Below are 54,842 nucleotides of genomic sequence, written 5' to 3'. Positions count from 1 at the left end.
CGGCCGCGCGACGCGCCCCGAGGAGCAGGCGGCGATAGAAGAGGGCAGCCAATGGTGATAGAGCGGCGCGGACCGACGCGGAGCGCAAGACCATGGCCGAATTCACCGACACGCTGACCGACAAGCATATCGCCTTCATCGAAAAGCAGCCGATCTTCTTCACCGCCACCGCCGCCGACGAGGGCCGGATCAACCTGTCGCCCAAGGGCTATGCCGATACCTTCCGCGTGCTTTCGGAGAGCCAGGTCGCCTATCTCGACTTCGGCGGATCGGGCAACGAGACGCACGCGCATCTCGCGGCCGACGGTCGCATCACGATCATGTTCTGCGCCTTCGACCGCACCGCGCTGATCCTGCGCATCTACGGCCGCGGGCGCGCGGTGCTGCCGCAGGATGCCGACTGGGACGCGGTCGCGGCGCCTTTCACCTTGCTGCCCGGCACGCGCCAGATCTTCGTGATCGACGTCGAGAGCGTGCAGACGAGCTGCGGCTGGGGCGTGCCGATGATGGAACTCAGCCACGAGCGCGACACGCTGCAGAAATATCATCGCCAGGCCGATCCCGTGCTGTGGGTCGAGAAGTTCCAGGGGCGCACGAAGAGCATCGACGGCCTGCCGACGCGCCCGACCGACCGCTTTGTCGCCGGCGAAGCCGCCAAGACATCGTCCTGATGGCGCTCGTCGAACTGGTGCGGCTGCCCAATGGCGCCAAGGCCGAACTGCTGCGCGGCCGGCTCGAAAGCGCAGGCGTGCACGCGGTGTGCTTCGACGCGGGCATGAATATTGCCGAGAGCGTCGGGCTGCTGATCCCGGTGCGGGTGATGGTGCTCGACGAGGATCTGGCCGAGGCGCAGGCCTTGCTGGCGGAGTTCGGGGCGCCGTAAACGCAACCCAACCTGCCCCCCGTTCGTCCTAACCCAGTAGAACAAGACAGAAGGCCAGCTGCTCCCCCGCCATGATCAAGGTCGCCAGCTATAATATGCGCAAGGGCATCGGGCTCGACCGGCGTCGCGACCCCGGGCGGGTGCTGTCGGTGCTGGGCGAGCTCGACGCCGATATCGTCGCCTTGCAGGAGGCCGACCGCCGTTTCGGCGCGCGCGCCAGCGCGATCCCGCCGCACATGTTCGACGAGCATAGCGATTATGTGCCCGTCGCGCTCGACGGCCGCCCGCACAGCATCGGCTGGCACGGCAATGCGCTGCTGGTCCGGAAAGGCGCCGAGATCGAGGAAAGCCACGCGCTGCACCTGCCGACGCTCGAACCGAGGGGCGCGGTCGCGGCGACCATCCGCATCGGCGACACGCGGCTCCGCGTCGTCGGCATGCATCTCGACATTTCGGGGCTCCGCCGCCGCCAGCAGGCGCGCGCGATCCTGAACCACGTCGCCGCGGGCGAGGAATTGCCGACGATCCTGATGGGCGACTGCAACGAGTGGCGCAACCAGGGCGGCTGCCTCCACGATTTCGGCGAGCGACACCGGCTGGTCGACACCGGCCACAGCTTCCACAGCCGCCGGCCGGTCGCCAAGCTCGACCGCATCTTCGCCTCGCCCGACCTGAAAGCGGTCGAGGCCGGGGTGCACCGCAGCGCGCTCGCGGCAAGGGCGTCGGACCATCTGCCGATCTGGGCGCGGTTCGAGCGGGCGGAACAATAACCGTCGCTCCCGCGGAGGGTGCCGGGAGTCACGTGCCTCCCGACACGGCCGCGACCCGTTTACGCGAAGACATTGCAAAAGGCCGACAGCGGCCCCCGCCTTCGCGGGGGCGACGGCTTTTGCCCAAAAAACAGGCACGACCTTGCCTCGCCTGCCCAATAGACTGACTCAATCGGTCGTCCACCCGCCCGATTCCGTCACAAAATGTTAACTTATCCCGCGCCCGCGCAATCTGGCACGGCTGTTGCACTGCAACATCTGCCAATAAGCAAAAGGGGGCGTCATGAAGCTGATCCTGGCTATCATCAAACCGTTCAAGCTCGACGAGGTGCGCGAAGCCCTCACCGGGCTGGGCATCGCCGGAATGACCGTGACCGAAGTCAAGGGCTTCGGCCGGCAAAAGGGCCAAACCGAAATCTACCGCGGCGCGGAATATGCCACCAACATGGTGCCGAAGGTGAAGATCGAGCTCGTCTGCGACGATGCGCTCGCACCGCGGGTCGTCGAAACGCTGCAGCAGAGCGCCGGAACCGGGTCGATCGGCGACGGCAAGATTTTTGTCCTCGACGTCGGTCAGGCCGTGCGCATCCGCACCGGCGAGACCGGCGAAGCGGCGCTGTAATGATAAAGGGGGAAGCAATGAACTTCGCAAACAAGATTGCGGCGGGAGCCGGGGCCGCGGGCCTCGCGCTCTTCGCCGCGCTGCCCGTCTGGGCGCAGGACGCGGCGACCGCCGCCGCGGCCCCGGCCGCCGAAGCGGCACCGCCCGCCCCGTTCGTGCCGACCGCCGAAATGGTCAACAAGGGCGACGTCGCGTGGATGCTCGTCGCCTCGGCGCTGGTGCTGATGATGTCGGTCCCCGCGCTGGCGCTCTTCTACGGCGGCCTCGTCCGCGCCAAGAACATGCTCTCGGTGCTGATGCAGGTGCTGACGATCGTCTGCGTCGCGGCGCTCGTCTGGTTCAGCTGGGGCTATTCGATGGCCTTCACCTCGACCGGCACGCCCTTCCCCTCGCTGTTCGGCGGGCTCGACAAGGCGTTCCTCGCGGGCGTCGACGTCAACACCTTCGCCGCGACCTTCTCGAACGGCGTGTATCTGCCCGAATATGTCTTCGTGATCTTCCAGATGACCTTCGCCTGCATCACGCCGGCGCTGATCGTCGGGGCGTTTGCGGAGCGCGTGAAGTTCACCCCGCTGATCATCTTCACGGTGCTGTGGCTGACGCTCGCCTATTTCCCGATCGCGCACATGGTGTGGTACTGGGCGGGCCCGGACTTCCTGCACGCCGCGCCGACCGACACGGGCCTGCTGTGGGGCTGGGGCGCGCTCGACTTCGCCGGCGGCACCGTCGTCCACATCAATGCGGGCATCGCCGGCCTGGTCGGCTGCATCGTGATCGGTCCGCGCCTCGGCTACAACACCGAACCCATGCCGCCGCACAATCTGGTCATGACGATGATCGGTGCCTCCTTGCTGTGGATCGGCTGGTTCGGCTTCAACGCCGGCTCGGGCCTCGAAGCCAATGCCTTCGGCGCGCTGGCCTTCATCAACACGCTGGTCGCCACGGCGGCGGCGGGTGCGGCCTGGGCGATCATCGAGCAGGTCGTGCACAAGAAGCCGTCGCTGCTGGGTGCCGCCTCGGGCGTCGTCACCGGTCTGGTCGCGATCACCCCGGCGGCGGGCTTCGCCCACCCCGGCACCGCCATCATCCTCGGCGCGGTCGCCTCGCTGGTCTGCTTCTTCTTCGTCACCACGGTGAAGAAGAAACTGAAATATGACGACTCGCTCGACGTGTTCGGCATCCACGCGGTCGGCGGCATCGTCGGCGCGATCGGCACCGGCTTCGTCGCCAACCCCGCGTGGGGCGGCCAGGGCTGGATCGACTATACCGCGCCTGTCGCCAAGGCCGGCGAGTTCGACCTCGCGGGGCAGGTGATGACCCAGCTCTGGGCGGTCGGCACCACCATCGTGTGGACCGGCATCGTCAGCGCGGTGCTGTTCCTCGCGCTCAAATACACCATCGGCCTGCGCCCGTCGAAGGACGTCGAGCAGGAAGGGCTCGACCTCGCAGAGCACGGCGAGCGCGCCTATAATATGTGACGAGACTGGACACCCGCCGCCGCTCTCTCCTCTCCAAAATGGCGGCGGGGTCCAAACCGGGTTCCTCCTGCGAACCACTGGCCGGGGTTTATCCCCGGCCTCTTTTTTGAGATTGTGGCCGGGACGGCCACGGGCCGGGGTTTATCCCGGCCTCTTTTTTTGAGATTGTGGCCGGGACGGCCACGGGCCGAGGCATGTCCCGGGCCTCTTTTTCGTTTCCGACCGTACCGCCCACGGCCGATTTGGTATGTGGCAGCAATGCAACAGCGCGCCGACATTTTGTTACGCGCGATTCGGACCCCATTGCGCATTTGTGACAACAGGCGCACTCCTCTCGCCGCAACGACGGGGCAACATAGCCCCGCGTACCTTGTGAGGAGAAGAATCATGCATGCTCGCACGACGCTGCTGGCCGGGCTTTCGACGCTCGCGCTGGCCGCTATTGGCACGCCCGCCTTTGCGCAGGACGCCGCCGCCGAGGAAGACGACGGCAACATCATCATCGTCACCGCGACGAAGCGCGACGCCAATATCCAGGACGTCCCCTTCTCGATCAACGCCCAGACCGCCGAGGATATCCAGAAATCGGGCGCCGTGACGCTCGAGGATCTGTCGCGCAACGTCGCGGGCCTCTCGGTCCAGAATCTCGGGCCCGGGCAGAGCCAGGTGTCGGTGCGCGGCGTGTCCGCGGGCCAGGTCGTGCGCGACCAGCCGGGGGTCAAGGAACAGGTCGGCGTCTATCTCGACGAAAGCGTGATCTCGCTCTCGCTCTTCACCCCCGACATCGACCTTTACGACCTCAACCGCGTCGAAACGCTGCGCGGCCCGCAGGGCACGCTCTTCGGCTCGGGTTCGGTCGGCGGCACGATCCGCTACATCACCAACCAGCCCAAGCTCGGCACGACCGAAGGCAGCGTCGAGGCGAACCTGAACCTCGTCGACGGCGACGACATCGGCGGCCATCTGAAGGGCGCGATCAACCTGCCGCTCGGCGACACCGCCGCGATCCGCGCGGTCGGCTATTACACGCGCTACGGCGGCTTCATTAACGCGGTCGGACCGGCGGGCGGCGACGACGTCAACAGCGGCGAACGCTATGGCGGCCGCCTCGCGCTGACCTTCGAGCCGAGCGACAATCTGTCGATCACCCCGCGCGTCGTCTATCAGAAGGTCACCGCCGACGGCTTCAACCGGCAGGAGGTCTACAACCTCTACGGCAACCGCTTCACCACGACGCGGCCGCAGGTGATCTACGACGAGCGCGAGCAGTATCTGCTGCTGCGCGAGGCGTTCGAGGACGAGACGCTGATCGCCGACCTCAAGATCGATGTCGGCCTCGGCGGCGCCAAGCTGACCTCGGTGACCAGCTATATCAACCGCGACATCCTGGTCAGCCGCGACGCGAGCGCGCTCACCGGCTCGGTCTCGGTCGACCTCGGCTTCCCGACCGCGGGCGTGCTGCTGCCGTCGAACCTCGTCGACACCACCGATCTCGAGACCTGGACGCAGGAACTTCGCATCGCATCGGACAACGACAGCCCGTTCCAGTGGGTGCTCGGCGCCTTCTATTCGAAGATCGACCGCGTCTATTCGCAGACGCTGCCGACCCCCGGCTACGACGCCGTCACCGACGCGACGCTCGGCGCCGGGACCTCGGCGGCGGTCGCCAACGGCTTCGGCCCCAACTCGCCGTACAACGCCTTCCTGCCGTACGACATCAAGCAGTTCGCGGTGTTCGGCGAGGTCAGCTACGACATCAGCGATGCCTTCACCGCGACCGCGGGCGGGCGCTATTACGACTTCAAGGAAACGCGCAGCTTCACCTCGGGCGGGCTGTTCTCGAACGGCGACGACCGCACCGACAGCACCAAGTCGAGCGGCTTCACCCCGCGCTTCCTGCTGTCCTACGAGGCGAGCGACGACGTCACGATCAATGCGCAGGCGTCGAAGGGCTTCCGCCTCGGCGGGGTCAACGATCCGCTCAACCTGCCGCTCTGCTCGCCGAGCGACGCGGCGCTGTTCGGCGGTTTCCAGAGCTATGACGACGAATCGCTGTGGAACTACGAGCTCGGGATGAAGGCGCAGGGCCGCGGGGTCACCTTCAACGCCGCCGCCTTCTACAACGACATCCGCAACCTGCAGGTCACGCTCGACGCCGGCACCTGCTCGTCGCGCATCGTCTTCAACGTGCCCAAGGCGCATTCGATGGGGATCGAGATCGAGGCCGGCTTCCAGCCCGCCGACGGGCTCGACTTCAACCTGTCGGGCAGCTTGATCGAGGCCGAGTTCGACACGACGCTGCCCGCGCCGCTGACGATCCCGACCGGCATCCGCGAAGGCAACCGCCTGCCGTCGGTGCCCAAGATCCAGCTGTCGGCCTCGGGCAGCTACGAATGGGCGATGGGCGACGGCGCGAGCATGTATGTCTCGGGCTCGGTCCAGCATGTCGGCACGCGCTTCACCCAGCCGGCGGACCAGGAAATCGACCCGCGCACCTTCGTCCACGGCCTGCCCTTCGGCGGGGCGCCGGCGAATGCCTCGACGACGGTCGATCTCGAACTGCCGAGCTACCAGCTCGTCAACCTCAGCGCCGGGGTCGATTTCGACAGCGGGCTGTCGCTGGTCGTCTATGTGAACAATCTGTTCGACGAAAACGCCCTGCTCTCGTTCGACCGCGAACGCGGCGGGCGCGCGCGCCTCGGCTACACCGTCGGCCAGCCGCGCACCTTCGGCATCACCGCGCGCCAGAGCTTCTGACGCGCACAAAAAGGGGCGGGTCCCAATGGCCGGAACCCGCCCTTTTTGCTGCCCGAAAAATAGGCAGTGGTGATGCAAATTTAGGCCTTTTCATGATGACATTAATATGGCATTCAGCCGTCAAGAGTTTCAGGAGGGGAGAGCCTGAAAGGCTGGGCCGGGACGCAAGTCCCGGCCCTCTTTTTTTGTGCGCAGCATAAGCCCGCACAAAAACCCGCTCAACTTTCCCCGGATTTCCGGCGATATTGCAGCGCAGCAAAAACGCGCCAGCCGCCGTCCGCCTGCAGCACCGAATCGCTGACCGTCAGCGTGCCGTCCGCGCCCAGTACATAGGTCGAGCGCCCGATCTCGACATCGGCGCTGCCCCAATGCGTCCACCATGTTGCACCATCCATGCCGCCCGCGACGGCACGCTTACGGCCATAGCTGTCGGCCCATGTCCCACGTAGCCGCCCCTTCGCGTCGAAGGCATAGGTCGCGTCGGCCGAATAGGCCACCGGCGGCTCGCCGGCGATCGTCAGACGGTAGGCCAGCGTGGTGACGCCGCCCGCGCCGGGCGCGATATCGAGCGTCGCTGTCGCGGGCTTGTCGAACGCCCGCCCCTCGCCGATCCACTGCCCGTGCCACGCGGCGAGCGACGGCGCCTCGGCGGGAGCGGCCGGGGCGGCGGGCGCGACCAGTGCGGCCGCCGCCCACCAGAGCAGCGTCATGCCGCCATCTCGGACTGCGAGAACATGAAGCTGTTGCCGTCGGGGTCGTAGAAGGTCAGCAGCTTCACCAGCCCCGGGATATGCTGGATATCGCCGTCCTGCCGCACGCCTTCGGCGTCGAGATGCGCCTTGGCCGCCTCGATATCCTCGACCTCGAACACATTGGTCGCGCCGCCGCCCTGCACGACGTTCTCGACCTCGCTGAACCCGATGTTCACCCCCTTCATCGGCGTCGCCATCTCGCACCAGCGGATCTCGTCGACGCGGTAGAGCAGGGTGCACAGCATCACCCGCTCGTACCAGGCGATCGAGGCGTCCATGTCCTTGACCCCCATCGAACAGGTGAGTTCGGATCCGATCTTCAACGCCATGCCATTCCTCCCTCTTCGGCCGGAGCCCAAACCCCAATCCGCTTGCTTCGATAGTCCGGTTTGTATAGTTACTGGCAAATGCCGTCAAGCGCTCCCGATCCGTTGCTCGCGCAGCTCACCAGCCACCGCTGGCTCGTGCCCCTGCTCGCCGACCTCGCGGCGCATCGCGGCGCGCGCTTCGTCGAGCTGGTGAACCGGTTGCAGCTTTCGCGCGACAGCCTGGCGCGCACGCTCGACGCCGCGGCGGCGCAGGGCTGGGTCCGGCGCAACCCCGGTCACGGCCATCCGCTGCGCCCCGAATATATCCTCACCGAAGCGGGCCACACCGCCGCGCTGCGCGCCGCGACGATCGCCGCGGCGCAGGCGGCGGTCGGCCTGCCCCCCGGCGCCGCGACGCGCTGGGGGCTGCCGCTGGTCGCGGGAATCGGCGCGGGGCACGACCGTTTCAACGCGCTGTCGCGGCTGCTCGCGCCCGCCACCCCGCGCGCGCTGTCGCAAGGGCTGGCGGCGCTGGGCCGGCACGGGCTGGTGATGCGCGAGGTGGTCGACTCGCGGCCGCCGAGCAGCCTCTACGGGCTGACGGGGAGCGGAAGGATACTGGCGGAGGCGTGCGTATAGTGTTCCCCGGCGAAAGCTGGGGCCCAGATACGCAGCGCCACCGGTCATGGGCCCCGGCTTTCGCCGGGGATCGGTCAGGCCAAAGCCGCCTTCACGAAATCCGCCGCCCTTTCGCCGATCATGATGCTCGGCGCGTTCGTATTCCCCGACACCAGCCGCGGCATGATGCTCGCATCGGCGACCCACAGCCCGTCGATGCCCCTCGCCTTCAGCGTCGGATCGACGACTGCCGCATCGTCGCTGCCCATCCGGCACGTGCCCACGGGATGATAGACGGTGTCGGCGCGGCTGCGGATCAGCGCGTCGAGCGCGGCATCGTCGGCGAGGTCCACCGGATGCCGGTCGACCCCGGCATAGTCGCTGAGCGGCGGCGCCGCGGCGATGCGGTGCATCATGCGGACGCCAGCCCGGAGCGTCGCCATGTCGCGCTCGTCGGTCAGGAAGCCCGGGTCGATCGCCGGGGCCGCACCGGCATCGGACGACGCCAGCCGCACCGACCCGCGGCTCTCGGGCCTGAGCACGCAGGCGTGGCACGAAAAGCCGTGTCCCTTGACCTTCGCCCGCCCATGATCCTCGAGCATCGCGGGCACGAAATGATATTGGATGTCGGGCGCGGGCAGGTCGGGGTGCGATTTCCAGAAGCCCCCCGCCTCGGCGAAGCAGGTGGTCATGATCCCCGTGCGCTGGGTGCGATGCTCGAAGATCGCCTTCACCATCCGCCACGTGCCGCCCAGGCTATCGCCGAAGGGATCGGTCGAGCGCGTCTCCCAGCTCGACACATAGTCGATATGGTCCTGCAAATCGGCGCCCACCCCGGCGCGGTCGGCGACGACGGCGACGCCCTGCTCCTTGAGATGCGCCGCGGGCCCGATCCCCGACAGCATCAGGATCTGCGGCGAGCCGAAGGCCCCCGCCGACAGTATCACTCCGCCGCGCGCACGCAGCGTCTCGCGGCTGCCCCCGCGGCGGATCACCACCCCGGTCGCGCGGCCGTCCTCGACCAGGATCTTCTCGACCAGCGCCTTGGTCCGCACCGTGAAATTGCCGTGCGCGCGCAGCGGCTCGACATAGGCGCGCGCCGCCGACCAGCGCTCGCCCGCCTTCTGCGTCACCTGATAGAAGCCGAAACCCTCCTGGTTCGCGCCGTTGAAATCCGCGGTGCGCGGCAGTTGCAGCGCCGCCGCGCTCTCGACGAAGCGCCGGCTCGTCACATTGGGCCAGCGCTGGTCCATGACATTCAGCGGCCCGTCGCTGCCGTGGAAATAATCGGCGCCGCGCTCGTTACCCTCGCTGCGCTTGAAATAGGGCAGCACGTCGGCATAGCTCCAGCCGGTGGCGCCGAGCGCCTCCCACTGGTCGTAGTCGAAGGCGTGGCCGCGGATATAGACCATCGCGTTGATCGCGCTCGACCCGCCGAGCCCGCGCCCGCGCGGCTGGTATCCGATGCGCCCGTTCAGCCCCTTTTGCGGGAGCGTGTCGTACCGATAGTTCGACGCCTTGGGGATGAAGGGCATGAAGCCGGGGGTCTTGACGCGGACGATGTCGTTCGTCCCGCCCGCCTCGACCAGGCACACCGTCCGTCGGCCATCCTCGGCGAGCCGCCCCGCTGCCGCGCTCCCCGCGCTGCCGCCGCCGATGACGATGATGTCGAACGCATCCATATACCGCTCCCCTCGCCACCCGAGCGGTGGTCATATGGGTGCTTACATGAATGTCATTAGAGAGCGAAGCAAGGCCCAATACGGTCACCCCGGGCTTGACCCGGGGTCCCGCTCGGCAACGGTAAAAAAGCGGGACCCCGGGTCAAGCCCGGGGTGACGAAGAGGATTACTCCGCCGCTTCCTCGGCCGGCCGTCCCGCGGCCCAGCGTTCCTTGATCGTCGCGCTCGTCGCGCGGCTGCCATCGTGGCTCCAGCCGGGTTCGCGCCAGATATAGGAGAGCTTGTGCCGCCACGGCGCGTGCCAGACATCCTTCGCGATGCCGACCCATTCGTGGACCGCGGCCCACAAAATGTTGAAGCTGCCGAGCTGCTTGACGATGCCGTAGCGCACCGGCTCGTCGTCGCGCTCGGCGACGAAGCTGCCGAACATCTTGTCCCAGATGATGAACACGCCGGCATAATTGGCGTCGAGATAGCGCGGGTTCACGCCGTGATGCACGCGGTGGTGCGAGGGGGTGTTCATCACCGCCTCGAACCAGCGCGGCAGCCGTCTGATCGCCTCGGTATGGATCCAGAATTGGTAGATCAGGTTCAGCCCCGCGCAAAAGAAGACCATCGCGGGCGGAAAGCCGATCAGGAAGAGCGGCAGGCGGAAGATGAAAGCGATGCTGATGAAACCGGTCCAGGTCTGCCGGAGTGCGGTCGAGAGATTATAATGCTGCGAGCTGTGGTGGATGACATGGCTCGCCCAGAACCAGCGGACGCGGTGTGCGCTGCGGTGGAAGACATAATAAGCGAGATCGTCGAGGAAGAAGCAGAGGATCCACGCCCACCACCATGTCCGGAAGTCGATGCCGATATCGAACAGGCGATATTGATGCAGCCACACCGCCATCGCGACGACCGTCCCGCCGACGAGCGCGCTGGCGACCTGGCTGCCGGTGCCGAGCATCAACGAGGTCAGTGTATCGCGCGCCTGATAGCGGCTCCGGTCCCGCCGCAACGCGACGATCATCTCGGCGATCAACAGCAGGATGAAGGCCGGGATCGCGTAAGTGACCGGATCGGGCAATTTATCCATTCGGAATCTCCCGCATCCGCGCCGCCCAGACCCCGGCCTCCTTGCCGAGCTGCAGCGTCACCGCGCCGAAGGTCCGCTCGGGCGGGGTCAGGGTCAGAAAATCCTTGTCGAGCCGCGCCATCGTCTGGCGGTCGACCGGCCGCGCCGCGAAATGATTGCCGTGCGCGCGCACCAGCATCATCCGCCCCTCGGCATTGCGCACGATCGCCGCGAAGCCCGCGCGGTCGCGCGCGACGTCGGTGCCGCGAAACCCCGCCTCGGCCTCTTCGGCGAGGCGGATCGCGTGGCTCGCATCCTCGATCCGCGGATCGGCGCCGAGCCCCAATTTCCCGACCAGCCAGGCGACGAAGAACACCGCCGCGAGCGATGCGCCGAGCTGGATAATATCCGCTAGCGTCATTGTTCCCCCGAAAGTGCGTCCATCATCGGGCGCAGGCCGGTCAGGTCGTACCCCGCCTTCGCCGCGGCATCGACGATGCCGTCGACATCGTCGCCCGCGCGCGCGCGCGCCAGCGCCCAGAGGTGCGTCGAGCGCGTGCCCGAGCGGCAATAAGCGAGCACCGGCCCGGTCGCGCCTGCAAGCACCGCGTCGAGCGCGTCGAGCTGCGGATGGCTGAAGCCCGCATGGCCGACCGGGATCGCGGCATAGGCCAGCCCCTCGGCCGCCGCGGCGTGCGCGATTTCGTCGCCCTGCGGCGCCGAGGGCTCCTCGCCATCGGGACGGTTGTTGACGACCATCGCGAAGCCCTGCGCCTTGGCCTCGGCGATATCCTCGATGCTGACTTGCGGGGCGACGCTATAGCCGGCGGACAGGGTTCGAAAATCGCTCATGGCGCCGATCTACTCTCGCCCTGCGCCCACTGACAAGCGCGAAGCTGCGTCAGCGCTTTCCTTGCGCCGCGCTTCGCCTATGACGACCCGATGGACGATCATTTCAAATGGGCCTTCGGCTATTGCGCAGCGCGCGGATATGCCCGGCCCGTGGGCGCGACCCTCGCAGCCGGCCTGTGGTTCGAACCCGGCAAGCCCGATCAGGCCGGGCGACTGATCCTTGGCGACACGTCGGGCGAAAGCGTCGCCGCGGCCTTCGCCGCGGTCGCGGCGCCCGCCATCTATGTCGACATCGCCGCCCCGCGCGCAGCGATTCTTCCGCTCGTTCCGCCGCTTTGGCAGGCGCGCGACCCGATGTGGCTGATGGCAAGCGGCGCCGACATACCGGCGGCTCGGCCGACGCCGGGGTTCGCGATCGAGGTCGACGAAAGCGGCGACCGGATCGAGGCGGTGGCGCGCGATAGCGACGGGACGCTCGCCGCGCGCGGCGTTATCGGCATCGATGGGGCCACGGCCGTCTACGATCAGATCGTGACCGAAGCGCAGTTCGGCCGCCGCGGGCTCGGTTCGGCGATCATGGCCCAGCTCGGCCGCCGCGCGTCGGGCCGCGGGGTCACCGAATCGCTGCTCGTCGCGACCGCCGACGGCAAGGCGCTCTATCAAAGGCTTGGCTGGTCGCTGCGCAGCGACATCGTCTCGGTCATCTCGCCGCCCGGGCATGGTCCTTCCTAGATCAAAAGGCGCAAGAGCCCGGGAATGCGATCGGCACTCCCGGGCTCCGTGACGGCGGGGCGCCCTTGCGCGGGGCGCCCCACACCGCTCTCCCCGAACCCCTCGCCCGGGAAGGCGGATCCGGTTCAAGCGGCGACCGGTGCGGGCCGCGAGGTGTCTGCGGCCGCCTCGCGGTCGCCGGCCACGACCTCGGTGAAACGCTCGGCATATTTCGGATGCTCGGTCCCCATCCATTTGTCCCACCAGGTGAAATAGAGGCCGTAATTCTTGTTGAAGCCGCCGCTGTGGTGGAGGTCGTGGTGCGTCGTGGTGTTGATCCAGCTTGTAAGCGGCGTCGACAGCCACCAGCGCGGATGGAGCTCGAAGCCCGCGTGCCCCATCGCGTTGCGCAATATCTGGAACAGGATCCAGGTCAGCATCACCCAGCCCGGGGTGGGCACGAAGAACAGCCAGATCGGCACGAAGGCGATCATCACGAACGCCTCTGGGATCGCGAAGCTGTACGCCGCCCAGGGGGTCGGGGTGATCGAGCGATGATGCGCGCGGTGGAAGGTCCTGAACAAGGCCGGATGGTGCATCGCGCGGTGCACCCAATAAAAATAGGCGTCATGGGCAAGGATGATCGCACCGAGCAGCGCGAGGTCGCCCGCCCAGCCATAGCTGCCCTCGAAGCGGTGCAGCACCCCGGCATCGACGCCCCAGATGATGAAGGCCGACACGAACGTATAGACCCCGACGGTCTGCACCGACTGCGCCACCTCGCGCCGCCGGTCGGCCATTCCGGCCTCGCGCGGCTGGATCTTGCGGGTGCGAAGGCGCGTGCGGCGCAGCACCCAGACGACCGCGGTCACCAGCGCCGCGGCGACGAAATAGCGCCCGAAGTCGAAGGCGAAGACGATGGGCCCCTTGTGGACCAGATTGGCGAGGGGAGGAAAGGCGTCGAGCATCGGGGCGTCCTGCTGGATCGGAGGCCGCTCCTCAGCACGCCGCAGCCCCGCGCGCTCCCCGCTGTCCAAATATGGCTAGCCGATTCCGGAATCGGCGAGGCGTCGCGCCAATGCTTCTTGACGATATTCGCTCGGCGTCATGCGCTCGGCGTCGCGGAAGGCGCGGTTGAACGGGCCGAGCGAGCCGAAGCCCGCGTCGAGCGCGATCGTCAGGATCGGCACCTCGCGCTGCGCGGCATCGGCGAGCGCGGCGCGTACCTCGTCGAGGCGAAAGCCGTTCAGGAAAGCCGTGAAGTTGCGAAACCCCATCTCGCCGTTGATCGCGCGGCGCACGCGATATTCGGGCTCGCCGAGCCGGGCGGCAAGCATCGCGATCGAAAAGCCCTCGGCGCGGTACGCGCGCTCCTCGGCCATCAGCGCGATCAGCCGCTGCGCGAGCGACGACGGCGCCGCGGGCGGGCGCGACCGCTCGGGCGGGGCCGTCGCATCGGGCGCGGCGAACAGCTCGGCGGACCGGAAGCGGTAAAGGGTGATCGACACGACGAAGGTCGCCACGAAGATCGCGGCGAGCGTCACCGCGCGCCAGACCTCGTGGCCGTCCTGCCGGTTGTGGAACATCTCGACGAAGGTCACGAGCAGGATGAAACCACCGATCGCGCATATCAGCCCTAGCCGGAACCCGCGCCGCGCTTCCACAAGATCGGTCGTCCGCCCGCGCCACGCGATCCACATGCCCGCGAGCGCGAAGCCGAACATGCCGATGCGCACGACCGCCCAGATTTCCCAGCTGTAACGCCCGGTCGCCGCGATCAGCCCCGCCTGCGCGAGCGGCAGCGCGGCGAAGGCGAGCACCGGACACCAGCTGCGCCAGCCGATCTGCGCGCGGTCGTCGAACCACAGCCGCGCGAACAGCCAGAACAGCGCCGGGACCATCACCGACAGCATGTCGAAGACGATGTACGGATATTGCCCCGTGCCGTGCGGCTTGAACAAGCCCGACAGGAGGTAGGCGATGATCGTGACGTTCATCGCGATCGCGACGCGCGCCGCCGCGACCGCGCGGTGGTCGCGCCACAGGAGCGCGATCCACAGCAGGAACAACGCTATGCCGCCGCCGCGAATCAGCGCATCGAAAAGGTCGAGCATCGCCATCGCCGCCTGCTAACGCAGGTCTCAGCGCGCCGCCAGTTGCTGCGTCCGGCGGCTGTCGAGCTGCGCGAGCGCGTCGCGCTGGACGCTCTCGCGGCATAAGCGCGCGGCGCGGCGGGCGCCGAAGCTCAGATGCTCGACATCGTTGCGGCAAAAGGCCGCGACCGCGCGGTCGATCCGCCGCTCTGCCGCCTCGGCCCCGCGCGGGGTGGCGAGGTCGATGCCGGTCAGATCGATCCGCAGCGTCGCGGTGGGCTCGGCGGCGAGCGCCATAGGGGACAGCGTTGCCGCGGCGACGAACAGGCTGGTGAGGATCGTATATTTCATGGTCTTGCTCCTTCGATCACCGGCGCCGGACAAGAGGGGAGAGCGCCGATGGGGAGGAGGTGCAGCAGGGCGCGCCGCAAATCGCGGCGGGTTTGGAAATCGGCTAGCCCGTTTCGGAATCGGCGGGTGCGGGTTTGTCGATCGGCTGTTGGCCGGTGCGGCGAGGCCGGTTCTTTTTTGTCTCACGCAAAGGCGCGAAGGCGCAAAGAGAAGGAAAAAAGGACTCACACGAAGACACAAAGAGGGCGGTCGACGCCACGGCCCGACGCGCCAGAACCCGCGCGAAGCGCCTTTTTGAAGGTCGCCTGCGGCGACAAGCCGCCGCGAGCGTCGGCGCACGCCCTCTTCGTGTCTTTGTGTGAGATTTTTCTTCTTCGCGCCTTTGCGCCTTTGCGTGAGATCATTCTTGCAAGAACCCAACCCCGCAACCGCCCCCTACCCCTCGGGATATTGGTCGATGCAGGCCTGCATCTCGGCCCACAGCCCGCCCGCGGCGCGAAGCTGGACCACGCCGACTTCCTTGCCCAGCACCTTGGCGCGGAGTTCCTTGCCCGCCTTGAGCTTCGGCCAGATCCAGCCTTGCAGATGGCCGATGCGATAGGCGGTCTCGCCCTGCTCGGTCGCGCCATAAACGATGCGCGCCGCGATCTTGCCGTCGACGAACAGCGCGGTGCCCGGATAATTGGCGTAGGTCACGCCGGGCGCATAGACGTAGACGGGAATGCCGTCCGCGCTCGCCGCCGCCTCGTCCTCGACCGCGCCCCGGTCGTGCTTGGCGACCGCGGCGTCGATATCCTCGTCGGGAAAGGGCGGCAGCTTGGACCCGGTGAGCCACACCGCGCCATCCTCGAAATTGTTGAAGCCGAGCCTGAGCTCGAGGTCGGGATTCAACATCTTCACCGCGGTGCAATCGTTGCCGCGCGACTGGAAGGTCCAGCCGTCGCCGAAGCCCAGATCCTTTTCGGGGATCGGCGGCGGCTCCTTGCCCTGCCGCCGCAGCGCCGCATCGCCCGCGAATTGCGCGGCGTCGGCGGTGGCGAGGAAATCGGCCATCGACCGATAGGCGGGCGCATTTGCATATTTGAGCTCGTCGCAGGCATCGAGCCGCTGCAACAGATGCTCGGCGCGCGCCTCCCCCTCGGCGGGCAGCGCGACCACCGCCTCGCCTTCCTCATTGTGGACGCGGTCGAAGGTCGCCTTGCGCTCCGCCTCATCGACGTGCCGCATGTCGTTGGCGAGGCTGAACCAGGTCAAGGCGATCGCGTTGCGCGCGCGACTCTTCTCGGCGTCGCCCTCTTCGAGCACCCCCATCAGGCTGTTGAGCACCCCGCAGCGCATCGCCGCCTCGGCGGTGAGCGGGGCATCGTCCTGGGCGGTAGCGGGAAGGGCAAAAAACAAGGCGGGGATCAGCGGCAGGGCATAGCGCAGCATGGCAGGCTCCGAAGGCCGCGACCCATGGCCTGCTGATGCGGCGGGCGCGGGGCGCTGTCAATCGGGCGGCTGGTTTGGGCGGTGGGGACGGTGCCGATTTATCTCACGCAAAGGCGTAAAGGCGCGAAGAAAAGGACAGAAGGGGAAACTCGCACAAAGCCACGAAGCCACAAAGAAGGCTCCCCAACCCCGTTTGCCCTGAGCTTGTCGAAGGGCCGTTCTTTCTTCGCGACCCCGAAGAGAAGGACGGTGCTTCGACAAGCTCAGCACGAACGGATGAGGGCAAGCCCCTTTGTGGCTTCGTGGCTTTGTGCGAAATTTCTTCTTCTTTGCGTCTTCGCGTCTTTGCGCGAAACGGAATTCAAAACTGCCGGATCACCGCCAGGAACGCATCGCCCCACGCCTCAAGCTTTTTCGCGCCCACCCCTGGGATCGTGCCCATCGCGTGCAGGCTGTCGGGCCGGTCCGCCGCCATCGCGCGCAGCACCGCATCGTGGAACACCACATAAGGCGGCACGCCGGCCTCGGCGGCCAGCTCGCGCCGCGTCGCGCGCAGGGCCTCGAACAGGGGATCGCCCACCGGGTTCGCGGCCGCCCCCGCGCCGCCGCCGCGCTCGCGCCGCGTGCGCCGCGCGGGGGGCTCGGCGATCGTCACGGACACCTCGCCCTTCATCATCGCGCGCGCGGCGGGGCCGAACATCAGCCCGCCATGCTCGGTGGTCTCGAGCGCCTCGCGCGCGACCAGCGTACGCACCAGCGGCTTGATCAGCCGCGCCTCGTCGCCCGCGACGATACCGAAGACCGACAATTTGTCGTGGCCACGCTGCGCGATGCGTTCGTCGCTGCGCCCGGTGAGCACCGCCTCGACATGCCCCGCGCCGAAGCTCTGTCCGGTGCGATAGACCGCCGAGAGCAGTTTCTGCGCCAGCACCGTCGCGTCGATCCGCGCCGGGGGTTCGAGGCAATTGTCGCAATTGCCGCAGCTCACCGGCGGGCTCTCGCCGAAATGGCGGAGCAGCAAGGCGCGGCGGCATTCGCTCGTCTCGACCAGCGCCGCCATCGCGTTCAAACGCGCGCGTTCGCCCGCGACGCGCGCCTCGGGCAGCTCGCCGAGCCGCATCCGCGCGCGCGCAAAATCTTCGGCGCCCCACAGCATCAGCGTCTCGGCGGGGTCGCCGTCGCGCCCGCCGCGCCCCGTCTCCTGATAATAGGCCTCGATCGATTTGGGCAGGCCGGCATGCGCGACGAAGCGCACGTCGGGCTTGTCGATCCCCATGCCGAAGGCGACCGTCGCGGTGACGATGCCGTCCTCCGACGCGACGAAGTCGTGCTGGACGCGCGCGCGCCGCTCGGGGTCGAGCCCGGCGTGATAGGCCGACACCGGCCGCCCCGTCGCGGCGGCGAGCTTCTCGGCCATGCGCTCGGTGCCGTCGCGCGTCGGGCAATAGACGATGCCGGGGCCCGGATTGGCGGCGATGAAATCGGCGAGCTGCTTCGCCGCGCCGATCCGCGGGCGGATCGCATAGCGGATGTTCGGCCGGTCGAAGCCCGCGAGGATCAGGCCGTCCGCCGGAATGCCGAGCTGGACGAGGATATCCTCGCGCGTGTGCTTGTCGGCGGTGGCGGTCAGCGCGAGCCGCGGCACTTCGGGAAAGGCGTCGAGCAAGGGCCGGAGCAGGCGGTAGTCGGGGCGGAAATCATGCCCCCATTCGCTGACGCAATGCGCCTCGTCGATCGCGAAGAGCGCCGGGCACCGCGCCTCCATCAGCGAGCGGAACCCTTCGCCCGTCGCGCGTTCGGGCGCGATATAGAGGAGGTCGAGCTGGCCGTCGCGATAGGCCTGGCGCGTGTCGGCGAAATCGGCATCGACGCTGGTCAGCGACGCCGCGCGAATCCCCGCCGCGCGCGCGCCGCGCAGCTGGTCGTGCATCAGCGCGATCAAGGGCGAGACGACGACGACGCAACCGTCGAGCGCCACGGCGGGCAGCTGGTAGGTGAGCGACTTGCCCGCGCCGGTCGGCATGACCGCGAGCGTGCGCTGCCCCGCCATGACGCGGTCGACGACATCGCCCTGTTTCCCGCGGAAATGGTCGAAGCCGAAGGTCGATTTGAGGAGTGGGAAGAGGGCGTCGGCGGACATAAGGGCGGCGATAGGAAGTTTGCGGCAGGAAACCAAGCCCTCCCCTTCAGGGGAGGGCAGCGAGACTTACGAACTTGTTCGTTAGTCGCAGCGGGTGGGGCCCTGAGGCCTTGCGCTACCTGGCACGCCCCACCCCAACCCCTCCCCTGAAGGGGAGGGGCTTCAAGCCAACGTCAGCATCGCCCGTTCGGCCATCCGCGCCGCGGTCTCGCGCTCGGCCATCACCACATGATCCGCGCCGCGGCGCACGAGATCGGCGACCTCCTCGTCCGAATGCGCGCGCGCGACGATCACCAGTTTCGGGTTGATCGCGCGCGCCTTGCGCACCACCGCACCCGCCTCGACCCCCTCGGGGATCGCGATGAGCAGCGTCGACGCGTCCTCGATCCCCGCCTGCCGCAGCACGCTGTCCTTGGTCGCGTCGCCGACGATCACCGTCGCACCCGCCGCTGCGGCCGCCGCGGCCATATCCTTCTGGTCCTCGATCACCGTCAGCCCCTCGCCGCGCCCGCAGATCAGCGAGCCGATATGGCTGCCGACGCGGCCGTAGCCGATCAGCACCACCCCGGCGTTGCACGGCGCGGGGACGTCGGCGGCGTCCGTCGCCTCGGGCTCCGGCGGCTCGTCGGCGCGGATGCGCTTGACCATCAGGGTGAAGAAGATCGGGTTGAAGAGGATCGACAGCAGCGCGCCCGCGAGGATCAGGTCGCGCCCGGTCTCGGGCAGCACCTCGAGCCCGACGCCGAGCCCCGCGAGGATGAAGGAGAATTCGCCGATCTGCGCGAGGCTGACCGACACGGTCAGCGCGGTCTGGTTGGGATGGCCGAAGGCGCGCACCAGCGCATAGGCGGCGATCGACTTGCCGAAGACGATGATCGCGACCGTTGCGAGCACCGGCCCGGGCTGCTCGATCAGCACCTTGGGGTCGAAGAGCATGCCGACCGACACGAAGAAGAGCACCGCAAAAGCGTCGCGCAGCGGCAGCGTCTCCTCGGCGGCGCGGCGGCTGAGCTGCGTCTCGCCGAGGATCATGCCGGCGAAGAAGGCGCCGAGCGCGAAGCTCACGTCGAAGATCACCGCCGCGCCGAAGGCGACCCCCAGCGCGATCGCGAGCACCGCGAGGCGGAACAGCTCGCGCGATCCCGAATGCGCGACCCAGTGGAGCACCCACGGCAGCACCCGCCGCGCGATCAGGAACATGAAGGCGACGAAACCCACGACCTTGACCAGCACGATCCCCGCCGATTGCAGCATCCCCGCGCCATTGGCCTCGTCGCCGCGGTCGCCGAACATCGCGGGCAGCAGCACCAGCGCGAGCACCATGACGAGGTCCTCGACGATCAGCCAGCCGACCGCGATCCGCCCTTTCTCGGTCTCGACCATGTCGCGCGCCTGCAAGGCCCGCAGCAGCACCACGGTCGAGGCGACCGACAGCGCCAGCCCGAAGACCGCGCTCCCTTCGATCGACCAGCCGAGCCACAGCCCGAGCATAAGCCCGAGCGCGGTCGCGACCGCGATCTGCAGCACCGCGCCGGGCACCGCGATCTTGCGCACCGAGAGCAGGTCTTTCAGCGAAAAATGCAGGCCCACCCCGAACATCAGCAGGATCACGCCGATCTCGGCGAGCTGCATCGCCAGCCCCGTGTCGGCGACGAAACCCGGGGTGAAGGGACCAACGAGGATCCCCGCGAGCAGATAGCCCGCGATCGGTGAAATCCGCAGCCGGTGCGCAAGCGCGCCCATCAGGAAGGCAACCCCGAGGCCGGCCACGACCGTGCCGATAAGGGTCGTGTCGTGTGGCATGGGGGGAGCGTAAAGGGCGGGGGCGTGAGGGGTCAAGTTGTGCGGCGCAAAAAGATGCAACCGCCGCACCTCCCGCCCGTTACCCCCGCAGCAACCAAGGCGCTCCCCATGCCCCACACCCTCCTTTTCGCGGCGCTGCTCGCCGCGCCGCCGGCCCCGCTCCCCGAAGTGCCCGCGCGCGTCGAAACGCAGCCGGTCACCGCGAGCAAGGGCGATACCGCCGACGACCCCGCGATCTGGCGCAACCCGAAGGATCCCGCGAAGAGCCTGATCCTGTCGACCGACAAGAAGGCCGGCCTAGCGATCCACGACCTGTCGGGCCGGCTGCTGAGCTTCCAGCCGCTCGGCGACCTCAACAATGTCGACCTGCGCCCCGATATCAGCATCGCGGGCAGGAAGGGCGTGCTCGTCGCCGCGTCGGACCGCAGCGACAAGGATGTGCCGCGCCTCCACCTCTTCCGCCTCGACCCCGAAGCGCCGACCTTGATCCCGATCGGTACCATCGCCTCGCCCGAGGGGCAGGCTTACGGCCTCTGCCTCCACCGCCGCGGCAAGCAGGTCGACGCCTTCATGGTCCACAAGGAGGGGGTGATCGAGCAGATCGCGCTCGACCTGTCGCAAGTCCCCGTAACCGGCAAGGTGATCCGCCGCTTCGACCTCAAGAGCCGCAGCGAGGGCTGCGTCGCCGACGACCGCACCGGCCGGCTCTATGTCGCCGAGGACAAGGTCGCGCTGTGGCGCTTCGACACATCGCCCGGCCGCGCGATGACTCCCGTGAAGATCGCCGACGTCGACGGCGTGCGCCTGCACAAGGACGCCGAGGGGCTCGCGATCCTGCCGCGCGGCAAGGACGGCGGGCTGCTCTTCGCGTCGAGCCAGGGCGACAACAGCATCGCGGTCTTCCGCCTGCCCGATGCTTCTTATGTCGGCGCCTTCCGCATCGCGGGCGGGCCGATCGACGGCACCGAGGACACCGACGGCATCGCGCTGCACCCCGGCGATTTCGGCAAGGACTGGCCCGGCGGGCTGTTCGCGGCGCAGGACGGCAAGAACCGCAACGATGCGGACGAAAAGGCGCCGCAGAATTTCAAGCTGATCCCGCTCGGCACCATCCTCCGCGCGGTCGAGGGACGCTAGGCCACCGCCACCGCGCCGCCACCCGCGACGTCGCGCCCCGGACGCCCGATCAGGAAGCCCTGCGCCTCGTCGCAGCCTTCGCGGCGCAGCACGTCGAGCTGCTCGGCGGTCTCGATCCCCTCGGCGAGGATCGGGATCGAGAGGCTCTTGCCGAGCGCCAGCACCGCGCGCAGGATCGCGGTCGACTGGATATTGCCCTCGAGCTCGGCGGCGAAGAAGCGGTCGAGCTTGATCTTGTCGAAGGGAAAGGCGCGCAAGGTCTCGAGCGACGAATAGCCGGTGCCGAAATCGTCGAGCGCCACGCCGACGCCCAGCGCCTTGATCTGGCGCAGCACGTGCAGCGCGCGCTCGCGGTCGGCGATGATCGCGGTCTCGGTCAGCTCGATCTCCAGCCGCCGCGGCGGCAGCCCGCTGTCGAGCAATATCTGGTGGAACAGGCGCGGCAGGTCGGCGTGCGACAGCTGCAGCGGCGAGACGTTGACCGCGACCTTGGTCTTGTGCGGCCAGCCCGCGGCATCGGTGCAGGCGCGGCGCAGCACCCATTCGCCGAGCGTCAGGATGAAGCCGTTCGCCTCGGCGATCGGGATGAAGACCGTCGGCGGGATCGGCCCGCGCTGCGGGTGCGTCCAGCGCAGCAGCGCTTCATAGCCGGTGACCGCGCCCGTCGTGACCGAGGTCTGGACCTGGTAATGCACGTCGAGCTGGCCGCGGTCGATCGCGCGGCGGAGGTCCGCGGCGAGCTCGCGCTGGTCGCGGATCGCCTCGTCGAGCGACGAATCATAATGGAGCGGCACCGGCGCCGAATCGGCCTTGGCGCGGTACATCGCGAGGTCGGCGTTGTTCGCCAGCATGTCGGCATTGGCGGCATCGTCGGGGAAGACCGCGATGCCGATGCTCGCACCCAGCCGCGCCTCGAACTCCTCGAACGCCAGCGGCGCCTTCAGCTCGGCGTCAAGCCGCGCCGCGAAGGCCGCAACCTGCGCGCGGTCGGTGAAGCGTTTCAGCGCAACGAACTCGTCGCCGCCCAGCCGCGCGATGAACTCGTCCTGCCCCAGCGAGCCGCGCAGCCGCTGCGCGATGCGCACCAGCACCGCGTCGCCCGCCTTGTGGCCATGGACGTCGTTGACCTCCTTGAAGCGGTCGAGGTCGATCGCGCACAGCCCGACGCGCTCGCCATTGGCCTCGGCGATCTCGATCTGGCGCACCAGCTCCTCGCGGAAGGCGACGCGGTTGGGCAGCCCGGTCAGGCTGTCGTTCATCGCCATGCGCGTCATTTCGCGCAGCGCGTCGGAGCGCGTCTGGCGGTCGAGCATCGCGGCGAACACCCCCGCGGCGATCACGATCCCGCCGACCAGCACCGTCGCCAGCGCCAGCGCGTGGAAATCGGAGGGACGCAGCGGCGTGTCGTCGAGCGCCATCGGCGTGATGGTCATCGCGGTCATCGACAGGAAATGGAGCAGCGCGATCGCCGCGACGATCAGCGCGGTCGCGACGGGGACGCGGTGGCGCACCGCGCGGCGCGTGCGCAGCATCGCGACCGCCGCCGCCGACAGCCCGACGCCGCTGACGATCGCCGCGGCGACATAATGCCAGTCCCACTGGACGATGCCGTCGACGCGGTAGGCGGTCATGCCGGTGAAGTGCATCGCCGCGATCGCGCCGCCGAACAAGGCACCGCCCAGCCAGCCCCAGGCATCGTGCCGCCCCCAGGCGGCGACCGCGAAGCCCAGGAAACAGCCGACCATCGCGACCATCAGCGACGCGATGGTCAGCACGGGATCGAGCGTCACCGGCGCCTTCGCCTCGAAGGCGAGCATCGCGACGAAATGGGTGCACCAGATGGTCGCGCTGGCGGCGACCGAAATCAGGAAGGCCCAGGCGAGCCCCTGCCCGCGCGCGGCGCCGCGCGCACGCTCGAACATCTGCACGATGGCAAAGGCCCCGACACCGCAAATCAGCACCGCGAGCGCGACGAGCCACGGGTCGTGCTCGACCGCGATGCACATGGCAAGCCTGATCAAAACCCCACCTTTCGACGCAGAGACCCCGCCGAAAGTGGTCCGGGCCGGTGCGGAAATGGCGGTAATTGCTTACAAATTTGTAAATTTTGTTGACGGTGGGGAGCGGCGCGCCGCGCCCTCAGCTTCCGGCCGTCGCGTCGTCCACTCCGGCCGCCGCATCGGTGCCGAAAAGCCAGCGTCCGAGCAGCCATCCGGTGAGCGCGCCCGCGAGCTGCGCCATGACGAACGCCGGGACATCGACCAGCGCGATGCCGGCAAAACTATCGGAAAGGCTGCGGGCGACGGTAATCGCGGGGTTCGCGAAACTGGTCGACGAGGTGAACCAATAGGCCGCGGTGATATAGAGCGCGACGGCGGGTGCGATCCACTCGGGCCGGTGCCGCACCGTCCCGACGATCGTCAGGATCAGCCCAAAGGTCGCGACGAACTCACCCGCCCATTGTCCCATGCCGGTGCGACCATGCTGCGATAATTGGATGATCGGCAGGTCGAACATCAGATGCGCCGACCACACGCCCGCGATTCCGCCGAAAAGCTGCGCCCCGACAAAAAGCAGCGCGGTCCGCGGCTCGATGCTCCGATCGAGCGCCGCCACCAGCGTGACAGCCGGGTTGAAATGGGCGCCCGACACGGGGCCGAGCATCGCGATCAGCACGAACAATATCGCCCCGGTCGCCAGCGCATTGGCGAGCAGCGCGAGCGCGACATTCCCGCCCGCCAGCGTCTCGGCCATGATTCCCGAGCCGACCACCGTCGCGAACAGGAAAAAGCTGCCAACGACCTCGGCCGCAATCGCGCGTCTCACGCGGCGCCTTCCATTTGGCCGATGCGGTTCAGCGCCTCGCGCAGCGCGGCCGCGTCCATCGTTTCGAGCGGCAGCGCGAGCATCGCGCGCACGCGCATCGCGAGCAGCCGCCAGGTCTCGGCAAAGGCGGCATCCTCGGCGGCTTCGCCGCCCTCGACGTCGGCGGGGTCGGCCAGCCCCCAATGCGCACGCACCGGCGCGCCGATGAACAAGGGGCAGGCTTCGCCCGCCGCATTGCCGCACACGGTGATCGCGATGGCGATGCGCGGCGCATCGGGCGCCGCGAATTCGTCCCAGCTCTTCGACCGAAAGTCCGCCACATCGAAACCCTCGGCCGCGAGCCGCCGCAGCGCCGCGGGATGGGGCGCGCCCTTGGGCCGGCTCCCGGCGCTAAAGGCACGCAGCCGCCCTTCGCCGAGCCGCCCGATCAGCGCCTCGCCCAATATGCTCCGTGCCGAATTACCTGTGCACAGCACCAGCACCGCCAGCCCTTCCCCCGCCATGGGGTCAGCAGCAGCCGGTGGCCGCGGGCGCTTTCGCCGCGGCGGGGACGCAGCAACTGCCCTCAGCGGCGGCGGGCGACGCCAGTGGCGCGAAATCCGGGCTGTCGCCGTAGATGGTCGCCTCGCCATTGGTCAGAAAGGCTTCCCACACCACCCCGTCGGGATCGGCGATCCAGCTCTTTTCGGATTTGGCGTAGCAGCAGGTCGTCGCGCCCTCTTCGAGCACCGGCGCGCCCGCGTCCTTCAACCGGCCATAGACCGCAGCCAGCTCCGCCTCATCCTCGACCTGCAGCCCGACATGCTCGATCCCGCGATGCGCGCCGTCGCGCACCGAGATCGCAAAATTGATCCGCGGATCGTCGAGCATCCATTTGGCATAATCGGGCTTGGTCACGCTCGGTTCCGTGCCGAACAGTCCCGAATAAAAGGCAATCGATTTGTCCAGATCGGCGACCCCGACATGCATGTGAAAACGGCTCATGCGCTTTTCCTTTCGTCTTGCGGCTGCACGTCGCACGCAGGCGCGCAGACCGCCCCGCCGCCGCAGCAATTTTCGGTGAGAAAGCCGACGAGCGCGTTCATCGCGGCATAGTCGGCGGTGTAGATCAACGAACGCCCCGCGCGCCGCTGCGCGATCAGTCCGGCGTTCGACAGTTGCGCGAGGTGAAAGGAGAGCGACGAGGCCGGCACGCCCAGCGCCTCGGCGATCGCACCCGCCGCGCGCCCCTCGGGCCCGGCCTGCACGAGCAGGCGGAACAGCGCGAGCCGATGCTCCTGCGCCAGCGCGCCGAGCGCGCGAACGACATTGTCCGATTCCATCGCGGCCTCCATGATTCGATAATCGTCGAAATATGGAAGTGATGGGTGAGCGTCAAGTGATATTTCGAGTATCCTCGAAATGTCTAGATTCGGCCTAAACCGTCCCCTCCTCCTTCTCCGCCTGCTGCCGTGCCCACATATCGGCATAGAGCCCGCGCATCCGCAGCAGCTCTTCGTGCGTCCCCGTTTCCGCCACGCGGCCCTTGTCGAGCACGATGATGCGGTCGGCGTTGACCACCGTCGACAGCCTATGCGCGATCACCAGCGTCGTGCGGCGCTCGGCGATCCGCTCCAAAGTCGCCTGGATCGCCGCCTCGGTGCGGCTGTCGAGCGCGCTCGTCGCTTCGTCGAGGATCAGGATCGGCGGGTTCTTGAGCAGCGTGCGCGCGATCGCGACGCGCTGTTTCTCGCCGCCCGAGAGCTTGAGCCCGCGCTCGCCGACCTCGGTGTCGTAACCCTGCGCCAGGATCGCGATGAAGCCGTCGATCGCCGCACCCTCGGCCGCGGCCGCGATCGCCGCGGCGCTCGCATCGGCGCGGCCATAGGCGATGTTGTACCCGATGCTGTCGTTGAACAGCACCGTATCCTGCGGGACGATGCCGATCTCGGCGCGCAGGCTCGCCTGCGTGACCTGCGAAATATCCTGCTCGTCGATCGCGATGCGCCCGCCCTGCGGGTCGTAGAAGCGGAAGAGCAGGCGCGCGATCGTCGACTTGCCCGCGCCCGACGGGCCGACGATCGCCACCGTCTCGCCCGCCCCCGCGGCGAAGCTGACGCCGTTCAGGATGGTGCGGTCGGGCTCGTAGCCGAAGACGACATTCTCGAACGCCACCGCGCCGCCGTTCACCACCAGCGGCCAGGCGCCCTCGGCATCGCGCACCTCGGGCGGGGTGTCGATCAGGCGGAACATCGCCTCCATGTCGATCAGCCCCTGGCGGATGACGCGGTAGACCATGCCGAGCATATCGAGCGGGCGGAAGAGCTGCGCGAGCAAGGTGTTCACCAGCACGACGTCGCCGACCTGGAATTCGCCCTTCGACCATCCCCACACGGTGTAGGCCATCGCCCCCGCCATCGCGGCGTTGGTGATGAAGCTCTGCCCGATGTTGAGCCAGGCGAGGCTGTTCTCGCTCTTCACCGCGGCGCGCGCATATTGGTCGGCGACGTCGCGGTAGCGCGCCGCCTCGCGCTCCTCGGCGCCGAAATATTTGACCGTCTCGTAATTGAGCAGGCTGTCGACGCTGCGCCCGACGGTGAGCGTGTCGAGATCGTTCATGCGGACGCGGAGCGCGTTGCGCCAGTCGGTCACCTTGCGCGTGAAGATGATGTAGAGCACCACCATCAGCGCGGTCGCGCTGGCGAGCCCGAAGCTGAACTTGGTCCAGAAGATGATGAGCACCGCGGCGAGCTCGATCACCGTCGGCGCGATGTTGAAGAGCAGGAAATAGAGCATCGTGTCGATGCTCTTGGTCCCGCGCTCGATCACCTTGGTGACCTCGCCGGTGCGCCGCGCAAGGTGGAAGCGCAGGCTCAGCGCGTGGAGGTGGGTGAAGGTCGCGATCGCCAGCTCGCGCGTCGCATCCTGCCCGACGCGCTCGAACACGACGTTGCGGAGGTTGTCGAACAGCACGCTGGCGAAGCGCGCGCCGGCATAAGCGAGCACCAGCCCGATCGCGAGCGCGACGCCTTCCTCCATCCCCGGCGCCATCTTGTCGATCGCCGCGCCATAGAGGAAACCCATCGACAGCTGCACGCCCTTCGACGCGAGCACGATGAGCGCCGCGGCGACGATCCGCACCTTGTGCTCGGTCTGCCCCGCGGGCCACAGATAGGGAAGGAAGCGCCGCAGCGTCGCGAGGACGGGCGGCTCCTTGGCCGCCTCGGCGGAAGTTTGCGTATCGGGCGGCATGCGCGGCCTATGTAGGGATGGACACGCGCCGGGCCAAGCGCGCTTTGCTACGCCGGCGCCGCCTATGCCACCACGGACAGCGCCATTTTATCTCACGCAAAGGCGCGAAGGCGCAAAGAAAAGGAAGGAAGAAGGGACTCACACAAAGACACAAAGAGGGCAACGGATGCTACCGGCGCGGCGCAAGGCTCGCGCGAAGCGCAATTGGATCTGTCGCCTGCGGCGACGGGCCTACACCAGCTGGCGAGGCGCGCCCTCTTTGTGTCTTCGTGTGAGAATCTCTTTTCTTCTTCGCGCCTTTGCGCCTTCGCGTGAGATTCTTTTCCTACCGCGAATCGCGATACCCCGCGCGGCGGAGCAGGCGGTCGATCAGCCGCCGTTCGTCGGGGGTCGGCCCCACCAGTTCCTGGTGATCCGGCATTTCAGCGCGCCGTCCGAACAGGGGACGCCGCGGGGGGACGAGGGGGGAGAAGCGCATGGGGCCAACCTTTTGCCAAGCGGCGTCGCCCCCGGCGCCGCGGATGGTCTGGTCCCTGCGTCCTGTCTGTCAGCGCATGGTTACCTTCGCGTGAAGCCGCGTGGTTACTGCTTTCTTTCAGGCACCGTGAAGGTGCCCGTCACGCGCCCGCCGCTTCCGGGCACGACATTGCCGTCGGGGCCGCGCGCCGCGCCGCGGCCGTCGACCGTCGCGCGCCCGCTGTTGAGGTCGATCACCAGCCGCCCGCCGTTGAGGCGATTGCCACGCTGGGTCAGCTGGACGTTGCCGACCATCGTGATCAGCCGCCGGTCGAGGTCGTAGATCGCGACATTGCCCGATGCGCGTTCGTCGCCCTTGGTCACCACGACGCCGCCGGTCGCGTCGAGCCGGTTGACGTCGGTGCCGCCCTGGCGGCTGTAGGCGACGGTCATCCGCTGCGACGTCACGGTCATCCCCGCCTGCGTCACGCGCACCCCGCCCGCCAGGATGACGCGGTCGGCGCGGTCCTGCACCTCGATGCTGCCCGCGTCGAAATCGACCGGGGCGTTGCTGTTGTGGTTGGCGAGCGCCTGCGCCTGCGCCGCGTCGCCGCCGCTGCCCGCCGACAAGATGGCCATGCTGGTCAGCGCGAAGCTCGCGCCGGCGATCAGCAGGCTCGATCGCCCGAAAAAGCGCGGCGATGACGTCATTTGAGGGCTCCCTGGTTGATGCGCAGCTTCGCATTGCCCGACAGGCGGACGATCCGCTGGTCGAGGTCGGCGGACAGCTGATTGGCCGAGAACCGGCCGATGTTCAATGTTCCCGCGACGCCGCCGGTGCCGACCAGGCTGCGCGTCTTGAGGTCCACCGCGACGTTGCTCGCGGCGATATGATAGCCGTCGGCGCTCTTGACCTGCACCAGCCCAGGCACCGCGACCTTTTCGGTGTCCATATTATATTGCCCGTGCGCCGCGGCGATCGTCGCCGGGCCGTCGGCGAGGCGGATCGCGCCCGACAGCTGGTCCATCCGCACGATCGGCTCGGCCGAGCTCTTCTGCACCGCGCTCCCCGCGATCAGCGCGAAGGGCTGGCCCTTGCTGTCCTGCCCGCGATATTCGGCGCGCGTCACCTTCATCCGCTCCTTGGCGACCTCGACCTTGTCTTTCGACAGGAGGAAGCTGACCTCGGCGCGCTGGGTGAAGGGCGAGAAGATCAGCACCGCCGCGACCACGCCGATGACCAGCGGCAGCCCGAAGCGCAGGATCCGGATCAGCCGGTCGTGGCTCGACCCGCTGGTCGCCCATAGCTGGCGCATCGTGCGGTCATGATCGGCGCGTTCGGACATGGCTTTCGCGAATCACTCTCAGCTGTGCGCAAAAATGTCGATCTCGGGCCAGCCCGCGAGGTCGAGGCGTGCGCGCGTCGGCAGGAAATCGAAACAGCTTTGCGCGAGTTCCATCCGCCCTTCGCGGACGAGACGCGCGTCGAGAATCTCCTTCATCGCGTGCAGGAAGCGCACGTCGCTCGCCGCATAGTCGCGCTGCGCGTCGCTCAATTGCGCCGCGCCCCAGTCGCTCGACTGCTGCTGCTTCGACACTTCCTGGCCGAGGAGTTCGCGCACCAGTTCCTTGAGGCCGTGGCGGTCGGTGTAGGTGCGGATCAGCCGCGAGGCGATCTTGGTGCAATAGACGGGTGCCGCCATCACGCCGAGCGCCTGCTCGATCGCGGCGAGGTCGAAGCGTGCAAAATGGAACAGTTTCAATCGGTTGGGATCGCCGAGCACCGCCTTCAGCACCGGCGCGTCATAGGCGCTGCCGGGGCCGAAGCGGACGAGATGCTCGTCGCCCGACCCGTCGCTGATCTGGACCAGGCACAGCCGGTCGCGCAGCGGATTGAGGCCCATCGTCTCGGTATCGACCGCGACCGGACCGGGGCCCAGCGCGCCCTCGGGCAGATCTTCTTCGTGGAAATAGACAGTCATCCCCCACGCCTTAGGCCAAGCCGCCTTGCGGCTCAATGACTGGTTTCGGCGGCGGTAAGGGGGTACCGGGGCGATGCGGCGGACGCTGCCCCGGCTGCGGCGAAGCCTGTGAATTTTCTGTTCGCAGGACGTTCGCATTTAGGTTATATATTGCGCCGTTAGCGGCACGGGGCGAGTCTGTGTCCATGGTGAACTGCGTCCCCGTCCGGCGCAAGGAGCCGGATGTAACGGGACGTGGACGACCGAAAGCGACTATCAGACAATGAGTTTCAACAAGGATCGGCGCGGCCACCGCGGACGTGGCAAGCGCGATGATTTCGGCGGTTTCGACAGCTTTGAACCCGCGCCCTACGGCGGCGACAGCTATGGCGGCGGCGGTGGACGCGGCGGCTTCGGCGACCGGGACCGTGGGGGCGGTTTCGGCGGCGGTGACCGCGGCGGCTTCGGCGGCGGCGATCGTGGCGGCGGCGGTGGTGGCGGCTTCGGCGGCGGGCGCGGCGGCGGCATGCCGGCGCAGGTCGTCGGCGAGGGCCAGGGCACGGTCAAATTCTTCAACCCGTCGAAGGGCTTCGGCTTCGTCGCGCGCGACGACGGCGGCGAGGATGTGTTCGTGCACATCAGCGCGGTCGAACAGGCGGGGCTGCAGGGCCTCGCCTCGGGCCAGCCGCTCGGCTTCACCCTCGTCGAACGCAACGGCAAGGTCTCGGCGATCGATCTGAAGATCGAAGGCGAACCGATGCCGATCGAGGACAGCCCGCGCCGCGACGATCGCGGCGGCGATCGTGGCGGCTTCGGCGGCGACCGTCCGGGCGGCGCCCGCGGCCGGCGCCAGCTGACCGGCGAGCGCACCTCGGGCACGGTGAAGTTCTTCAACACCACCAAGGGCTTCGGCTTCATCGCGCGCGACGACGGACAGGCCGACGCCTTCGTCCACATCAGCGCGGTGCAGCGCGCGGGCATGGCCGGCCTCGAGGAAGGCGACCGCGTCGCTTTCGACATCGAGGTCGACGACCGCGGCAAATTCGCCGCGGTGAACATCCAGCCGGCGCAGGACTGACCGTCCTACCAGCGAACAGGAAAAGGGCGGCCGCGAGGCCGCCCTTTTTCGTTTGTGGATAGGCAATTTGGGTGGGGGCGGCCGCATTAATCCTCCCTGCGGCGAAGCCGTGGGGAGGGGGACCGCCCGCAGGGCGGTGGAGGGGTGGATGCCAAAAGCGCCAGCATTGGAGGCCTCTACCCCTCCACCATGCTTCGCATGGTCCCCCTCCCCATCGCTGCGCGACAGGGAGGATTAGGAAGAGGCCGCTACCCGCCTCCTCAATACCCCGCCGTCGCTTCCAGGAACCACACCCGCTGTTCGGTCTCGTCGGCCCAGGCGTCGACCAGCCCGCTCGTCGCGATGTCCCCGTCGCGTTCGGCGGCGGCCTTCACCTCTTTCAGCTGCGCGAGCAACGTCCGGTTGTCGGCGGCGAGCGTCGCCACCATCGCCTCGGCGGCGACCCCCGACGCATCGTCGTCCTTGATCGCCTGGCGCCGGCCGACGTCGCCGATCGAACGCAAGGTGGCGGCGCCGTTCTTGCGCACGCGCTCGGCGATCAGGTCGGTGGTCGCGAGGACCTGCGTCGCCTGTTCGTCGAACAGCAGGTGGAGTTCGCGAAAACGCGGGCCCTGGACGTGCCAGTGGTAGTTCTTCGTCTTCAGATAGAGAGCGAAGCTGTCGGCGAGCAGCGCGTTGAGCGCGTCGGCGACCTTGGGCTGATTATGTTCGGGCATGGGACCCTCCTTTCGTCCCGTCGATATAGGAGGTCCGCTGCCTGGCTTCCCACGCAGCGTTTCACGCTCAATGATCGATAAAATCGATTACTGACCGATCAGCCCGAACGCCGTCATCGCGCTGCGCAGCCCCCAGACGATCAGCACCGCCGCGGCGACCCAGCGCACGACCTTCGCCGCGCGCCGGTCGGCGAGTGCGGGTCCGAAGGCGAGGAAGGGCAGCATCGCGAGGATCCAGCCGGCGAGGCCGCCCGCCGCCGCCCAATGCCCCGCACCGCTCGTCGCGGCCAGCGCGCCGATCAGGAAATGGCTGCGGTCGCCGAACTGGCCGAGCAGCATCCGCGCGCCGAGCAACGGCACCGGCGCCCGCGCCAGGCTCTCGGCATCGGGGCCCAGCCGCCCCGGCCACAGCAGCGCGGCGGCGCCCGAGATGAGCGCAAAACCGACGAGCAGCATCACGATGCCCTGCCCGATCATCGCATTGGCGATGCTCCCCGCGATCGCCGCCACGACGGCGTTGATCACGAAGGCGCCGACCGCGAGGCCGAAGGTCATACGCCGGTCGCTCCGCAGCGCGAGCAGCGCCGACAGGAAGGACCCGGTGCGCCCGTCGGCATTGGCCAGCGCCACCGCGACCAGCGCGATCATGATCGCATCCATGCCTTGAAACTCTCCGGGGAATCAGTGGCCGAGGCGCATCGCGACCGAGGCGAGCCAGGCTTCCTGCATCGCGGGGGCCATCGGCCCGCGCGGCGCGCTCGCGGCGTCGCTCATCGCGTCGAGATAGGTCAGGATCGCCGCGCGATAGCCGCCCGCGGCGACCGCCGATTCGAGCCGGCTCGCCAGCGTCTCGACCGCGGCGAAGCCGTTGTCGCGCGCGAGGCAGCGGATGTCGTCGATCCCCTGGACGATCTGGGTCAGCGCGCAATGCGGCAACGCCTCGGCGAGCGCGCCGATCTGCCCCGTGATGCGGCTCTGGATTTCCTGGCTCGGGTCGTTGTGGCTAAGCATCGTCGCCCCCTGTCCTCAAGGGCCCCACGATGCGCTCAATTGGTTAACGGGCGGTTAGGATCGATTGCCCAGCGGCCCTGGTGACTCGCACAAGGCCACGAAGCCACAAAGATGCTTTTATCCCGTTCGCCCTGAGCTTGTCGGACTCGCAGAGGGCGCGAAGCGCCAACGGCCGTATTTTCTTTCGGGCGTTGGAAAAGAAGAACGGTGCTTCGACAAGCTCAGCACGAACGGTTGATGGGAAAGCCCTTCTTTGTGGCTTCGTGGCTTTGTGCGAACAAAATCGCACAGGCTGGCCGCCTCAACGATGTCCCGCGGGCCCGCCCTGCCCCTGCTTGCAGCGGTACATGTCGCGGTCGGCCGCCGCGAGGATGTCCGATTCGGTCATGTCGGGCTGCAGCATCGCGACGCCGAAGCACGCCGACAGCGCGATCTCGCGCCCGTCGTAGACGGCGGGGGCCGCCATCAATATCTCGCACAGCCGCGTCACCTGCGCGCGCGCGCCGGCCTCGGTCGACTGATCGAGGATCAGCCCGAACTCGTCGCCGCCGATGCGCGCCGCGACGTCGGTCGCGCGAATCGCGCCGAGCAGGCGGTCGGCGATCTGGATCAGCGCGAAATCGCCCGCGGCATGGCCGAAGCTGTCGTTGATGAATTTGAGCTGGTTGACGTCGGCGAAGACCACCGCGGCGGTCTCGGCGTGGCGCTCGAAGCGCGCGATGCGCTGGTGGATCGCGGTCAGGAAATAGCGGCGGTTGAACAAGGGCGTCAGCGTGTCGCGCTCGGACACGCGCTCGAGCTCGGCGACCGCGATCTTGAGCACGCGATTTTCGCGGCGCAGCGCGTCGCGCTCGCGCCGCACCTCGCGCAGCTGGTCCTCGATGGAGACGACGGGGACGGCCGACAGATGATCGACCGCGATCCGTGCCCCCCCTATGCTGTCCATTCCGAAACGTCCCCGAAGCGAGCCCGTGCCGCCGGCCCCATGCCGACGATCTATCCTTGATCGCCGACCCTAGACGGCACTTGATACCAATCGGTAAACGCTGCCGCGATTTGATGGCGTTGCCCGCATCGGGTCCACCCGCTAGGGGGAGGGGCAGCGGTGACTCGCCGCGGCAGGGAGTGACGGGGATGGGCGATACGGCGCCGCTGGCCAAGGCGGTTGTGGGCGTGGTCATGGGCAGTCAGTCGGACTGGCCCACCATGGCGCATGCCGTCCATATCCTCGAGGAATTCGGCATCGCGCACGAGGTGCAGATCGTCTCGGCGCACCGCACCCCCGACCGTCTCGTTTCCTACGCCAAAAGCGCCGCGGAGCGCGGGCTGAAGGCGGTGATCGCGGGCGCCGGCGGCGCCGCGCACCTCCCCGGCATGGTCGCCGCGATGACGCGCGTGCCGGTGCTCGGCGTGCCCGTCCAGTCGGCCGCCTTGAGCGGCGTCGACAGCCTCTATTCGATCGTCCAGATGCCCGGCGGCATTCCGGTGGCGACCTTCGCGATCGGCAAGGCGGGCGCGACCAACGCCGGCCTCTTCGCCGCGGCCCTGCTCGCGGGCGAAGACCCCGCGCTCGCCGAAAAGCTCGACGCCTGGCGCGCGGCGCAGTCGGAAAGCGTCGCCTCCACCCCCGTGCGCGAGGGCTGATCGCTTTGCTGCCACCGGGTTCGACGATCGGCATCTTGGGCGGCGGCCAGCTCGGCCGCATGCTCGCGGTCGCCGCGGCGCAGCTGGGCTACAAGGTCCATATCTACGCCCCCGACGCCGAAAGCGTCGCCGCCGAGGTCACCGCGCACCACAGCCAGGCGGCGTGGGACGACGAACCGCGCCTCGCCGCCTTCGCCGCTGCCTGCGATATCGTCACCTTCGAGTTCGAGAATGTCCCCGTCGACACGGTGCGCTTCCTGTCGGGGCATGTCGCGGTGCATCCGGGCGCCAAGGGGCTGCAGATCGCGCAGGACCGCCTCGCCGAGAAGAATTTCGTCGCGGATCTCGGCGGCCGCCCCGCGCCCTTCGCCGCGGTGCCCGACCGCGCCGCGCTCGATGCCGCGCTGGCCGAGATCGGCGCCCCCGCGATCCTCAAGACGGTGCGCATGGGCTATGACGGCAAGGGTCAGGCGCGGCTCGCAACAGTGGCCGATGCCGAGGAAGCGTGGCAGACGATCGGCCGCCACGCCGCGATCCTCGAAGGCTTCGTCGCCTTCGATCACGAATTTTCTGTGATCCTCGTCCGCGGGATCGACGGCGAGATCCGCTATTGGGATTCGACGGTCAACGTCCATGAGGGCGGCATCCTCGCGACCGCCAGCCTGCCGCCGCCGCCGATCGTCCTCGAACAGCAGGACGAAGCGCGCGCGATGATGGCCGAGGTCGCCGGGGCGCTCGACTATGTCGGCGTGCTCACCGGCGAGTTTTTCGCGACCGACGCGGGGCCGGTCTTCAACGAAATGGCGCCGCGCGTCCACAACAGCGGCCACTGGACGATCGAGGGCGCGGTGACCAGCCAGTTCGAGAACCATATCCGCGCGATCGCCGGCCTGCCGCTCGGGAGCACCGCGACGCGCGCGCTGCCCGTCGTCATGCGCAACCTGATCGGCGCCGATATAGCCGCGATTCCCGACTTGCTCGCCGACGAAAATTGCCACGTCCACCATTATAGCAAGACCGAGGTGCGCGAGGGGCGCAAGCTCGGCCACGCGACCTGGGCGGGGGCGGAGCCCGCATGAACCACCCCGAAATCACATTGGTCATCGCGCGCGCCGCCAATGGCGTGATCGGCGCGAACGGCAAGATGCCCTGGCACCTCCCCGCCGACCTTCGCCGCTTCAAGCAGCTCACCATGGGCCGCCCGATGATCATGGGGCGCAAGACCTTCGACAGCCTGCCCGCGATCCTCGAAGGCCGCCGCCACATCGTGCTCACCCGCGACCGCGAGTGGCAGGAAGAAGGCGCCGAGCCCGTCGCCAGTGTCGAGGAGGCGCTGCGTCTCGCCAACGGACCGCAGGTGATGGTGATCGGCGGCGCCGAAATCTACGCGATGTTTCTGGGGCAGGCCGACCGCATCGAGCTGACCGAAGTCGCGCTCGAACCGGCGGGCGACGCGTCGATCGCCTATCCCGACCCCGCCGACTGGGCCGAGGCCGCGCGCGAGGATCACCCCGCCGCCGACGGCCGCCCCGCCTACAGCTTCGTCACCTTCGTCAGGAGGACATGATGCGCCGCTGGATCACCGGCATATTGCTCGTCGTCGCGCTCGCCACGCTGGCCTTTTTCAGCCTCGCCCCCGGCATGATCGAGCGCGGGCTCAACAAGATCGACGGCAAGCCGCTGCCCGAAGTCAGCGAACGCGCCAAGGCGCTGCACAAGACGCTGACCATCGTCGACCTGCACAGCGACAGCCTGCTGTGGAGCCGCGATTTCCTGAAGCGCGCGACACGCGGCCATATGGACCTGCCGCGGCTCGAGGAAGGCAATGTCGCGCTGCAGATCCTCGCGAGCACGACCCAATCGCCCAAGGGGCAGAATTACGACGCGAACGGTGCCGACACCGACAATATCACCGGACTGGTGATCGCCCAGCTCCAGCCGGTGCGGACGTGGGATTCCTTGCTCGAACGCTCGCTCTGGCACGCGACCAAGCTGCACCGCGACGCCAGGGCGTCGGACGGCCAGCTGCGCGCCGTCGCAAGCGCCGAGGAACTGAACGCGCTCTTCGCCGCGCGCCGGAGCAAGCCGCAGACCACCGGCGCGATGCTCAGCATCGAGGGGCTGCACAATCTCGAGGGCGATATCGCCAATTTGGGCAAGCTCTACGCCGCGGGTTTCCGCATGGCGGGGCTCACCCATTTCTTCGACAACGACCTCGCGGGATCGATGCACGGGCTCAAGAAGGGCGGGCTCACCCCCTTCGGGCGCGAAGTGATCACCGCAATGGAAGCCAAGGGCATGATCGTCGACGTCGCGCATTGCTCGAAAGCCTGCGTCGCCGACATCTTGAAGATGGCGCGCCGCCCCGTGGTCTCGAGCCATGGCGGGGTGCAGGCGACATGCCAGGTCAACCGCAACCTCGACGACGACCAGATCCGCGGCGTCGCCGCGACCGGCGGCCTGATCGGCATCGGATACTGGGACGCCGCGGTCTGCGACACCTCGCCCGCGAGCATCGCCAGGGCGATGAAGCATGTCCGCGACCTCGTCGGCATCGACCATGTCGCGCTCGGCAGCGACTATGACGGCGCCACGACCGTGCGCTTCGACACGTCGCAGCTGGTGCAGGTGACGCAGGCGCTGATCGATGCGGGCTTCACCGACGACGAAATCCGCGCTGCGATGGGCGGCAACGCGATCCGCGTGCTCGGCGCGGGGCTCGTCCCGCTCACCCCGCCCCCGTCGATTTCGGCGCCATGATCCGCCTCGACGGCCACCAGCGTATCGCGGGTGATCTGCGCGGCGGCGTCATCGCGCTCGGCAATTTCGACGGCTTCCACGGCGGGCATCAGGCCGTCGTCGGCCGCGCCGTCCGCCATGCGCAGGACGAGCGCCGCCCGGCGATCGTCGCGACCTTCGACCCGCATCCGGTGCGCTTCTTCAAACCCGACGCGGCGCCCTTCCGCCTCACCACGCTCGATCAGAGGCAAGAACTCTTCGCCGCAGCGGGCGCCGATGCGATGCTCGTCCTGCCCTTCGACGCCGCGCTCGCGGGGACGACCGCGGAGGATTTCATCACCCAGCTGCTGCTGGACCGCTACGGCGCCAAGGGCGTCGTCACCGGCGCCGACTTCGTCTTCGGCAAGGGCCGCGGCGGCGACGTGGTGACGCTCGCCGACCATGCCCGCCGCCTCGGCTTCTTCACCGAAATGGTCGCGCCCGTCGACGACGCCGACGAGGTCATCTCGTCGAGCCGCATCCGCGAGGCGCTGCAGGCGGGCGACTGCGCCACCGCGACGCGGCTGCTCACCCGCCCCTTCACCGTGCGCGGCATCGTCCAGCACGGCGACAAGAACGGCCGCCTGCTCGGCTTTCCGACCGCGAATATCGACATGGGCAATTATCTCCGCCCCGCCTACGGCATCTATGCCGTCACCGGCCGCCTGCCCGACGGGCGTATCCTGAAGGGCGCCGCCAACCTCGGCATCCGCCCGAGCTTCGACCCGCCCAAGGAATTGCTCGAACCGCATTTCTTCGACTTCGCCGAAGATCTCTACGGGCAGGAAATCGACGTCGCCTTCCACGCCTTCATCCGGCCCGAGGCGAAGTTCGACACGATGGACGCGCTGATGACGCAGATCGCGGCGGACTGCGACGCGGCGAAGGCGCTGCTGGCGAGGCTTTAGAAAAATGCGCGCAGAGGCGCAGAGGACGCAGAGAAGAGAAGTGTTCACGCGGAGACGCGGAGGCGCGGAGAAGAAATGAGACAGGCGGCTTCGCCGCCCTTGTTCCCTTTCTCTGCGATCTCTGCGCCTCTGCGCGAATCCCCTCTTCTTTTTCTCCGCGTCTCCGCGCCTCCGCGTGAATCTTTTGACCGACATTTTCCTGGGGCAAGCAAACACCGTGAGCGACACGAACACCGACTGGGCCGACGCACTCGAAGGCCCGAAGAAAAAGCCGATGAAGCGCGGCACCAAGATTTTCCTCTGGCTCTTCGCCGCCTTCGTCGCCTGGGCGACCCTCTCGAACGCGAGCTTCCTGGCCCCCGACCCCGTCGGCAAGCCCCGGCTCATTGCGCACCGCGGCGTCTATCACCTCTACGACAAGCGCGCGGCGGTGGGCCGCGACACCTGCACCGCGCGGCATATCACCCCGCCGAGCCACCAGATTTTCGAGAACACCCCCGAATCGATGCGCCTCGCGGTCGGCTATGGCGCCGCGATGGTCGAGGTCGACGTCGCGCCGACGAAGGACGGCCGCATGGTGCTCTTCCACGACTGGACCGTCGACTGCCGCACCGAAGGCAAGGGCGCGACGCGCGACCTGACGCTCGCCGAGCTACAGGCGCTCGACATCGGCTATGGCTACACCGCCGACGGCGGCAAGACCTTCCCGCTGCGCGGCAAGGGCGTCGGCAAGATGCCCACCGTCGAGGCGGGGCTCGCGGCGCTGCCGGTCCACCCGATCCTCTTCAACTTCAAGTCGAAGAACCCGACCGAAGCCGACCAGCTCGTCGCGATCCTGAAAGCCGCGGGCCGCGATAGCGCGAAGATCGGCGACGCCTTCTACGGCCACGCCGCCCCGGTGAAGCGCATGCGCGAACTGCTGCCGAAGAACTGGGCGTTCGACCTCAAGAGTGAGGCGATGGCGTGCTCGAAGGATTATGTGACCTATGGCTGGACGGGCATCGTCCCCGAAAGCTGCCGCAACGGCACCCTCGCGATCCCGGTCAATTACCAATGGGCCTTCTGGGGCTGGCCCGACCGGCTGATCGCGCGGATGGACAGCGTCGGCGCGAAGGTGATCGTCTTCGGCCCCTATGAGAGCGGCAAGTCGAACGAAGGCCTCAGCGACCCGCGCCAGCTCGCGAAGATCCCGTCGAGCTTCAACGGCTATATCTGGGTCGAGGACATCGCGAGCATCGGCCCGGCGCTGAAGCCGCGGCAGAAGTAATAGCGCGTAGAGCCGCAGAGGCCGCAGAGATTCTGGTTCACGCGGAGACGCGGAGGCGCGGAGAAGAAAGGGGATGGCGGCTTCGCCGCCTTCATTCTCTCTCCTCTGCGATCTCTGCGCCTCTGCGCGAATCCCCTCTTCTTTTTTCTCCGCGTCTCCGCGCCTCCGCGTGAACCCATAACCACGCCGACCCATAAGCTTTGCGCCCACGCGAATCTGCGCTAAGCGCCGCGCACCATGACCGACAGCACCTCCGCCCCCGAGCAGCGCGACTATCGCGACACCGTCTTCCTGCCCAAGACCGACTTTCCGATGAAGGCCGGCCTGCCGCAGAAGGAGCCGGCGATTCTCGCCAAGTGGATCGCGGGCAACCTCGAGGGCCAGATTCGCGAAAGCCGCAAGGGCCGCGAGCAGTTCATCCTCCACGACGGTCCGCCCTACGCCAATGGCGACATGCACATCGGCCATGCGCTCAACCATATCCTCAAGGACATGGTCGTCCGCACCCAGACGCTGAAGGGCAAGGACGCGCCTTACGTCCCCGGCTGGGACTGCCACGGCCTGCCGATCGAGTGGAAGGTCGAGGAGCAATATCGCAAGAAAAAGCTCAACAAGGACGAAGTCCCGGTCGAGGAATTCCGCGCCGAATGCCGCGCCTATGCGCAGCATTGGGTCGACACCCAGCGCGAGCAGCTGAAGCGCCTCGGCATCGGCGGCGACTGGGACCGCCCCTATCTCACGATGGATTATGAGGCCGAGGCCACCATCGTGCGCGAGCTGCTCAAATTCGCCGCCAACGACATGCTCTATCGCGGCGCCAAGCCGGTGATGTGGTCGCCGGTCGAAAAGACCGCGCTCGCCGAGGCCGAGATCGAATATGAGGATATCGTCTCGACCCAGATCGACGTCGCGTTCGAGATCGTCGATAGCCCGATCGCCGAGCTGGTCGGCGCGCAGGCGGTGATCTGGACGACAACGCCGTGGACGATCCCGGTGAACCAGGCTTTGGCCTATGGGCCGGATGTCGAATATGTTGTGGTCGATATCGTCGGCGGGGAAGATTCGACCAGCGTTAAGTCTATGGGCCGCTATCTCATCGCAGAAGCGCTACAAGCTGAGTTCGCGCAGCGCGTTGCCATGCAGATGGCGTCGTTTACCGATCTCCAGCCGGTTTGGCGCGGCAAAGGCGCCGACCTCGCCGGCACCATCGCCCGCCACCCGATGCACGCGCTCGGCGGCTTCTTCGCGCGTCCGCGCCCCTTCCTCGCGGGCGATTTCGTCACCACCGACAGCGGCACCGGGCTCGTCCATATGTCGCCCGACCATGGCGAGGATGATTTCGACCTCTGCAAGGCGAACGGCATCGACCCCGTCTTCGCGGTCGAGGGCGACGGCAAGTACCGCGCCGACTGGGGCTGGCTCGGCGGCCAGGGCAGCGTGATCAACCCCAAATTCAACGCCCCCGACGGCCCGATCTGCAGCGACCTGCGCGACGCCGGCGGGCTGCTCGCGGCCTCGGCCGATTACCAGCACAGCTATCCCCACAGCTGGCGCTCGAAGGCCAAGGTCATCTATCGCTGCACCCCGCAATGGTTCGTGCCGATGGACAAGGTGATGACCCACATCGAGCCCAAGGCACCGCGCGAGCAGCGCTGGGAATCGGAAGGCGGCGCGATCAACCCGCATGAAGAGGACCTCTGCGACGCGCCGACGCTGCGTGCAGCAGCGATGCACGCGATCGAGCGCACGCGCTTCGTCCCCGAAAAGGGCCGCAACCGCATCGGATCGATGGTCAAGGACCGCCCCGACTGGGTGCTCAGCCGCCAGCGCGCCTGGGGCGTGCCGATCACGCTCTTCGTCGATCGCAAGACCGGCCAGTATCTGAGCGACCCGCAAGTCAACGACCGCATCGTCAACGCCGTCCGCGAGGGCGGGGTCGATGCGTGGAACGACGCGCGCGCGCAGGAATATCTTGGCGACGCATACGCCGCCGCCGATTACGAGCGCATCACCGACATTCTCGACGTCTGGTTCGATTCGGGCTGCACCCACGCCTTCGTGCTCGAAAGCGGCAAGTGGCCCGCGGTCGTCCGCCACGACGGCGGCACGCACAGCGCCGACCTGTATCTGGAGGGCAGCGACCAGCATCGCGGCTGGTTCCAGTCCTCGCTGCTCGAAAGCTGCGGCACGCGCGGGCAGGCGCCTTACAAGGCGGTGCTGACCCACGGCTTCACGATGGACAGCAAGGGCTTCAAGCAGTCGAAGTCGCTCGGCAACACCACCGATCCGGTCAAGGTGATGGAAACCAACGGCGCCGACATCATCCGCCTATGGGCGCTGTCGGTCGATTTCACCGAGGACCACCGCATCGGCGACGAAATCCTGAAGGGCGTCGCCGACCAGTATCGCAAGCTGCGCAACACCTTCCGCTACCTGCTCGGCGCGCTCGACGGGTTTACGGAAGAGGAACGCATCACCGACGTCGCGGCGATGCCCGAGCTCGAGCGCTATATGCTCTCGCTGCTCGCCGACCTCGACGCGAAGATGGCGCAGGCGGTCGACGATTTCGACTTCAACAGCTACACGCGGCTGCTCACCGATTTCTGCAACGAAGACCTGTCGGCCTTCTATTTCGATATCCGCAAGGACGTCCTCTACTGCGACCTCGGCCCCGCCGCGCCGCTCGGCACCGACACCCGCCGCGCGTACCGCAGCGTGCTCGATGTGCTGTTCCACGCGCTCGTCCGCTACGCGACCCCGGTGCTGGTCTTCACCGCCGAGGAAGTGTGGGGCACGCGTTATCCGGAAGCGGGCAGCGTGCATCTGCTGGAGTGGCCGAGTGTCGACGCCGCCTGGAACGACGCCGCGCTCGCGGCCAAATGGGCGGGCGTGCGCAGTCAGCGCGAAGCGGTAACCGAGGCGATCGAACCCTATCGCCGCGAAAAGACGATCCGTTCGAGCCTTGAGGCGGAGGTCACCATCCCCGACCCAGCACTCGATCCGGCGGCGCTTGAGGAAGTGTTCATCGTCTCGGTCGCCCGCGCCGGTGCCGAATTGACCGTCACGCGCACCGAAAACCACAAATGCGGCCGCTGCTGGCGCCACCTGCCCGAGGTCGCCGAGGACGGCGCCTTGTGCAATCGCTGCGACACGGTATTGAGCTAGGTCATGACAAAAAGACGTTCGCCGCACCTCCGGTTCGGCCTGTTCATCGCGCTGATCGCCTTCCTGCTCGACCAGTTCAGCAAATGGGTGATCATCACCCCGCTGTCGCTCGAGCTGAAGCGCGTGGTCACGATCCTGCCGATCTTCGACCTGCGCTGGGCCGAAAATTGCGGCATTTCGCTGTCGATGTTCGCGAGCTGCACCGAAACGACGCGCTGGACATTGGTCGCGGTCACCGCACTCGTCGCGCTCGCGGTCGCCTTCTGGATGACCGTCGAAAAGGCGAAGGGCGACGTGATCGCGCTCGCGCTGATCTTCGGCGGCGCGCTCGGCAATATCGTCGACCGCACCCGCTACGGCTATGTCGTCGACTTCGCCGACCTGCATTTCGGCGAATTCCGCCCCTTCATGATCTTCAACGTCGCCGATGCGTGCATCACCATCGGCGTGCTTTTGCTGGTTGCGCGCGCGCTGCTCTTGCGCGAAAAGGCGCCCGAGGCGGACGCGTCGACCGACAAGCCCGCCGCCGAGTAAACGGGGCGCATCAGGAGTTTTTCAAGTGAACCGGACCACCGCCATCCTTAGCGCCGCCCTGGCCGCCTCGACGCTCGCGGCGTGCGGGTCGAACAATCTGTTCAGCCGCGACCGCCCCGACGAAATGCGCGTCTCGCGCCAGGCGCCGCTGATCGTGCCGCCCGACTATTCGCTGACCCCGCCCGCCCCCGGCGCCGCGCGCCCCGGCGGCGAGACCACCGCGGAACAGACGCTGCGCGCGCTCTTCGGCGGCGCCGCGCCACGCAGCACGACCGAAGCCGCGGTGATCGGCAGCGCCGACGGCGCGCGCGCCGACCCCGGCATCCGCAGCCAGGTCGGCAGCCCGACCACCGAGGTCGTCGACAAGGGCCTCGTCACCCGCGACATCCTCTTCGCCCCCGAAGGCGATGGCCGCGACGCCAGCGCCTCGATCCCGGGCGCGTAAAGCCAAACAATATTTGCTGGAATCGGGCGGCCGCGGCCGCCCTTTTTCATGCGCGGCGCCCGGACGGCACGCGACCGAGCCGCCAAGTCGCGCCCGCTTCGTGCCTTCGTGTGAGAAACGGAGGACAGCGCGCCCCTCGAAATCTCACACAAAGACACAAAGAGGGCAGCCTTCCCTTCGCACCTTTGCGCCTTTGCGTGAGATTTTTCTCACGCTGCCGAGCGGGCTCAGCTGAACAGGCTCGACAGCACGAACATCGCGACCAGGCTCTCGATCATCGCGCGCGACGCATGGCCGAAGGCGCGCAGGCGTCCGCATTTGAGGTGCTGGTTGAACCACGCCGTCTGCAGGAAACCGAACCACAGCAATCCGAACAGCGCGAGCGCGCCGCCCGCCAGCACCGACCAATCGTGCGCCAGCTTGACCAGGATCACCGCGCCGCCCAGCATCATCGCGAGCACCGCGGCGACATAGCATTGGCTGTAGAAGGGCGCGCGCAGCGTGTCGCGGTTGACCTGCAATGTCTGCGCGCGGACCATCCGCGTCGCCATCATCACCGGAAACAGGCTGTACATCACGATGCGCAGGATGATCAGGTCGGTGTTGTTGCTGACGAAGGCCGACAGCCCGACCTTGCTCGCGACCACCGCGTCGTTGCCGACCAGCGCGATCTCGGCGGCGTGGACGATGATCAGCGACAGGAGCAGGAACAAAGGCGGGCTCAGCGTATCGGTATATTGCTGGTCCGACGCATCGCCCTGCTCGCTGTCCGAATAATCCATCATCTGCAGCGGCCGCACCAGCGTGCGCCACAGGGTGATCGGATAGAAGACCAGCCACGACATCACCTCGTAGAGCAATTCGTCGAGCGATTGCAGGAGGTTGAAGAAGTTCATGCGGCCGTCGCCCCCTCTTCCGTTCGCCCTGAGCTTGTCGAAGGGCCGTTCTTTCTTTCAACCGTCGAAGGAAGAAGGACGGTGCTTCGACAAGCTCAGCACGAACGGAGGTCGGGCTCTGGCCCCTCGCCCCTCACCCTTCTGCGTGTTTGAAAAACTTAGCCCGATCGATCGAAAGCCTCTTGGATCAGTTTGCGAAGTGCACGGGATTCCATATCCGCTTCCTTGAGCATCTCTTCAATCTTATCCCGCTTTTTCCAGTAGCTTTGCCAAAGGGCGGCCGGCGCCAGCCTTTCGATGTCGATCGCCTGCAATCGCCCGAGCCGCTCAAACTCCTCCAGCTTTGCGATCCGTTCTGCGAGGTCCAAGCACCCTCTCGCCTGGGGAGATCTTTTGCTACTCGACTGCAGAAACTCGCGCCAATGCTTGGAGCCCTTGGAAGAATTGCAATCGCCGCAAGCCGGAACCCTATTCCAGGCGCTATTGATATAGCCCGATGGCCGCTTTTTCTTAACATATGCGTGGAGATGGTCCCAAGTGCCGCCATGCGCACCACAATAGACACAGGATCGCCGCTCCGCCGTTTGCCCGAAAAATTCAAGTACAGCTCGCTCGTCTTGCGCATTTGGCTTGGGATCGGGGAGAACGCTCTGCACGAAGGCATTTGTTACCGATGTTTCGCGGCTCCGAATCGTCCTTGTGCCACCCCTGCCGCTCAAGCCCTAACCCCCGCTTCCTCCACACCCGCGCTGTTGTGGCGCAGCGCCTTCAGCACCGTGTCGACGATCTGCGGTGCGTTGAGGCCCGCCTGGTCGTACTGCAATTCGGGCTTGTCCTGGTCCTGGAACATGTCGGGCAGGCGCATCGTGCGCAGCTTCAGCCCTGCGTCGATCAGCCCCTCGTCGCTCGCGAGCGTCAGCACATGCGCGCCGAGCCCGCCGACGCTATTCTCCTCGATCGTCACACAGACCTCATGGCTCGCGAGCGTCTTGCGAATGAGCTCCTCGTCGAGCGGCTTGGCGAAGCGCAGGTCGATCACGCTGGCCGACAGGCCCCTCGCCTCCAAAGTATCCGCCGCCTTCAGCGCCTCGGCGAGCCGCGTGCCGAGCGACAGGATCGCGACCGCCTTGCCCTGCCGCACGACGCGCCCCTTGCCGATCTCGAGCTTCAGCGGAACCTCGGGCAGCGGCACCCCGGTGCCGTTTCCGCGCGGGTAGCGGAAGGCGATCGGGCCGGCATCATATTCGGCCGCGGTGTAGGTCATATGGACGAGTTCGGCCTCGTCGGCCGCGGCCATCACCACCATGTTCGGCAGCGTCGCCAGATAGGTGACGTCGAACGACCCCGCATGCGTCGAGCCGTCGGCGCCGACCAGCCCCGCGCGGTCGATCGCGAAGCGCACCGGCAGGTTCTGGATCGCTACATCGTGCACGACCTGGTCGTAGGCGCGCTGGAGAAAGGTCGAATAGATGGCGGCAAAGGGCCGCATCCCCTGCGCCGCGAGCCCCGCGGCAAAGGTCACCGCATGCTGCTCGGCGATGCCGACGTCGAAGGTCCTTGTCGGATGCGCTTTCGCGAATTTGTCCACGCCCGTTCCCGACGGCATCGCCGCGGTGATCGCGACGATGCGCTTGTCGGTTTCGGCGAGCTTCGCCAGCGTCTCGCCGAAGACATTCTGATACTGCGGCGGCCCGGGAGGCGCCTTCGCCTGCACGCCCGTAATGACGTCGAATTTCTGCACGCCATGATATTTGTCCGCCGCGGCCTCGGCGGGGGCATAGCCCTTGCCTTTCACCGTCACCGCATGGATCAGCACCGGGCCATGGTCGCTGTCGCGGACATTTTCGAGCACCGGGATCAGATGGTCGAGATTATGCCCGTCGATCGGCCCGACATAATAGAAGCCCAGCTCCTCGAACAGCGTCCCGCCCATCGCCATGCCGCGCGCATATTCGTCAGTCTTCTTCGCCGCCTTGTGCAGCGGCTCGGGCAATTTCCGCGCAAAGCGCCGCGCGATCTCGCGCAGCTCGACGAAGGGCCGCGACGACACCAGCTTGGCGAGATAGGCGCTGAGCCCGCCCACCGGCGGCGCGATCGACATGTCGTTGTCGTTGAGGATCACGATCAGCCGGTTGCCCGCCTGCTGCGCATTGTTCATCGCCTCATAGGCCATGCCCGCCGACATCGACCCGTCGCCGATCACCGCGATCGCGCGCCCGGGCTCGTCCTTGAGCTTGTTGGCGATCGCAAAGCCCAGCGCCGCGCTGATCGAGGTCGACGAATGCGCCGCACCGAACGGATCATATTCGCTCTCGCTGCGCTTGGTGAAGCCGCTGAGCCCGCCGCCGGTGCGCAGCGTGCGGATGCGGTCGCGGCGCCCGGTGATGATCTTGTGCGGATAGCATTGGTGCCCGACGTCCCACACGATCTTGTCGCGCGGCGTGTCGAACACATAATGGAGCGCGGTGGTCAGCTCGACCACCCCCAGCCCCGACCCCAGATGGCCCCCGGTCGTGCCGACCGCGCTGATCATCTCGGCGCGCAGTTCGTCGGCGAACTGGCGCAGATTTTCGGGCTTCAGCTTGCGGAGGTCGGCGGGGATATCCACCGTGTCGAGCAGCGGTGTGGACGGACGATCGGTCATTCTTGTTCCTTGGATATACCCCCCTCATAAACCCTCGGAATTCACCTGTCGAACAAGTTCGCGCCGACGCGGTTTTGCGCGCGGGATCGCCGCGACAATCGCGGTCGATCGCGATCGCCGCGAAAACGGGCCCGATTCCAAGTGCATCAATCCATCAACTATAATCGCGATCAGTATATGGATCATGATTTGATTTAGGATTCGACTCCATCCTGCCATATTTTCTATATCGATCCTGAAAGGGAGGGTGGTGGCTATGACGACATTTGTGGTTTTTGCTCCCAGAGACCGGATCGAGAACGAAAAGTCCCTCGCAAGCTTCGATGCTTTTCAGGACGTCGTCGCCAGCCGTACGGTCCGCGTCCAGGAAGCGGCGGCTCCGGTTCTTTCCGCGGTGGCGAAACTCGGCGAAGAGGCGGGCGTCGCCCGCGTGCGCGATGCGGCGAATGTATCGCTGATGGAAATCGGGCATAGCGAGATGATGAGCGGCGACGCCGTCGACGGGCCGGATCCGCTCGAGGCGGTCGCGGCCACCAGCAAGGTGAACATGCTTCCCGCGGTCGGCGGCCTGATCCTGCAAGACGCCAAGGCCGAAGAGGTCGCCCGGTTGCGCGACGCCGGTTTCGAGGTCGTCGAGAACAAGCGCTACTATTATGTGCCGCCCGAGCCGGTAGCAGCGGACGGGATGGCGGCGGATGCCGGCGCCGCGCATCCGGCCGAGGCCTGGCATCTCGGTCACTGCGGCGCGCTCGGCATGCACGCCGCCGGCTTCGACGGGCAGGGCAGCTGCATCGGCATCCTCGACACCGGCATCGACCCGGACCACCCCGAATTTGCCGGCAAGCGGATCGCCTTCGCGCGCTTCGACAAGGACGGGAACGTCGTCGGGACCGCGCCGGTCGATACCGGCGACCATGGTACCCATGTGTCGGCGATCGCCGCCGGGCACAGTGTCGGGGTGGCCAAGGCGGCCGATCTCGCGGTCGCCGCGGTGCTGACCTATCGCAGCAACGGGCGGAACAGCGGGTTCCTCGCGCAAATCCTCGCCGGTTTCAACTGGCTGGTGGGCAACCCCACCGCCGGTGCACCGCCGCCGCCCGAGGTGACGGTCGTCAACGCCTCGCTGGGCGGCAAGGGATATCGCCCCTATCTGTATCAGTCGATCCGCACCGCGCGCGACGACCTCGGCATCCCGTTCGTCGGCGCGATCGGCAACGCCGGGCACGGCGGCATCAACCGTCATGGCAGCCCCGGCAATTATGACATATCGATCGGCGTCGGCGCGGGCGACATCGACGACCTGGTGGCCGATTTTTCCGACTGGGGTACGGTCACGCAATTCGGCAACCTCGCCAAGCCCGACCTTTGCGCGCCCGGCGTGGCGATCCACTCGGCGATTCCCGGCGGGGGTTATGCGCCGAAAAACGGCACGTCGATGGCCGCGCCCTGTGTCGCCGGGGCGATTGCGCTGATCCTGCAACAAATGCCGCATCTCGATGGCGACGTTGCTGCGCTCGAGCAGGAGGTTTATAGCCGCATCGTGCCGATGAGCGTCGCGGCTGGCGTTCGGGCCGGGCGGGGACGACTTGCCCTATAGGCCGGTCGATCCCATGTCGTGACCATTGGAGGTTGACGATGGACTTGTCGGATGGTGCCGAACGCGAACTGGCGCGGACGCCCGATGGCCGAAGATTGTCGTTCGTGATCGAATGGAAGGATCCGCCCGTCCTCGGCCCGCGGATGCCGCTGGAATCGCGAAGCGAGCGCCGCGAAGCGCTGCTCGCCGCGATGAACGCGATCAAGCAACCCTTATTATCGACGCTCGCCGGCTTTCCGTTCGTCGAAGTGCTCGACCTTGCCGGCACCGGTCAGGCGGTCGTCAAGGCACCCGCCGAACGGTGGCGGACACTGGTCGAAAGCCCGTCGCTCAAGGCGGCGGGCGTCCGGATCCTCCCCAATGAGGAATTTTATTCGGACTGATCCTGGTTGGGATCGGAGTCAATCGTCGCCGGACGGCGCATCGCCTTCGCCTTCATCCTCGCGCCGTTTCGCTGCGTCGACCTGCGCATAGAGCCCGCGCACCATCAGGTCGGTGAAGACCAGCATAACCCCGATCATCCCGACGAGCAGCGCGACCGCCGCGACCGGAAAGGGCCCGATTTCGGTCAGCACCCCGCGCCGCATCGCCACCGCGAGCAAGGCGGCGACAAGCATCAGCGCATAGCCGGCAAAGCGCGGTTTGCGGCTCATGCCCGCGCCTCGCGCCCGGCGCCATAGGCCTCCATATCGACCGCCATGACGTCGGCCTCGATGTCGCGCCGCGCAACATAGCGCGCCGCATCCCTGAGGTCGCGCGCCAGATGCGGCTTGAGCCAGGGCGCCGCCGCCATCGGGTCGCGCCCCGCCAGCGTCTCGCTGATCGCCAGCGCGGTCATCAGCGCGCGCTCGGACAAATAGCCCTGCCAGCCCGACAGGTACCAGCCGCCGCCGATCGAGGTGCCGACATCGTCCTTGGTGTGATAGCCGTAGCGCGCGCTGTTGCCGAGGAAGATGCCGAAGCCCAGCCACACCGCGGTCAGGTCGGTCAGCAATTCCTCGCATTCGGCGCCGCCGGGCGCGGCGCGCATGGTCCCCGTCATGAAATAATGTGCGGTCTCGTGCCCCAGCGTCGCGACCAGCGCGCCCTCGTCGGCGAGCTGCGCGCGGCTTGCGACGATTTCGGCGAGCCAGCCCCCTTGGCCGTCGTCGACCAGCTGGAAGGTCCCCGCCGCGGCACGCCCGCTGTGGGTCACCGCGGTCGTTCCCGACACCGGGCCGTGGCTGCGCGCGCCGTCGTCCATCACCAGCCGCACCGGCCACGCGCCGATCCCCGCGATCGCCATCACCTGCCCCAGCAATTCGGCGGCGCGCGCGTCGCCCGTGCACCGGCTGTCGGGAAAGCAGTCGCCGTCGGGGGTCGCCAATATCCCCGTCCGATGGGCGTCGATCCCGCCGAATTCCTCGAGCAGCCAGCGAAAGCCCGCGAGCTGCCATTCCCATTCCTCCGCCGACAGGGGCCGCTTCGGTCCGAACAGCCCCATCAGCGGTTCAGGCGCCCGCAAGGCGCGTCGAAGCAGAAGATGGGCGACATGGCGCTTAGCATGGGAACTAAATCGCGCCCCGGCAAGTCTCTGTCTTTCCAAGCCCCCTTGCGTCGCTTACACGAATGTCACGAGGGGCAAGACCAACAGGAACCATAGAACCCATGCCGATGCCCGCCTTCTTCTCCCGCCTGGCCCTTCCGGCGCTGATGCTCGCCGCCGCCGCGCCCGCGCAGGCGATGGACGGCCCGCTCGGTTACGATCTCGCCGCGCTCGGCGGCAGCGAGGTCGCGCCGGGCCTCCCCGCGCCCGTGCTGCCCGCGCCGGCCGCCTATCTGCAGGACCGCGAGATCGACGAGGCGATCCTGCTGCCCACCGCCTCGCCCGAGGGCGACGACGACGACCGCAAATGGGCGCGCGACTATATTTCCATCGCCGGCGGGGTGATCACCGCGCCCAGCTACAATGGCTCGGACGACCGCGTGATCCTGCCCGGCTTCTATCTCCGCGGCCGGCTCGGCGGTTTCGCCTTCTCGACCCGCGGGACCAATTTCCAGGTCGATTTGATCCGCCAGAAGCGCGGGCAGAAGACCGATTTCAAATTCGGCCCGATCATCAACCTGCGCAGCGACCGCACCGGCCGGATCAAGGACGCGCAGGTCGAGGCGCTCGGCGAAAAGAAGATGGCGGTCGAACTCGGCATCTCGACCGGCATCACCCACACCGGCGTCGTCACCAGCGGCTACGACCAGGTCGGCGTCCGCCTCGTCGGGCTCTATGACGTGTCGGACAAGCACGGCAGCTGGGTCGTCTCGCCGACGGTCGACTATGGTACGCCGCTGTCGAAACGCGCCTTCATCGGCGTCTCGGCGTCGATGAACGTCTATGGCAAGGGTTTCGGCCGCTATTATTTCGACGTCGACCCGCTCGGCGCCGCGGCGAGCGGGCTGCCCGTCTACAACCGCGCTGGCGGCAAGATCACCGCGGGCAAATATACGCTCGGCGTCGCCGGCGCCTATGGCCTGTCGGGCGACCTGCGCAAGGGCTTCGTGCTGATCGGCGGCGCGCAGTACGGCCGCATGCTGGGCCGCTACGCCGATTCGCCGATCGTCGCCGACGCGGGCAGCGCCGACCAGTTTCTGGGCGGCATCGGCCTCGCCTATCAATTCTAGACGGGTCTGATCGGGCCCATCTTCGTTCCGGGGGGAAGCGAAGTGGAAGAAGAGCAAATCCTGCGCCTGATGCCGTGGTTCTTCGCCGGCATCGGCGCGCTCTTCGCGGGTATCGGCCTGTGGATGGCGAAAAGCGAGATGCGCGGCCGCCGCTGGCACGAGGTCGAGGGGCGCATCATCGGCCACGACAGCCACTGGAGCCGCGACAGCGACGGCGACACCACGCTGATGCACACCGCGCTGATCGAATATCGCCTCGCGGGGGTGACCAAGCAGATGCGCGACAGCCTGTCGACCAACCATCCCAAGCCCGTCGGCGCCGCGATGCGGGTGCGCTACAATCCCGACGACCCCAGCGACGTCATGATCTGGGCGCCGATGCGCAACGGCTGCTTCATCGGCATTTTTGTAGGGCTGGGCCTGCTCTTCGTCGCGATCGGCACGATCTGGATCGTGGTGGCGGGGGCCTATTAACGGCCAGCGGGCGCTTCGGCGCGAATGTCGGCGAAATTATTTCGCGCAAAGACGCAAAGGCGCAAAGAAGATGGCTCGCGGCCGAAAGGCCGCTTTCTCATCAGCGCCGCGTCCATGTGCAAGGGCCAACCAACAAAACCGATTCGCGGTAAACGCTTCTTCTTCGTGTCTTTGCGTCTTTGCGCGAAACAAAAAAACCTGATTCATCGGCTTCGAACGAAACGCGCTAAGCAAGCCCGTCCAGCTAAGCCAGCCCCGCCAGCCGCAACCGTGCCTTCATGGCGTCGACGAACAATCGCACCGAGGGCAACGCCGCGCGCGAGGGTTCGAACAGCAGGTGCACCGGCAGCGCGGGCGGCTGGTCGGGCGTCAGCAGCGAGATCAGCCGCCCGGCGTCGACCGCATCGGCGACCTGGTAGCTCAGCAGGTTCGCGATCCCCACCCCCGCCTCGGCCGCCGCCATCGCGCCGTCGACGGTGTTCACGACCAGCCGCGCGCGTCCCTCGAGCTTCAGCCGCCGCTCGGCGAACTGCCACTCGCTGCCCGCGCGCGGCCCGTCCATCGCGATCAAAGCATGGTTCGCCAAATCCTCGACCGCCCCCGGCGCGCCGTGCCGCGCCAGATAGGCGGGGCTCGCGACCAGCATCTGGCGCACCGTCCCGATGCGCACCGCCTTCAGGCTCGAATCGGCGAGCGGCCCGATGCGCAGCGCAACGTCGATCCCCTCCTCGACGATGCGCACGTTGCGATCGACCAGCATCATCCGCGCGCTCAGCGCGCGATGCTCGGAGAGCAGCGCGCTCACCACCGGCAGCATATGCAGCCGCCCGAACATCACCGGCGCGGTGAGGTAGAGCTGCCCGCGCGGTTCGGCCGCGGCGCCGCGCAGCGCGCGTTCGGCCCCCGCGAGGTCGGCGAGGATGCGCCGCGCCTCGCCGAGGAAGGCCGCGCCGGCATCGGTCAGCACCACCGCGCGCGTCGACCGATGGAACAGGCTCGTCCCCAGCCGCGCCTCGAGCGCCGCAATCCCGCGTGTCACCGCGGGCGGCGAGCTGCCGAGCTTGCGCGCCGCCGCCGCAAAGCCGCCCTCGCCCGCCACCGCGACGAACATCTCGAGCGTGAGGAGCCGGTCCATCGATTATTCCACTTTCCGGAATGAAGTCCTGCCATCTTCACCGATTATCGCGCAGCGGGCAATGACCTACATCGGCTCCAGCGAACGAAGGCATCCGCCCCCTCCCGGCCTTCGTTCGCGCTTTCCTCGACAAGGATCCGCGCCATGGCACGCAATTACCGGACCACGCTCTTCAACGACGACGTCCAGCGCCTGCAGGAAATCCACGGCTCGCGCGCTTCCTATGCCAAGCTCGACGCGGGCGCCGACGGCGCGCCCGACCTGCTCACCGCCAAGGAGATCGATTATATCGCGCTGCGCGACAGCTTCTATATGGCCAGCGTCACCGCCGACGGCTGGCCCTATATGCAGCATCGCGGCGGCCCCGCGGGCTTCCTGCGCCATATCGAAGGCAACCGCATCGGCTTCGCCGACTATCGCGGCAACAAGCAATATATCAGCACCGCGAACCTGATGCGCGACGACCGCGTGTCGCTGTTCCTGATGGATTATCCCAACAGGGAGCGGCTGAAACTGCTCGGCCATGCGAAAAGCATCGAGCGCGACGACGACCCCGAGCTCGTCGCCTCACTGATGCCCGGGGGCTATCGCGCGGTGCCCGAGCGCGCCTTCCTGATCGATGTGATCGGCTGGGAATGGAATTGCTCGCAGCACATCACCCCGCGCTTCACCGAGGCCGAAATTTCTGCGGCGATCAAGCCGATGGCGGCCGAACTGGGTCAATTGCGCGCCGAACTCGCCGCGCTTCGTGCAGAGAAGGACAAGACATGAGCCAAGCCTGGACCCAGGGTGCGCACCACATCGGGCTCGCCGTGCGCGACGTCGCCGAGGCGCGCGACTTCTTCGTCGACGCATTGGGCTACAGCGTCGCCGCCGAGCGCCCCGACTATCCCGCGATCTTCGTGACCGACGGCACGACGCTGCTGACGCTTTGGCAGGTCGCCGACCCCGCGAGCGCGGCCCCCTTCGACCGCCGCGCCAACATCGGCCTCCACCATCTCGCGCTCCGCGTCGCCGACCTCGACGCGCTGCGCACCGTCTTCGCGCGTGTGCAGGGCCATCCCGGCGCCCGGATCGAATTCGACCCCGAACCGATCCGCGAAGGGTCGACGACACATCATTTCATCTGCGCTATGCCCGGCGGCATCCGCATCGAATTCGCCACCCCCTTCGCCTGAAAAGTCGGAAGAGAATAGGAGCGCGCCCATGCCTTATGTGAACATCCGCATCACCCGCGAGGGCGCGACGCCCGCGCAGAAGGCCGAGCTGATCGGCGGCGTCACCGCGCTGCTCCAGCGCGTGCTGGGCAAGAACCCCGCGACCACCGTGGTCACGATCGACGAGGTCGATTTCGAGAATTGGGGCATCGGCGGGCTGCCCGTGCTCGACTATCGCGCGCAGCAAGCCGCCGCCGCGAAGGAGGCCGGGCGATGACCGCCCCGAACAGCGCACCGGCCTTCGCGCTGATCATGCTGCTCACCGGGATCGGCATCCCGATCCTCGCCGCCTTGAACGGCGGGCTCGGCGCGCGGCTCGGCAGCCCGATGGCGGCGTCGATGATCCTCTTCGGCCTCGCCTTCCTGATCGCGGCCGCGGGTGCGCTGCTCACCGGTTCGGTCGGCCAGATCCGCTTCACCAGCGACATCGCGCCGCAATTCTACTTCGGCGGGCTGTTCGTCGCCTTCTACGTCATCGCGGTGACCTTCATCGCGCCGAAGTTCGGCGTCGGCAACGCGATCTTCTTCGTGCTCGTCGGCCAGCTGGTCAGCGCCGCGACGATCGACCATTTCGGCCTGTTCGGCGCGATGCGCTCGGCGATCGACGTGAAGCGCGTCGCGGGCATCGGGCTGATGATCGCGGGCGTGTATCTGGCGCGGCGTACCGGCTGAGGGCGGGTTTCGGGCGGGAGCGGTCATTCTAATCCTCCCTGCGGCGAAGCCGTGGGGAGGGGGACCACCCGCAGGGTGGTGGAG

59 protein-coding genes (1 of these 59 running past the window's edge) are annotated in these 54,842 nt (G+C 67.5%); 28 read left to right on the top strand and 31 right to left on the bottom strand.

All coding sequences use genetic code 11. From position 1 onward, the window contains the following. From ATE62_RS13560 to ATE62_RS13530, 7 genes are all read left to right on the top strand, one after another. Positions 1–58: the 3' portion of a DUF924 family protein gene (locus ATE62_RS13560; protein WP_058809223.1), read on the top strand. 515 nt of this gene lie to the left of the window's left edge; 58 of the gene's 573 nt are visible here — the last part of the coding sequence; the start codon falls outside the window, past its left edge; its stop codon occupies positions 56–58. A gap of 34 nt (positions 59–92) precedes the next feature. Further along, on the top strand, positions 93–671 hold the full coding sequence (locus ATE62_RS13555; RefSeq protein WP_058809222.1) for a pyridoxamine 5'-phosphate oxidase family protein: 579 nt from the start codon (positions 93–95) through the stop codon (positions 669–671). After that, on the top strand, positions 671–883 hold the full coding sequence (locus ATE62_RS13550; protein WP_058809221.1) for a putative signal transducing protein: 213 nt from the start codon (positions 671–673) through the stop codon (positions 881–883). The genes ATE62_RS13555 and ATE62_RS13550 overlap by 1 nt, the downstream gene beginning before the upstream one ends. 71 nt (positions 884–954) lie before the next feature. Then, entirely contained in the window at positions 955–1,653 is a 699-nt protein-coding gene (locus ATE62_RS13545; RefSeq protein ID WP_058809220.1) for an endonuclease/exonuclease/phosphatase family protein, read from the top strand. Between the two features lie 283 nt (positions 1,654–1,936). Continuing rightward, a complete protein-coding gene (locus tag ATE62_RS13540) occupies positions 1,937–2,275 on the top strand; it encodes a P-II family nitrogen regulator (protein ID WP_003043080.1) in 339 nt (112 codons plus the stop codon). 17 nt (positions 2,276–2,292) lie between these two features. Next, positions 2,293–3,753 (top strand): ammonium transporter, encoded by a 1,461-nt coding sequence (locus ATE62_RS13535; RefSeq protein WP_058809219.1) that lies wholly within the window; start codon positions 2,293–2,295, stop codon positions 3,751–3,753. A gap of 387 nt (positions 3,754–4,140) precedes the next feature. After that, positions 4,141–6,510 carry a TonB-dependent receptor gene (locus ATE62_RS13530; protein ID WP_058809218.1) on the top strand — a complete coding sequence of 790 codons (2,370 nt, stop codon included), beginning with the start codon at positions 4,141–4,143 and terminating at the stop codon, positions 6,508–6,510. 218 nt (positions 6,511–6,728) lie between these two features. On the opposite strand, the gene ATE62_RS13525 is transcribed toward ATE62_RS13530, so the two are convergent. Together ATE62_RS13525 and ATE62_RS13520 are read right to left on the bottom strand one after the other, a co-directional pair. Further along, positions 6,729–7,220: a hypothetical protein gene (locus tag ATE62_RS13525; protein WP_058809217.1), complete on the bottom strand. Its 492-nt coding sequence runs from the start codon at positions 7,218–7,220 to the stop codon at positions 6,729–6,731. Further along, positions 7,217–7,591 (bottom strand): VOC family protein, encoded by a 375-nt coding sequence (locus tag ATE62_RS13520; protein WP_058809216.1) that lies wholly within the window; start codon positions 7,589–7,591, stop codon positions 7,217–7,219. The genes ATE62_RS13525 and ATE62_RS13520 overlap by 4 nt, the downstream gene beginning before the upstream one ends. Positions 7,592–7,669: 78 nt before the next feature. On the opposite strand from ATE62_RS13520, the gene ATE62_RS13515 reads away from it, so the two are divergent. Beyond that, positions 7,670–8,209 carry a winged helix-turn-helix transcriptional regulator gene (locus tag ATE62_RS13515; protein ID WP_082662808.1) on the top strand — a complete coding sequence of 180 codons (540 nt, stop codon included), beginning with the start codon at positions 7,670–7,672 and terminating at the stop codon, positions 8,207–8,209. Positions 8,210–8,283: 74 nt separating this feature from the next. On the opposite strand, the gene ATE62_RS13510 is transcribed toward ATE62_RS13515, so the two are convergent. The 4 genes from ATE62_RS13510 to ATE62_RS13495 form a co-directional block, all read right to left on the bottom strand. Then, on the bottom strand, positions 8,284–9,870 hold the full coding sequence (locus tag ATE62_RS13510; protein ID WP_058809214.1) for a GMC family oxidoreductase: 1,587 nt from the start codon (positions 9,868–9,870) through the stop codon (positions 8,284–8,286). 166 nt (positions 9,871–10,036) lie between these two features. Further along, positions 10,037–10,951 carry a sterol desaturase family protein gene (locus ATE62_RS13505; protein WP_058809213.1) on the bottom strand — a complete coding sequence of 305 codons (915 nt, stop codon included), beginning with the start codon at positions 10,949–10,951 and terminating at the stop codon, positions 10,037–10,039. After that, positions 10,944–11,351 (bottom strand): hypothetical protein, encoded by a 408-nt coding sequence (locus tag ATE62_RS13500; protein WP_058809212.1) that lies wholly within the window; start codon positions 11,349–11,351, stop codon positions 10,944–10,946. Before ATE62_RS13500 ends, ATE62_RS13505 begins: the two co-directional genes overlap by 8 nt. Then, positions 11,348–11,782 (bottom strand): TIGR01244 family sulfur transferase, encoded by a 435-nt coding sequence (locus tag ATE62_RS13495; protein WP_058809211.1) that lies wholly within the window; start codon positions 11,780–11,782, stop codon positions 11,348–11,350. The genes ATE62_RS13500 and ATE62_RS13495 overlap by 4 nt, the downstream gene beginning before the upstream one ends. Before the next feature lie 90 nt (positions 11,783–11,872). Between ATE62_RS13495 and ATE62_RS13490 the strand changes: the two genes are divergently transcribed. Then, positions 11,873–12,514 (top strand): GNAT family N-acetyltransferase, encoded by a 642-nt coding sequence (locus tag ATE62_RS13490; RefSeq protein WP_058809210.1) that lies wholly within the window; start codon positions 11,873–11,875, stop codon positions 12,512–12,514. Positions 12,515–12,639: 125 nt separating this feature from the next. Here the strand turns inward: ATE62_RS13490 and ATE62_RS13485 are convergent, their stop codons facing one another. The 6 genes from ATE62_RS13485 to ybaL form a co-directional block, all read right to left on the bottom strand. Continuing rightward, the gene (locus ATE62_RS13485) at positions 12,640–13,461 is read right to left on the bottom strand and encodes a sterol desaturase family protein (RefSeq protein ID WP_082662807.1); all 822 of its coding nucleotides are present in this window, start codon (positions 13,459–13,461) and stop codon (positions 12,640–12,642) included. Positions 13,462–13,536: 75 nt separating this feature from the next. Beyond that, positions 13,537–14,613 carry an AraC family transcriptional regulator gene (locus ATE62_RS13480; protein ID WP_058809209.1) on the bottom strand — a complete coding sequence of 359 codons (1,077 nt, stop codon included), beginning with the start codon at positions 14,611–14,613 and terminating at the stop codon, positions 13,537–13,539. A gap of 21 nt (positions 14,614–14,634) precedes the next feature. Then, entirely contained in the window at positions 14,635–14,937 is a 303-nt protein-coding gene (locus tag ATE62_RS13475) for a UrcA family protein (protein ID WP_058809208.1), read from the bottom strand. A 435-nt stretch (positions 14,938–15,372) separates the two neighbouring features. Further along, positions 15,373–16,368 (bottom strand): hypothetical protein, encoded by a 996-nt coding sequence (locus ATE62_RS13470; RefSeq protein ID WP_058809207.1) that lies wholly within the window; start codon positions 16,366–16,368, stop codon positions 15,373–15,375. A gap of 361 nt (positions 16,369–16,729) precedes the next feature. Then, positions 16,730–18,508, bottom strand: a complete 1,779-nt coding sequence (gene recQ, locus ATE62_RS13465) for a DNA helicase RecQ (RefSeq protein WP_058809206.1) — start codon at positions 18,506–18,508, stop codon at positions 16,730–16,732. Between the two features lie 162 nt (positions 18,509–18,670). After that, positions 18,671–20,311, bottom strand: a complete 1,641-nt coding sequence (gene ybaL / locus ATE62_RS13460; protein ID WP_058809205.1) for a YbaL family putative K(+) efflux transporter — start codon at positions 20,309–20,311, stop codon at positions 18,671–18,673. Positions 20,312–20,419: 108 nt separating this feature from the next. On the opposite strand from ybaL, the gene ATE62_RS13455 reads away from it, so the two are divergent. Next, positions 20,420–21,448: a phytase gene (locus ATE62_RS13455; RefSeq protein WP_058809204.1), complete on the top strand. Its 1,029-nt coding sequence runs from the start codon at positions 20,420–20,422 to the stop codon at positions 21,446–21,448. Here ATE62_RS13455 and ATE62_RS13450 read toward each other — a convergent pair. From ATE62_RS13450 to ATE62_RS13410, 9 genes are all read right to left on the bottom strand, one after another. Further along, positions 21,445–23,469: a putative bifunctional diguanylate cyclase/phosphodiesterase gene (locus tag ATE62_RS13450; RefSeq protein WP_058809203.1), complete on the bottom strand. Its 2,025-nt coding sequence runs from the start codon at positions 23,467–23,469 to the stop codon at positions 21,445–21,447. The two genes, ATE62_RS13455 and ATE62_RS13450, sit on opposite strands and share 4 nt — an antisense overlap. A gap of 118 nt (positions 23,470–23,587) precedes the next feature. Next, positions 23,588–24,274, bottom strand: a complete 687-nt coding sequence (locus ATE62_RS13445) for an aquaporin (RefSeq protein WP_058809202.1) — start codon at positions 24,272–24,274, stop codon at positions 23,588–23,590. Next, on the bottom strand, positions 24,271–24,777 hold the full coding sequence (locus ATE62_RS13440) for an arsenate reductase ArsC (protein WP_058809201.1): 507 nt from the start codon (positions 24,775–24,777) through the stop codon (positions 24,271–24,273). The genes ATE62_RS13445 and ATE62_RS13440 overlap by 4 nt, the downstream gene beginning before the upstream one ends. A gap of 4 nt (positions 24,778–24,781) precedes the next feature. Further along, positions 24,782–25,258, bottom strand: coding sequence for an ArsI/CadI family heavy metal resistance metalloenzyme (locus ATE62_RS13435; RefSeq protein ID WP_058809200.1), 477 nt, complete (start codon positions 25,256–25,258; stop codon positions 24,782–24,784). Beyond that, positions 25,255–25,596, bottom strand: a complete 342-nt coding sequence (locus tag ATE62_RS13430; protein WP_197411718.1) for an ArsR/SmtB family transcription factor — start codon at positions 25,594–25,596, stop codon at positions 25,255–25,257. Before ATE62_RS13430 ends, ATE62_RS13435 begins: the two co-directional genes overlap by 4 nt. A 94-nt stretch (positions 25,597–25,690) precedes the next feature. Then, a complete protein-coding gene (locus ATE62_RS13425) occupies positions 25,691–27,505 on the bottom strand; it encodes an ABCB family ABC transporter ATP-binding protein/permease (RefSeq protein ID WP_058809198.1) in 1,815 nt (604 codons plus the stop codon). Between the two features lie 582 nt (positions 27,506–28,087). Next, positions 28,088–28,672 (bottom strand): LptA/OstA family protein, encoded by a 585-nt coding sequence (locus tag ATE62_RS13420; RefSeq protein WP_197411717.1) that lies wholly within the window; start codon positions 28,670–28,672, stop codon positions 28,088–28,090. Further along, positions 28,669–29,307, bottom strand: a complete 639-nt coding sequence (gene lptC / locus ATE62_RS13415; RefSeq protein WP_058809197.1) for an LPS export ABC transporter periplasmic protein LptC — start codon at positions 29,305–29,307, stop codon at positions 28,669–28,671. The genes ATE62_RS13420 and lptC overlap by 4 nt, the downstream gene beginning before the upstream one ends. A gap of 18 nt (positions 29,308–29,325) precedes the next feature. Beyond that, complete coding sequence (locus ATE62_RS13410) at positions 29,326–29,943, bottom strand: ribonuclease D (RefSeq protein WP_058809196.1); 618 nt, start codon at positions 29,941–29,943, stop codon at positions 29,326–29,328. 262 nt (positions 29,944–30,205) lie between these two features. On the opposite strand from ATE62_RS13410, the gene ATE62_RS24045 reads away from it, so the two are divergent. Further along, entirely contained in the window at positions 30,206–31,000 is a 795-nt protein-coding gene (locus ATE62_RS24045; protein WP_058818533.1) for a cold-shock protein, read from the top strand. Between the two features lie 260 nt (positions 31,001–31,260). On the opposite strand, the gene ATE62_RS13400 is transcribed toward ATE62_RS24045, so the two are convergent. From ATE62_RS13400 to ATE62_RS13385, 4 genes are all read right to left on the bottom strand, one after another. Next, complete coding sequence (locus tag ATE62_RS13400; RefSeq protein WP_058809918.1) at positions 31,261–31,716, bottom strand: Dps family protein; 456 nt, start codon at positions 31,714–31,716, stop codon at positions 31,261–31,263. Between the two features lie 87 nt (positions 31,717–31,803). After that, positions 31,804–32,376, bottom strand: coding sequence for a TMEM165/GDT1 family protein (locus tag ATE62_RS13395; protein ID WP_058809917.1), 573 nt, complete (start codon positions 32,374–32,376; stop codon positions 31,804–31,806). A 21-nt stretch (positions 32,377–32,397) separates the two neighbouring features. Continuing rightward, a complete protein-coding gene (locus tag ATE62_RS13390; protein WP_058809916.1) occupies positions 32,398–32,727 on the bottom strand; it encodes a hypothetical protein in 330 nt (109 codons plus the stop codon). Positions 32,728–33,028: 301 nt separating this feature from the next. After that, positions 33,029–33,673, bottom strand: a complete 645-nt coding sequence (locus ATE62_RS13385) for a GGDEF domain-containing protein (RefSeq protein WP_058809915.1) — start codon at positions 33,671–33,673, stop codon at positions 33,029–33,031. Between the two features lie 188 nt (positions 33,674–33,861). On the opposite strand from ATE62_RS13385, the gene purE reads away from it, so the two are divergent. From purE to ATE62_RS13340, 9 genes are all read left to right on the top strand, one after another. After that, complete coding sequence (gene purE / locus ATE62_RS13380; RefSeq protein ID WP_058809914.1) at positions 33,862–34,371, top strand: 5-(carboxyamino)imidazole ribonucleotide mutase; 510 nt, start codon at positions 33,862–33,864, stop codon at positions 34,369–34,371. 5 nt (positions 34,372–34,376) lie between these two features. Further along, complete coding sequence (locus ATE62_RS13375; protein ID WP_197411746.1) at positions 34,377–35,450, top strand: 5-(carboxyamino)imidazole ribonucleotide synthase; 1,074 nt, start codon at positions 34,377–34,379, stop codon at positions 35,448–35,450. Beyond that, a complete protein-coding gene (locus ATE62_RS13370) occupies positions 35,447–35,938 on the top strand; it encodes a dihydrofolate reductase (RefSeq protein WP_058809912.1) in 492 nt (163 codons plus the stop codon). Before ATE62_RS13375 ends, ATE62_RS13370 begins: the two co-directional genes overlap by 4 nt. Beyond that, positions 35,938–37,131 (top strand): dipeptidase, encoded by a 1,194-nt coding sequence (locus tag ATE62_RS13365; RefSeq protein ID WP_058809911.1) that lies wholly within the window; start codon positions 35,938–35,940, stop codon positions 37,129–37,131. The genes ATE62_RS13370 and ATE62_RS13365 overlap by 1 nt, the downstream gene beginning before the upstream one ends. Next, the gene (locus tag ATE62_RS13360; RefSeq protein ID WP_058809910.1) at positions 37,128–38,057 is read left to right on the top strand and encodes a bifunctional riboflavin kinase/FAD synthetase; all 930 of its coding nucleotides are present in this window, start codon (positions 37,128–37,130) and stop codon (positions 38,055–38,057) included. Before ATE62_RS13365 ends, ATE62_RS13360 begins: the two co-directional genes overlap by 4 nt. A gap of 217 nt (positions 38,058–38,274) precedes the next feature. Then, positions 38,275–39,324 (top strand): glycerophosphodiester phosphodiesterase family protein, encoded by a 1,050-nt coding sequence (locus tag ATE62_RS13355; protein WP_058818532.1) that lies wholly within the window; start codon positions 38,275–38,277, stop codon positions 39,322–39,324. A 237-nt stretch (positions 39,325–39,561) separates the two neighbouring features. After that, entirely contained in the window at positions 39,562–42,489 is a 2,928-nt protein-coding gene (gene ileS / locus ATE62_RS13350) for an isoleucine--tRNA ligase (protein ID WP_058809908.1), read from the top strand. 3 nt (positions 42,490–42,492) lie between these two features. Then, positions 42,493–43,023 (top strand): signal peptidase II, encoded by a 531-nt coding sequence (gene lspA, locus ATE62_RS13345; protein WP_058809907.1) that lies wholly within the window; start codon positions 42,493–42,495, stop codon positions 43,021–43,023. A 25-nt stretch (positions 43,024–43,048) separates the two neighbouring features. Then, positions 43,049–43,468, top strand: coding sequence for a DUF3035 domain-containing protein (locus ATE62_RS13340; protein ID WP_058809906.1), 420 nt, complete (start codon positions 43,049–43,051; stop codon positions 43,466–43,468). A 227-nt stretch (positions 43,469–43,695) separates the two neighbouring features. Here ATE62_RS13340 and ATE62_RS13335 read toward each other — a convergent pair whose 3' ends face one another. The 3 genes from ATE62_RS13335 to dxs all read right to left on the bottom strand — a co-directional run bounded on the left by ATE62_RS13335 (position 43,696) and on the right by dxs (position 47,008). Then, positions 43,696–44,364, bottom strand: a complete 669-nt coding sequence (locus ATE62_RS13335; protein WP_058809905.1) for a hypothetical protein — start codon at positions 44,362–44,364, stop codon at positions 43,696–43,698. Positions 44,365–44,522: 158 nt separating this feature from the next. Continuing rightward, positions 44,523–44,732: a hypothetical protein gene (locus ATE62_RS13330; RefSeq protein ID WP_058809904.1), complete on the bottom strand. Its 210-nt coding sequence runs from the start codon at positions 44,730–44,732 to the stop codon at positions 44,523–44,525. A 347-nt stretch (positions 44,733–45,079) separates the two neighbouring features. Further along, the gene (gene dxs, locus ATE62_RS13325) at positions 45,080–47,008 is read right to left on the bottom strand and encodes a 1-deoxy-D-xylulose-5-phosphate synthase (RefSeq protein WP_058809903.1); all 1,929 of its coding nucleotides are present in this window, start codon (positions 47,006–47,008) and stop codon (positions 45,080–45,082) included. A 256-nt stretch (positions 47,009–47,264) separates the two neighbouring features. On the opposite strand from dxs, the gene ATE62_RS13320 reads away from it, so the two are divergent. Together ATE62_RS13320 and ATE62_RS13315 are read left to right on the top strand one after the other, a co-directional pair. Further along, a complete protein-coding gene (locus ATE62_RS13320) occupies positions 47,265–48,605 on the top strand; it encodes a S8 family serine peptidase (RefSeq protein ID WP_058809902.1) in 1,341 nt (446 codons plus the stop codon). Positions 48,606–48,643: 38 nt separating this feature from the next. Further along, the gene (locus ATE62_RS13315) at positions 48,644–48,988 is read left to right on the top strand and encodes a hypothetical protein (RefSeq protein WP_058809901.1); all 345 of its coding nucleotides are present in this window, start codon (positions 48,644–48,646) and stop codon (positions 48,986–48,988) included. A gap of 18 nt (positions 48,989–49,006) precedes the next feature. Here ATE62_RS13315 and ATE62_RS13310 read toward each other — a convergent pair whose 3' ends face one another. Continuing rightward, the gene (locus tag ATE62_RS13310; protein ID WP_058809900.1) at positions 49,007–49,258 is read right to left on the bottom strand and encodes a hypothetical protein; all 252 of its coding nucleotides are present in this window, start codon (positions 49,256–49,258) and stop codon (positions 49,007–49,009) included. Continuing rightward, positions 49,255–50,088 (bottom strand): hypothetical protein, encoded by an 834-nt coding sequence (locus ATE62_RS13305; protein ID WP_058809899.1) that lies wholly within the window; start codon positions 50,086–50,088, stop codon positions 49,255–49,257. Before ATE62_RS13305 ends, ATE62_RS13310 begins: the two co-directional genes overlap by 4 nt. 164 nt (positions 50,089–50,252) lie before the next feature. Between ATE62_RS13305 and ATE62_RS13300 the strand changes: the two genes are divergently transcribed. Continuing rightward, positions 50,253–51,260, top strand: coding sequence for a MipA/OmpV family protein (locus tag ATE62_RS13300; RefSeq protein WP_058809898.1), 1,008 nt, complete (start codon positions 50,253–50,255; stop codon positions 51,258–51,260). A 42-nt stretch (positions 51,261–51,302) separates the two neighbouring features. Further along, on the top strand, positions 51,303–51,734 hold the full coding sequence (locus ATE62_RS13295; RefSeq protein ID WP_058809897.1) for a DUF3592 domain-containing protein: 432 nt from the start codon (positions 51,303–51,305) through the stop codon (positions 51,732–51,734). A gap of 244 nt (positions 51,735–51,978) precedes the next feature. On the opposite strand, the gene ATE62_RS13290 is transcribed toward ATE62_RS13295, so the two are convergent. Beyond that, positions 51,979–52,869: a LysR substrate-binding domain-containing protein gene (locus tag ATE62_RS13290; RefSeq protein WP_058809896.1), complete on the bottom strand. Its 891-nt coding sequence runs from the start codon at positions 52,867–52,869 to the stop codon at positions 51,979–51,981. A 144-nt stretch (positions 52,870–53,013) separates the two neighbouring features. Here ATE62_RS13290 and ATE62_RS13285 point away from each other — a divergent pair, with 144 nt between their 5' ends. Genes ATE62_RS13285 through ATE62_RS13270 form a run of 4 tightly spaced genes read left to right on the top strand, consistent with a single transcriptional unit; the run spans position 53,014 to position 54,758 of the window. Further along, complete coding sequence (locus ATE62_RS13285; RefSeq protein WP_058809895.1) at positions 53,014–53,640, top strand: pyridoxamine 5'-phosphate oxidase family protein; 627 nt, start codon at positions 53,014–53,016, stop codon at positions 53,638–53,640. Continuing rightward, positions 53,637–54,047: a VOC family protein gene (locus tag ATE62_RS13280; RefSeq protein ID WP_058809894.1), complete on the top strand. Its 411-nt coding sequence runs from the start codon at positions 53,637–53,639 to the stop codon at positions 54,045–54,047. The genes ATE62_RS13285 and ATE62_RS13280 overlap by 4 nt, the downstream gene beginning before the upstream one ends. A 28-nt stretch (positions 54,048–54,075) precedes the next feature. Beyond that, positions 54,076–54,303 (top strand): tautomerase family protein, encoded by a 228-nt coding sequence (locus ATE62_RS13275; RefSeq protein WP_058809893.1) that lies wholly within the window; start codon positions 54,076–54,078, stop codon positions 54,301–54,303. After that, entirely contained in the window at positions 54,300–54,758 is a 459-nt protein-coding gene (locus tag ATE62_RS13270; protein WP_058809892.1) for a DMT family transporter, read from the top strand. The genes ATE62_RS13275 and ATE62_RS13270 overlap by 4 nt, the downstream gene beginning before the upstream one ends. The last annotated feature ends 84 nt before the right edge of the window (positions 54,759–54,842 follow it).

Source organism: Sphingopyxis sp. HIX, from assembly GCF_001468285.1.
In the GTDB taxonomy this organism is placed as follows: domain Bacteria; phylum Pseudomonadota; class Alphaproteobacteria; order Sphingomonadales; family Sphingomonadaceae; genus Sphingopyxis.
The sequence above is the reverse complement of the archived record's forward strand: the minus strand, read 5'-3'. Positions and strand labels throughout refer to the sequence as shown.

Coding starts and splice junctions, on each gene's coding strand:
- ATE62_RS13480 (WP_058809209.1), bottom strand. CDS start 14,613: ATGGCGATGCTCGACCTTTTCGATGCGCTGATTCGCGGCGGCGGCATA.
- recQ (WP_058809206.1), bottom strand. CDS start 18,508: ATGTCCGCCGACGCCCTCTTCCCACTCCTCAAATCGACCTTCGGCTTC.
- lspA (WP_058809907.1), top strand. CDS start 42,493: ATGACAAAAAGACGTTCGCCGCACCTCCGGTTCGGCCTGTTCATCGCG.
- ATE62_RS13320 (WP_058809902.1), top strand. CDS start 47,265: ATGACGACATTTGTGGTTTTTGCTCCCAGAGACCGGATCGAGAACGAA.
- ATE62_RS13410 (WP_058809196.1), bottom strand. CDS start 29,943: ATGACTGTCTATTTCCACGAAGAAGATCTGCCCGAGGGCGCGCTGGGC.
- ATE62_RS13510 (WP_058809214.1), bottom strand. CDS start 9,870: ATGGATGCGTTCGACATCATCGTCATCGGCGGCGGCAGCGCGGGGAGC.
- ATE62_RS13545 (WP_058809220.1), top strand. CDS start 955: ATGATCAAGGTCGCCAGCTATAATATGCGCAAGGGCATCGGGCTCGAC.
- ATE62_RS13315 (WP_058809901.1), top strand. CDS start 48,644: ATGGACTTGTCGGATGGTGCCGAACGCGAACTGGCGCGGACGCCCGAT.
- ybaL (WP_058809205.1), bottom strand. CDS start 20,311: ATGCCACACGACACGACCCTTATCGGCACGGTCGTGGCCGGCCTCGGG.
- ATE62_RS13515 (WP_082662808.1), top strand. CDS start 7,670: ATGCCGTCAAGCGCTCCCGATCCGTTGCTCGCGCAGCTCACCAGCCAC.
- ATE62_RS13310 (WP_058809900.1), bottom strand. CDS start 49,258: ATGAGCCGCAAACCGCGCTTTGCCGGCTATGCGCTGATGCTTGTCGCC.
- ATE62_RS13475 (WP_058809208.1), bottom strand. CDS start 14,937: ATGAAATATACGATCCTCACCAGCCTGTTCGTCGCCGCGGCAACGCTG.
- ileS (WP_058809908.1), top strand. CDS start 39,562: ATGACCGACAGCACCTCCGCCCCCGAGCAGCGCGACTATCGCGACACC.
- ATE62_RS13425 (WP_058809198.1), bottom strand. CDS start 27,505: ATGCCGCCCGATACGCAAACTTCCGCCGAGGCGGCCAAGGAGCCGCCC.
- ATE62_RS13535 (WP_058809219.1), top strand. CDS start 2,293: ATGAACTTCGCAAACAAGATTGCGGCGGGAGCCGGGGCCGCGGGCCTC.
- ATE62_RS13435 (WP_058809200.1), bottom strand. CDS start 25,258: ATGAGCCGTTTTCACATGCATGTCGGGGTCGCCGATCTGGACAAATCG.
- ATE62_RS13540 (WP_003043080.1), top strand. CDS start 1,937: ATGAAGCTGATCCTGGCTATCATCAAACCGTTCAAGCTCGACGAGGTG.
- ATE62_RS13395 (WP_058809917.1), bottom strand. CDS start 32,376: ATGGATGCGATCATGATCGCGCTGGTCGCGGTGGCGCTGGCCAATGCC.
- ATE62_RS13525 (WP_058809217.1), bottom strand. CDS start 7,220: ATGACGCTGCTCTGGTGGGCGGCGGCCGCACTGGTCGCGCCCGCCGCC.
- ATE62_RS24045 (WP_058818533.1), top strand. CDS start 30,206: ATGAGTTTCAACAAGGATCGGCGCGGCCACCGCGGACGTGGCAAGCGC.
- ATE62_RS13420 (WP_197411717.1), bottom strand. CDS start 28,672: ATGACGTCATCGCCGCGCTTTTTCGGGCGATCGAGCCTGCTGATCGCC.
- ATE62_RS13470 (WP_058809207.1), bottom strand. CDS start 16,368: ATGCTGCGCTATGCCCTGCCGCTGATCCCCGCCTTGTTTTTTGCCCTT.
- ATE62_RS13385 (WP_058809915.1), bottom strand. CDS start 33,673: ATGGACAGCATAGGGGGGGCACGGATCGCGGTCGATCATCTGTCGGCC.
- ATE62_RS13485 (WP_082662807.1), bottom strand. CDS start 13,461: ATGCTCGACGCCTTTCCTCCCCTCGCCAATCTGGTCCACAAGGGGCCC.
- ATE62_RS13440 (WP_058809201.1), bottom strand. CDS start 24,777: ATGGCGGGGGAAGGGCTGGCGGTGCTGGTGCTGTGCACAGGTAATTCG.
- ATE62_RS13270 (WP_058809892.1), top strand. CDS start 54,300: ATGACCGCCCCGAACAGCGCACCGGCCTTCGCGCTGATCATGCTGCTC.
- ATE62_RS13495 (WP_058809211.1), bottom strand. CDS start 11,782: ATGAGCGATTTTCGAACCCTGTCCGCCGGCTATAGCGTCGCCCCGCAA.
- ATE62_RS13300 (WP_058809898.1), top strand. CDS start 50,253: ATGCCGATGCCCGCCTTCTTCTCCCGCCTGGCCCTTCCGGCGCTGATG.
- ATE62_RS13505 (WP_058809213.1), bottom strand. CDS start 10,951: ATGGATAAATTGCCCGATCCGGTCACTTACGCGATCCCGGCCTTCATC.
- ATE62_RS13430 (WP_197411718.1), bottom strand. CDS start 25,596: ATGGAATCGGACAATGTCGTTCGCGCGCTCGGCGCGCTGGCGCAGGAG.
- ATE62_RS13290 (WP_058809896.1), bottom strand. CDS start 52,869: ATGGACCGGCTCCTCACGCTCGAGATGTTCGTCGCGGTGGCGGGCGAG.
- ATE62_RS13370 (WP_058809912.1), top strand. CDS start 35,447: ATGAACCACCCCGAAATCACATTGGTCATCGCGCGCGCCGCCAATGGC.
- ATE62_RS13400 (WP_058809918.1), bottom strand. CDS start 31,716: ATGCCCGAACATAATCAGCCCAAGGTCGCCGACGCGCTCAACGCGCTG.
- ATE62_RS13455 (WP_058809204.1), top strand. CDS start 20,420: ATGCCCCACACCCTCCTTTTCGCGGCGCTGCTCGCCGCGCCGCCGGCC.
- ATE62_RS13305 (WP_058809899.1), bottom strand. CDS start 50,088: ATGGGGCTGTTCGGACCGAAGCGGCCCCTGTCGGCGGAGGAATGGGAA.
- ATE62_RS13530 (WP_058809218.1), top strand. CDS start 4,141: ATGCATGCTCGCACGACGCTGCTGGCCGGGCTTTCGACGCTCGCGCTG.
- ATE62_RS13280 (WP_058809894.1), top strand. CDS start 53,637: ATGAGCCAAGCCTGGACCCAGGGTGCGCACCACATCGGGCTCGCCGTG.
- ATE62_RS13275 (WP_058809893.1), top strand. CDS start 54,076: ATGCCTTATGTGAACATCCGCATCACCCGCGAGGGCGCGACGCCCGCG.
- ATE62_RS13500 (WP_058809212.1), bottom strand. CDS start 11,351: ATGACGCTAGCGGATATTATCCAGCTCGGCGCATCGCTCGCGGCGGTG.
- ATE62_RS13520 (WP_058809216.1), bottom strand. CDS start 7,591: ATGGCGTTGAAGATCGGATCCGAACTCACCTGTTCGATGGGGGTCAAG.
- ATE62_RS13555 (WP_058809222.1), top strand. CDS start 93: ATGGCCGAATTCACCGACACGCTGACCGACAAGCATATCGCCTTCATC.
- dxs (WP_058809903.1), bottom strand. CDS start 47,008: ATGACCGATCGTCCGTCCACACCGCTGCTCGACACGGTGGATATCCCC.
- purE (WP_058809914.1), top strand. CDS start 33,862: ATGGGCGATACGGCGCCGCTGGCCAAGGCGGTTGTGGGCGTGGTCATG.
- lptC (WP_058809197.1), bottom strand. CDS start 29,307: ATGTCCGAACGCGCCGATCATGACCGCACGATGCGCCAGCTATGGGCG.
- ATE62_RS13335 (WP_058809905.1), bottom strand. CDS start 44,364: ATGAACTTCTTCAACCTCCTGCAATCGCTCGACGAATTGCTCTACGAG.
- ATE62_RS13365 (WP_058809911.1), top strand. CDS start 35,938: ATGCGCCGCTGGATCACCGGCATATTGCTCGTCGTCGCGCTCGCCACG.
- ATE62_RS13390 (WP_058809916.1), bottom strand. CDS start 32,727: ATGCTTAGCCACAACGACCCGAGCCAGGAAATCCAGAGCCGCATCACG.
- ATE62_RS13490 (WP_058809210.1), top strand. CDS start 11,873: ATGGACGATCATTTCAAATGGGCCTTCGGCTATTGCGCAGCGCGCGGA.
- ATE62_RS13285 (WP_058809895.1), top strand. CDS start 53,014: ATGGCACGCAATTACCGGACCACGCTCTTCAACGACGACGTCCAGCGC.
- ATE62_RS13360 (WP_058809910.1), top strand. CDS start 37,128: ATGATCCGCCTCGACGGCCACCAGCGTATCGCGGGTGATCTGCGCGGC.
- ATE62_RS13550 (WP_058809221.1), top strand. CDS start 671: ATGGCGCTCGTCGAACTGGTGCGGCTGCCCAATGGCGCCAAGGCCGAA.